Origin of the sequence: Sphingomonas sp. ATCC 31555, from assembly GCF_000282895.1 — a bacterium.
Taxonomy (GTDB): domain Bacteria; phylum Pseudomonadota; class Alphaproteobacteria; order Sphingomonadales; family Sphingomonadaceae; genus Sphingomonas.
This window is the reverse complement of record NZ_ALBQ01000014.1, coordinates 110752-166866: the sequence shown is the minus strand read 5'-3', so window position 1 is coordinate 166866 and position 56115 is coordinate 110752. Positions and strand designations below refer to the sequence as shown.

The 56115-nt window shown below is 66.4% G+C and carries 54 protein-coding genes (2 of these 54 cut by a window edge); 27 read left to right on the top strand and 27 right to left on the bottom strand.

What is annotated here, in order from left to right; all coding sequences use genetic code 11:
* Positions 1 to 808: the 3' portion of a metalloprotease TldD gene (tldD, locus tag B215_RS0108135; protein WP_019369148.1), read on the top strand. 620 nt of this gene lie to the left of the window's left edge; the window shows 808 of its 1428 coding nt (coding positions 621–1428); its start codon lies off the left edge, out of view; its stop codon occupies positions 806 to 808.
* Here the strand turns inward: tldD and B215_RS0108130 are convergent, their stop codons facing one another.
* Positions 809 to 1105: a CcdB family protein gene (locus B215_RS0108130; RefSeq protein ID WP_019369147.1), complete on the bottom strand. Its 297-nt coding sequence runs from the start codon at positions 1103 to 1105 to the stop codon at positions 809 to 811.
* Positions 1105 to 1350: a type II toxin-antitoxin system CcdA family antitoxin gene (locus B215_RS0108125; RefSeq protein ID WP_010542665.1), complete on the bottom strand. Its 246-nt coding sequence runs from the start codon at positions 1348 to 1350 to the stop codon at positions 1105 to 1107. The genes B215_RS0108130 and B215_RS0108125 overlap by 1 nt, the downstream gene beginning before the upstream one ends.
* A 50-nt stretch (positions 1351 to 1400) precedes the next feature.
* Here B215_RS0108125 and B215_RS0108120 point away from each other — a divergent pair, with 50 nt between their 5' ends.
* The gene (locus tag B215_RS0108120; RefSeq protein ID WP_026009079.1) at positions 1401 to 1616 is read left to right on the top strand and encodes a putative signal transducing protein; all 216 of its coding nucleotides are present in this window, start codon (positions 1401 to 1403) and stop codon (positions 1614 to 1616) included.
* Here B215_RS0108120 and B215_RS0108115 read toward each other — a convergent pair.
* Positions 1606 to 2823, bottom strand: a complete 1218-nt coding sequence (locus B215_RS0108115) for a UbiH/UbiF/VisC/COQ6 family ubiquinone biosynthesis hydroxylase (protein ID WP_019369145.1) — start codon at positions 2821 to 2823, stop codon at positions 1606 to 1608. The two genes, B215_RS0108120 and B215_RS0108115, sit on opposite strands and share 11 nt — an antisense overlap.
* A 141-nt stretch (positions 2824 to 2964) precedes the next feature.
* Between B215_RS0108115 and B215_RS0108110 the strand changes: the two genes are divergently transcribed.
* The 4 genes from B215_RS0108110 (at position 2965) to ribA (ending at position 8132) form a co-directional block, all read left to right on the top strand.
* Complete coding sequence (locus B215_RS0108110; protein ID WP_019369144.1) at positions 2965 to 5352, top strand: DNA translocase FtsK; 2388 nt, start codon at positions 2965 to 2967, stop codon at positions 5350 to 5352.
* Positions 5353 to 5408: 56 nt separating this feature from the next.
* Positions 5409 to 6056, top strand: a complete 648-nt coding sequence (locus B215_RS0108105; protein ID WP_019369143.1) for a LolA family protein — start codon at positions 5409 to 5411, stop codon at positions 6054 to 6056.
* 238 nt (positions 6057 to 6294) lie between these two features.
* On the top strand, positions 6295 to 7077 hold the full coding sequence (locus B215_RS0108100) for an exodeoxyribonuclease III (protein ID WP_019369142.1): 783 nt from the start codon (positions 6295 to 6297) through the stop codon (positions 7075 to 7077).
* Positions 7074 to 8132: a GTP cyclohydrolase II gene (gene ribA, locus B215_RS0108095; protein WP_019369141.1), complete on the top strand. Its 1059-nt coding sequence runs from the start codon at positions 7074 to 7076 to the stop codon at positions 8130 to 8132. The genes B215_RS0108100 and ribA overlap by 4 nt, the downstream gene beginning before the upstream one ends.
* A gap of 40 nt (positions 8133 to 8172) precedes the next feature.
* Here the strand turns inward: ribA and B215_RS0108090 are convergent, their stop codons facing one another.
* Positions 8173 to 8871, bottom strand: a complete 699-nt coding sequence (locus B215_RS0108090) for an HAD family hydrolase (protein WP_019369140.1) — start codon at positions 8869 to 8871, stop codon at positions 8173 to 8175.
* Entirely contained in the window at positions 8868 to 9536 is a 669-nt protein-coding gene (locus tag B215_RS0108085; protein WP_019369139.1) for a YggS family pyridoxal phosphate-dependent enzyme, read from the bottom strand. Before B215_RS0108085 ends, B215_RS0108090 begins: the two co-directional genes overlap by 4 nt.
* Positions 9537 to 9552: 16 nt before the next feature.
* Between B215_RS0108085 and B215_RS0108080 the strand changes: the two genes are divergently transcribed.
* On the top strand, positions 9553 to 10083 hold the full coding sequence (locus tag B215_RS0108080; RefSeq protein WP_019369138.1) for a thiamine phosphate synthase: 531 nt from the start codon (positions 9553 to 9555) through the stop codon (positions 10081 to 10083).
* A gap of 5 nt (positions 10084 to 10088) precedes the next feature.
* Here the strand turns inward: B215_RS0108080 and B215_RS0108075 are convergent, their stop codons facing one another.
* A complete protein-coding gene (locus B215_RS0108075; protein ID WP_236704426.1) occupies positions 10089 to 10817 on the bottom strand; it encodes a hypothetical protein in 729 nt (242 codons plus the stop codon).
* A 208-nt stretch (positions 10818 to 11025) separates the two neighbouring features.
* On the opposite strand from B215_RS0108075, the gene B215_RS0108070 reads away from it, so the two are divergent.
* The 4 genes from B215_RS0108070 to holA are packed head-to-tail and all read left to right on the top strand — an operon-like array spanning position 11026 to position 15527.
* Positions 11026 to 11460 carry a DUF3576 domain-containing protein gene (locus B215_RS0108070; protein ID WP_019369136.1) on the top strand — a complete coding sequence of 145 codons (435 nt, stop codon included), beginning with the start codon at positions 11026 to 11028 and terminating at the stop codon, positions 11458 to 11460.
* Positions 11461 to 11473: 13 nt separating this feature from the next.
* A complete protein-coding gene (leuS, locus tag B215_RS0108065) occupies positions 11474 to 14005 on the top strand; it encodes a leucine--tRNA ligase (RefSeq protein WP_019369135.1) in 2532 nt (843 codons plus the stop codon).
* Positions 14002 to 14508: an LPS assembly lipoprotein LptE gene (gene lptE, locus B215_RS0108060; protein WP_026009075.1), complete on the top strand. Its 507-nt coding sequence runs from the start codon at positions 14002 to 14004 to the stop codon at positions 14506 to 14508. The genes leuS and lptE overlap by 4 nt, the downstream gene beginning before the upstream one ends.
* Positions 14505 to 15527 (top strand): DNA polymerase III subunit delta, encoded by a 1023-nt coding sequence (gene holA / locus B215_RS0108055; RefSeq protein WP_019369133.1) that lies wholly within the window; start codon positions 14505 to 14507, stop codon positions 15525 to 15527. The genes lptE and holA overlap by 4 nt, the downstream gene beginning before the upstream one ends.
* Before the next feature lie 5 nt (positions 15528 to 15532).
* Here holA and kdsA read toward each other — a convergent pair whose 3' ends face one another.
* The 4 genes from kdsA to B215_RS19780 are packed head-to-tail and all read right to left on the bottom strand — an operon-like array spanning position 15533 to position 19863.
* Positions 15533 to 16354 (bottom strand): 3-deoxy-8-phosphooctulonate synthase, encoded by an 822-nt coding sequence (gene kdsA / locus B215_RS0108050; RefSeq protein ID WP_026009074.1) that lies wholly within the window; start codon positions 16352 to 16354, stop codon positions 15533 to 15535.
* Between the two features lie 11 nt (positions 16355 to 16365).
* The gene (locus B215_RS0108045; protein ID WP_019369131.1) at positions 16366 to 17694 is read right to left on the bottom strand and encodes a cytidylyltransferase domain-containing protein; all 1329 of its coding nucleotides are present in this window, start codon (positions 17692 to 17694) and stop codon (positions 16366 to 16368) included.
* The gene (locus B215_RS0108040) at positions 17687 to 18682 is read right to left on the bottom strand and encodes a KpsF/GutQ family sugar-phosphate isomerase (protein ID WP_019369130.1); all 996 of its coding nucleotides are present in this window, start codon (positions 18680 to 18682) and stop codon (positions 17687 to 17689) included. The genes B215_RS0108045 and B215_RS0108040 overlap by 8 nt, the downstream gene beginning before the upstream one ends.
* A complete protein-coding gene (locus tag B215_RS19780) occupies positions 18679 to 19863 on the bottom strand; it encodes a hypothetical protein (protein WP_019369129.1) in 1185 nt (394 codons plus the stop codon). Before B215_RS19780 ends, B215_RS0108040 begins: the two co-directional genes overlap by 4 nt.
* Positions 19864 to 20181: 318 nt before the next feature.
* On the opposite strand from B215_RS19780, the gene B215_RS0108025 reads away from it, so the two are divergent.
* Positions 20182 to 22119 (top strand): hybrid sensor histidine kinase/response regulator, encoded by a 1938-nt coding sequence (locus B215_RS0108025; protein WP_019369128.1) that lies wholly within the window; start codon positions 20182 to 20184, stop codon positions 22117 to 22119.
* A gap of 11 nt (positions 22120 to 22130) precedes the next feature.
* Here B215_RS0108025 and B215_RS0108020 read toward each other — a convergent pair whose 3' ends face one another.
* The 5 genes from B215_RS0108020 to B215_RS0108000 form a co-directional block, all read right to left on the bottom strand.
* On the bottom strand, positions 22131 to 22835 hold the full coding sequence (locus tag B215_RS0108020) for a Crp/Fnr family transcriptional regulator (protein WP_236704427.1): 705 nt from the start codon (positions 22833 to 22835) through the stop codon (positions 22131 to 22133).
* 216 nt (positions 22836 to 23051) lie between these two features.
* On the bottom strand, positions 23052 to 23990 hold the full coding sequence (locus B215_RS0108015; protein WP_019369126.1) for a DUF808 domain-containing protein: 939 nt from the start codon (positions 23988 to 23990) through the stop codon (positions 23052 to 23054).
* A gap of 162 nt (positions 23991 to 24152) precedes the next feature.
* On the bottom strand, positions 24153 to 26783 hold the full coding sequence (locus B215_RS0108010; protein ID WP_019369125.1) for a glycoside hydrolase family 3 C-terminal domain-containing protein: 2631 nt from the start codon (positions 26781 to 26783) through the stop codon (positions 24153 to 24155).
* Between the two features lie 22 nt (positions 26784 to 26805).
* Positions 26806 to 28347, bottom strand: coding sequence for a tryptophan halogenase family protein (locus B215_RS0108005; protein ID WP_026009071.1), 1542 nt, complete (start codon positions 28345 to 28347; stop codon positions 26806 to 26808).
* 68 nt (positions 28348 to 28415) lie between these two features.
* On the bottom strand, positions 28416 to 31250 hold the full coding sequence (locus tag B215_RS0108000; protein WP_019369123.1) for a TonB-dependent receptor: 2835 nt from the start codon (positions 31248 to 31250) through the stop codon (positions 28416 to 28418).
* Positions 31251 to 31670: 420 nt separating this feature from the next.
* Between B215_RS0108000 and B215_RS0107995 the strand changes: the two genes are divergently transcribed.
* Both B215_RS0107995 and B215_RS0107990 read left to right on the top strand, forming a co-directional pair.
* On the top strand, positions 31671 to 32348 hold the full coding sequence (locus B215_RS0107995) for a SapC family protein (protein WP_019369122.1): 678 nt from the start codon (positions 31671 to 31673) through the stop codon (positions 32346 to 32348).
* Between the two features lie 7 nt (positions 32349 to 32355).
* Complete coding sequence (locus tag B215_RS0107990; RefSeq protein ID WP_019369121.1) at positions 32356 to 33345, top strand: cupin-like domain-containing protein; 990 nt, start codon at positions 32356 to 32358, stop codon at positions 33343 to 33345.
* Between the two features lie 21 nt (positions 33346 to 33366).
* Here the strand turns inward: B215_RS0107990 and B215_RS0107985 are convergent, their stop codons facing one another.
* Complete coding sequence (locus B215_RS0107985) at positions 33367 to 35430, bottom strand: alpha-L-arabinofuranosidase C-terminal domain-containing protein (protein WP_019369120.1); 2064 nt, start codon at positions 35428 to 35430, stop codon at positions 33367 to 33369.
* Positions 35431 to 35621: 191 nt separating this feature from the next.
* Here B215_RS0107985 and B215_RS0107980 point away from each other — a divergent pair, with 191 nt between their 5' ends.
* Both B215_RS0107980 and B215_RS0107975 read left to right on the top strand, forming a co-directional pair.
* Positions 35622 to 36698, top strand: coding sequence for an alpha/beta hydrolase (locus tag B215_RS0107980; RefSeq protein WP_019369119.1), 1077 nt, complete (start codon positions 35622 to 35624; stop codon positions 36696 to 36698).
* Complete coding sequence (locus B215_RS0107975) at positions 36695 to 38596, top strand: NPCBM/NEW2 domain-containing protein (protein WP_019369118.1); 1902 nt, start codon at positions 36695 to 36697, stop codon at positions 38594 to 38596. The genes B215_RS0107980 and B215_RS0107975 overlap by 4 nt, the downstream gene beginning before the upstream one ends.
* A gap of 25 nt (positions 38597 to 38621) precedes the next feature.
* Here B215_RS0107975 and B215_RS0107970 read toward each other — a convergent pair whose 3' ends face one another.
* From B215_RS0107970 to B215_RS0107940, 7 genes are all read right to left on the bottom strand, one after another.
* Positions 38622 to 39707 carry an FAD-binding domain-containing protein gene (locus B215_RS0107970; protein ID WP_236704428.1) on the bottom strand — a complete coding sequence of 362 codons (1086 nt, stop codon included), beginning with the start codon at positions 39705 to 39707 and terminating at the stop codon, positions 38622 to 38624.
* Between the two features lie 163 nt (positions 39708 to 39870).
* Entirely contained in the window at positions 39871 to 40767 is an 897-nt protein-coding gene (locus tag B215_RS0107965) for a ParB/RepB/Spo0J family partition protein (protein ID WP_019369116.1), read from the bottom strand.
* Positions 40764 to 41546, bottom strand: a complete 783-nt coding sequence (locus B215_RS0107960) for a ParA family protein (protein WP_019369115.1) — start codon at positions 41544 to 41546, stop codon at positions 40764 to 40766. The genes B215_RS0107965 and B215_RS0107960 overlap by 4 nt, the downstream gene beginning before the upstream one ends.
* Positions 41543 to 42166 carry a 16S rRNA (guanine(527)-N(7))-methyltransferase RsmG gene (rsmG, locus tag B215_RS0107955; protein WP_019369114.1) on the bottom strand — a complete coding sequence of 208 codons (624 nt, stop codon included), beginning with the start codon at positions 42164 to 42166 and terminating at the stop codon, positions 41543 to 41545. The genes B215_RS0107960 and rsmG overlap by 4 nt, the downstream gene beginning before the upstream one ends.
* On the bottom strand, positions 42163 to 43998 hold the full coding sequence (gene mnmG, locus B215_RS0107950) for a tRNA uridine-5-carboxymethylaminomethyl(34) synthesis enzyme MnmG (protein ID WP_019369113.1): 1836 nt from the start codon (positions 43996 to 43998) through the stop codon (positions 42163 to 42165). Before mnmG ends, rsmG begins: the two co-directional genes overlap by 4 nt.
* Before the next feature lie 82 nt (positions 43999 to 44080).
* Positions 44081 to 45367 carry a tRNA uridine-5-carboxymethylaminomethyl(34) synthesis GTPase MnmE gene (gene mnmE, locus B215_RS0107945; RefSeq protein ID WP_019369112.1) on the bottom strand — a complete coding sequence of 429 codons (1287 nt, stop codon included), beginning with the start codon at positions 45365 to 45367 and terminating at the stop codon, positions 44081 to 44083.
* Positions 45368 to 45376: 9 nt separating this feature from the next.
* Positions 45377 to 45613, bottom strand: a complete 237-nt coding sequence (locus B215_RS0107940; RefSeq protein WP_019369111.1) for a DUF6489 family protein — start codon at positions 45611 to 45613, stop codon at positions 45377 to 45379.
* Positions 45614 to 45666: 53 nt separating this feature from the next.
* Between B215_RS0107940 and B215_RS0107935 the strand changes: the two genes are divergently transcribed.
* Positions 45667 to 46146, top strand: a complete 480-nt coding sequence (locus tag B215_RS0107935) for a methylated-DNA--[protein]-cysteine S-methyltransferase (RefSeq protein WP_019369110.1) — start codon at positions 45667 to 45669, stop codon at positions 46144 to 46146.
* Positions 46143 to 46838, top strand: coding sequence for a dienelactone hydrolase family protein (locus B215_RS0107930; RefSeq protein WP_019369109.1), 696 nt, complete (start codon positions 46143 to 46145; stop codon positions 46836 to 46838). Before B215_RS0107935 ends, B215_RS0107930 begins: the two co-directional genes overlap by 4 nt.
* Positions 46839 to 46885: 47 nt before the next feature.
* Here the strand turns inward: B215_RS0107930 and B215_RS0107925 are convergent, their stop codons facing one another.
* The 4 genes from B215_RS0107925 to hemE all read right to left on the bottom strand — a co-directional run bounded on the left by B215_RS0107925 (position 46886) and on the right by hemE (position 50578).
* Positions 46886 to 47605 (bottom strand): TerC family protein, encoded by a 720-nt coding sequence (locus B215_RS0107925; RefSeq protein ID WP_019369108.1) that lies wholly within the window; start codon positions 47603 to 47605, stop codon positions 46886 to 46888.
* Between the two features lie 134 nt (positions 47606 to 47739).
* Positions 47740 to 48996 (bottom strand): transcription termination factor Rho, encoded by a 1257-nt coding sequence (rho, locus tag B215_RS0107920; RefSeq protein ID WP_019369107.1) that lies wholly within the window; start codon positions 48994 to 48996, stop codon positions 47740 to 47742.
* 176 nt (positions 48997 to 49172) lie between these two features.
* Positions 49173 to 49625, bottom strand: a complete 453-nt coding sequence (locus tag B215_RS0107915) for a CopD family protein (RefSeq protein ID WP_019369106.1) — start codon at positions 49623 to 49625, stop codon at positions 49173 to 49175.
* Positions 49622 to 50578 (bottom strand): uroporphyrinogen decarboxylase, encoded by a 957-nt coding sequence (gene hemE / locus B215_RS0107910; protein ID WP_019369105.1) that lies wholly within the window; start codon positions 50576 to 50578, stop codon positions 49622 to 49624. The genes B215_RS0107915 and hemE overlap by 4 nt, the downstream gene beginning before the upstream one ends.
* 377 nt (positions 50579 to 50955) lie before the next feature.
* Between hemE and B215_RS0107905 the strand changes: the two genes are divergently transcribed.
* The 9 genes in view from B215_RS0107905 to B215_RS0107865 are tightly spaced (at most 42 nt apart) and all read left to right on the top strand, a layout consistent with a single transcriptional unit that may run on beyond the window.
* Positions 50956 to 51771: a pyruvate, water dikinase regulatory protein gene (locus tag B215_RS0107905; protein WP_019369104.1), complete on the top strand. Its 816-nt coding sequence runs from the start codon at positions 50956 to 50958 to the stop codon at positions 51769 to 51771.
* The gene (locus B215_RS0107900; protein WP_026009067.1) at positions 51771 to 52370 is read left to right on the top strand and encodes a Maf family protein; all 600 of its coding nucleotides are present in this window, start codon (positions 51771 to 51773) and stop codon (positions 52368 to 52370) included. The genes B215_RS0107905 and B215_RS0107900 overlap by 1 nt, the downstream gene beginning before the upstream one ends.
* Positions 52367 to 53176, top strand: a complete 810-nt coding sequence (aroE, locus tag B215_RS0107895; protein WP_019369102.1) for a shikimate dehydrogenase — start codon at positions 52367 to 52369, stop codon at positions 53174 to 53176. Before B215_RS0107900 ends, aroE begins: the two co-directional genes overlap by 4 nt.
* Positions 53173 to 53778 carry a dephospho-CoA kinase gene (gene coaE, locus B215_RS0107890; protein WP_019369101.1) on the top strand — a complete coding sequence of 202 codons (606 nt, stop codon included), beginning with the start codon at positions 53173 to 53175 and terminating at the stop codon, positions 53776 to 53778. Before aroE ends, coaE begins: the two co-directional genes overlap by 4 nt.
* A gap of 7 nt (positions 53779 to 53785) precedes the next feature.
* Entirely contained in the window at positions 53786 to 54496 is a 711-nt protein-coding gene (gene dnaQ, locus B215_RS0107885) for a DNA polymerase III subunit epsilon (protein WP_019369100.1), read from the top strand.
* Between the two features lie 34 nt (positions 54497 to 54530).
* A complete protein-coding gene (hpf, locus tag B215_RS0107880; RefSeq protein ID WP_019369099.1) occupies positions 54531 to 55130 on the top strand; it encodes a ribosome hibernation-promoting factor, HPF/YfiA family in 600 nt (199 codons plus the stop codon).
* A gap of 42 nt (positions 55131 to 55172) precedes the next feature.
* Positions 55173 to 55640: a PTS sugar transporter subunit IIA gene (locus B215_RS0107875; protein ID WP_019369098.1), complete on the top strand. Its 468-nt coding sequence runs from the start codon at positions 55173 to 55175 to the stop codon at positions 55638 to 55640.
* Complete coding sequence (locus tag B215_RS0107870; RefSeq protein ID WP_236704429.1) at positions 55591 to 56103, top strand: PaaI family thioesterase; 513 nt, start codon at positions 55591 to 55593, stop codon at positions 56101 to 56103. Before B215_RS0107875 ends, B215_RS0107870 begins: the two co-directional genes overlap by 50 nt.
* Positions 56100 to 56115: the 5' portion of a DUF1491 family protein gene (locus B215_RS0107865; RefSeq protein WP_019369096.1), read on the top strand. The gene runs 326 nt beyond the window's last position; the window shows 16 of its 342 coding nt (coding positions 1–16); it begins with the start codon at positions 56100 to 56102; the stop codon falls past the right edge of the window. The genes B215_RS0107870 and B215_RS0107865 overlap by 4 nt, the downstream gene beginning before the upstream one ends.

Genomic DNA, 56115 nt, shown 5'->3' with positions numbered 1-56115 from the left:
TGACCGGCTGTTCCAGCCCGAGACCTGGAACCGTGCGATCGACGAGGCGCTGGCGCAGGCGGTGGTCAATCTCGATGCCGTTGCAGCGCCGGCAGGCGACATGACCGTGCTGTGCGGCCCCGGCTGGCCGGGCGTGCTGCTGCACGAGGCGGTGGGCCATGGCCTGGAGGGCGATTTCAATCGCAAGGGCACCAGCGCCTTTTCCGGCCGCATCGGCGAGCGCGTCGCGGCACCGGGCGTGACCGTGGTCGACGACGGCTCGATCCATGATCGCCGCGGCTCGCTCTCGATCGACGACGAAGGCACGCCGACGCGCGAGACGGTGCTGATCGAGGACGGCATCCTCAAGGGCTATATGCAGGACCGCCTCAACGCCCGGCTGATGGGCGTCGAGCCGACCGGCAACGGGCGTCGTGAGTCGTTCCAGCACGCGCCGATGCCGCGGATGACCAACACCTTCATGAAGGGCGGCAAGGACGATCCCGCCGAGCTGCTCACGCGCGTGAAGAAGGGCATCTATGCCAAGAGCTTCGGCGGCGGGCAGGTCGACATTGTCTCGGGCAAGTTCGTATTTTCGTGCACCGAGGCGTACCTCATCGAGAACGGCAAGCTCGGCGCCCCGATCAAGGGCGCGACGCTGATCGGCGACGGGCCGACCGTGCTCCACCGCGTGACCGGCATCGGCAACGACTTCGCGCTCGACGAGGGCATTGGCATGTGCGGCAAGGGGGGCCAGTCGGTCCCCGCCGGTGTCGGTCAGCCGACGCTGCTGGTGGAAGGACTGACGGTGGGCGGGACGGCGGCGTGATCAGCCGCTACCGGTAAGCACGTCGATCGCGCCGAGGATGCGGAAACGCTCCTCGGCCAGCGATCCGACCCGCTCGCGCAACTCGGCGGTGCGAATCGCGGCGGCGAATTCCGTCATCAGCACCCACGTCTCACCGTTCACGTCGAATTGCGGATGCAGTCGCGGCGTCGTCGGGGCGCTTTCGCCAGGCTTCGCGAGCGGAATGACGAAGCGCGTACCGATCGTTGCGAGACCATCGGCCTGGCAGTCGATCACCAGACCACCGCCCGCCAGTCGATGCACGTCGAATTGCGCCATCAGAACAGACGATAGCGCTCGAGCGGCAATCCATTCTCTTCGACCCAGCGGTTATGGGCTTCGGCCCATTCGCGATTCTCTTCCTGCCAACGCCGGTCGCGCTCTGCCTTGGCGGCGGCGCGGATTGCGGCTTCGCAGACCTGGGAGAGATTCAGGCCCACTTCACGCCCCGCAGCCACCACGCCCGTGTCGAGCGACAGGTTCACCGCCTTGCGCTTGCCGGACGCGATCGGATCGTGCTTCATGCGGATAAGCTATGCGCATGCCCCATGCGCGTCAATCATCGGAGGCCGGCATGGCACTCGTCGAACTCGGCCGGTTCAACCGGCAGGAAGCCTTCATCGTCCAGGGGCGGCTGGAGGATGAGGACATCCCCAGCTTCGTGTTCGACGCCGGCGCCAGCATCGCCGACGGCAGCTATCTGCTGATCCCGGTGCGGGTGATGGTCGACGACGAGGACCTCGCCGCCGCCCGTGCCATCGTCGACGCGGCGGGTGGCCCTACGCCGTAATCCCCTGGAGCAGCTTGGGCACGTCGCCGCTCTCGCCGCGCGCCTCGCCCATGAACCAGGACTTGAGCGGCGGGATCCGGTCCACCGCCGACAGGCCGAAGCGCCGCACCGCATTGGGCAGCGCGCCGGGGATGCCGAACAGCCGGGTGAGCCCGTCGGTTGCCAGCGAAACCATGAAGGTGTCGAGCCCACGCCAGCGCTGGTAGCGGGCGAGCAGCTCGGGATCGCCCATGTCGAGCCCCAGCCTTTTGCCGTCGACCAGCACCTCGACCAAGGTCGCCACGTCGCGGAAGCCGACATTGACGCCCTGCCCCGCGATCGGATGGATGCCGTGCGCCGCGTCGCCGACCAGCGCCAGCCGCTCGGCGGTGATCCAGGCGGCGTGGTGGAATCCCAGCGGATAGGAGGAGCGCGCCGACAGCGGCCCCAGCTTGCCGAGAAATCCGCCCATCTTCTTCTCGGCCTCGGCCAGATAGGCGCGGTCCGAGATCTTGTGCATCGCCGCCGCGTCGCGGGCATGGACGGTCCACACCACCGCCGAGCGATGGCCGTTTTCGTCGTCGAGCAGCGGCAAGATGGCGAACGGGCCCTGGGGGTAGAAGATCTCGAAGGCGATATTCTCGTGGCTGCGCTCGTGGCCCAGCGTCGCGATCATCGCGGCATGGTCATAGGTCCAGCGCGCGACCTTGAAGCCCGCCGAATCGCGGGTGGGCGAATTGCGTCCCTCCGCCGCGATCAGCAGCTGCGCACGCACCGTCGCGCCCGAATCGAGCGTCGCCACCACGCCGTGCGGGCCGCGTTCGACCGAGACTGCGCGCGTCTGCATCCGCACGTCTGCCAGCGGCGCCGCCTGCGCCGCCTCGAACAGCGCGGTGCGTAGCACGCGGTTCTCGAACATATGGCCGAGCGCGCCGTCATCGGCGTCCGGCGCGAAGTCGAGCTTGCCCGGCGCCAGCCCGTCGGAGACGCGGATGCCCTCGATCGGGCACCCCTTCCCCGCCAGCCGCCCGGCGACGCCGATCGCCTCGAACATCCGCATCGGCGCGCTCGCGATCGCCGAGGCGCGGCCGTCGAAGCTCGCGGCGAGGATGGTTTCCGGGTCCGCCGGATCGATCACGATCGAACTGATGCCATGCGCGTCGAGCGCAACCGCCAGCGCGCTGCCGACCAGCCCGCCGCCGAGGATGAGAATGTCCGCCTGGTCCATAAAGACCGCCCTAGCAGGTTCGCACGCCCCTGCCAGCCGTCAACAGGTGCAGGGCGGCGAACGGAGGGGCCCTGCCTTGACGCCGGACTCCGCAGGCGCGATGATTCCGAGAGTTTTCCTTGCAGATCCGGAGGCTGGACGATGGCGTCCCGCGCAGAGGCGCCGCATTGGCGCGACACGATGAAGGCGGGCGTCCGTCGCGGCGGATTCGTCCTGGCGGGCACGGCACTGTTCGTGCTGACGGTCGCGCTGGTGCTGGCGCTGGTCAGCTACCATGCCTCGGATCCGGCGCTGAACACCGCCGCTGGCGGCCCGGCGCGCAACTGGCTGGGCCCGGTGGGCGCCTGGATCGCCGACATTCTCTACACGCTGATCGGCCTGCCGGTGCTGCTGCTCGCCCCCGTCGGCTTGCTCTCCGCGCATCGGATGATGATTGACCGGCCGATCGAGCGCCCCCGCCGGATGATCGGCAGCGCGGCGGTTGCTGCCGCGCTGGCCGCGATCGGGCTCGGGCTGCTCCATTTCGACTGGTCGCTGCCGCTCGACTGGCGGCTGCCCGCCGGCATGGGCGGGCTGATCGGGCTGTCGATCGCCGGCGGCGTGGACTGGCTGATCGGGCTCGCCGGAGACCCCGCCGTGTCCTTCTGGGTCGGGCGCGGGATCGGGCTGCTGCTGCTGCTCGGCGGGTTGTGGCTATGGTGGATGCGGCTGGAGTTCAGCTCGCCGCTGCGCCTGTTCCGCATGCCACGCTTCACCCGCTCGACCGGTGAGGAACGCATTGTCACCGCCCCCGAAGGCACCGGCTTCCGCGCCCGGCCGCAGAGCGTGTCCGCCTTCGAGGCAGATCCCGATGACGACGACGACCTGCCCTTCGACCGCGATCCGCCCCGCGCCGCCGAGCCGCGCCGCGTGGTGATCCCGGACAACCGCCCCGGGCCAGTGATCGCCGACCGCACCATCTCCACCGCCCCCGCCCGCGCGAAGCCGCCGGTGCAGGCCGCGCTCGACTTCAAGGACAGCTACCAGCTGCCCCCGCTCGACCTGCTCACCCCGCCGCCCGCCAACCGCACCTCGACGGTCGACAAGGCCGCGCTGGAGCGCAACGCCCGGCTGCTCGAAAGCGTGCTCGAGGACTTCCATGTGAAGGGCGAGATTGTCGAGGTCCGCCCCGGCCCGGTCGTCACCATGTACGAGCTGGAGCCGGCAAGCGGCATCAAGGCCAGCCGTGTGATCCAGCTGGCCGACGACATCGCCCGCAACATGAGCGCGATCTCCGCCCGCGTCGCCACCATCCCCGGCCGCACCGTGATGGGCATCGAGCTGCCCAACGCCACTCGGGAAAGCGTGAGCCTGCACGAGCTGATCGGCAGCCAGCAGTTCGAGGAACAGGGCGCCACCCTGCCCGTGGTGCTCGGCAAGAACATCGCCGGCGAGCCGGTGATCGCGGATCTCGCGCCTATGCCGCATCTGCTCGTCGCCGGCACCACCGGCTCGGGCAAGTCGGTGGGGCTCAACTGCATGATCCTGTCGCTGCTCTATCGGCTCACGCCCGAGCAGTGCCGGCTGATCATGATCGATCCGAAGATGCTGGAACTCAGCATGTACAAGGACATCCCCCACCTGCTCGCCGACGTGGTGACCGATCCGCCCAAGGCGGTGCGCGCGCTCAAATGGGCGGTCGAGCAGATGGAGGATCGCTACCGGATGATGGCCTCGGTCAACGTCCGCAGTCTGGCGAGCTACAACGACAAGGTGCGCACCGCCAAGGCCAAGGGCCAGACGCTCGGCCGCAAGGTGCAGGTCGGCTATGATCCGGAGACCGGCAAGCCGATCTACGAGGAAGAGACGCTCGATCTGCAGGTGCTGCCGCTGATCGTCGTCATCGTCGACGAGCTGGCCGACCTGATGATGACCGCGGGCAAGGAAGTCGAATTCCTCATCCAGCGCCTCGCGCAGAAGGCGCGCGCGGCGGGCATCCACCTGATCATGGCGACGCAGCGCCCCTCGGTCGACGTCATCACCGGCGTGATCAAGGCGAACCTGCCGACCCGGATCAGCTTCCACGTCACCTCGAAAATCGATTCGCGTACCATCCTGGGCGAACAGGGCGCCGAGCAGCTGCTGGGCAAGGGCGACATGCTGTACATGTCCGGCGGCAAGGGCATCACCCGCGTCCACGGGCCCTTCGTCAGCGACGACGAGGTCCAGGCGGTCACCGATTTCTGGCGGGCGCAGGGCGCGCCGGATTACATCTCGGCGGTTACCGAGGAGCCCGAGGACGGCGGCTTCACCCTCGAGGGCGCGCCCGATGGCGAGGACAGCCCCGAGGAGCAGACCTATCGCCGCGCGGTGCAGCTGGTCGCAGAGAGCCAGAAGGCCTCGACCTCGTGGCTGCAGCGCCAGCTGCGCGTCGGCTACAACTCGGCGGCACGGCTGATCGAACGGATGGAGCGCGAGAATCTGGTGTCCAAGCCGGACCATGTCGGCCGGCGCGAGGTGTTGATGGATACCGAGGGGCGGCCGCTCTAAAGGCGGATCGAATCGCTGCGGTAATGGGTTCACGGCCCATTCAAGCCGCTGCGCTTATGCCGGCGATCTGCAATTCGGAGAAGAACCCCGTGTTTTCGCGCCCCTTGGCCCTTTCCATGCTCGCCGCGCCGCTGCTGGTGGCGGCGGCGCCCGCCCCCGCGCCCGAGCTCGCCCAGGTGCAGCAGCATCTGAAGGGCATTTCGACGATGACCGCCGATTTCACGCAGGAGGACCGCAACGGCCGGGTTGTGACCGGCGTGCTGACGCTGAAGCAACCCGGCAAGATCCGCTTTCAATATGAGAAAGGCGTGCCGCAACTGATCGTCGCCGACGGCAAGAGCCTGTATTTTATCGATTATCAGGTGCGCCAGGTGCAGCGCTGGCCCACCGGCAATTCGCCGCTGCGGGTGCTGCTGGATCCCGGCCGCGACATCAGCGGCTATGCGCAGGTGAAGCCAACCGCCGACTCGCGCGTGATCTCTGTCGAAATCCATGATCCGAAGCACCCGGAATACGGACGCATCACCATGGTGTTTCAGAAGGACGGCACGGCTCCGGCCGGGCTGAAGCTGCAGGGCTGGGTGGCGCTGGACGCGCAGAACAACCGCACCACGATCCGGCTGGCCAGCCAGCGCTTCAACGGGCCGGTGGCGGACTCGGCCTTTCGCTGGAACGACCCGCGGACCCAGGTCCGCACGCATTAATTTTCGTATAGCGCAATCGTTCATCCAAGCGACAGGTTTGCTCGTCTATCAGGGCAAGGCGGAAGGGGTTGCTGCCCGGGATTTTTCCCCCTGTTGCCCGGCTTCATGCCCCCTCCCCCTGCGTGACGAACGCTAGGTCGGCCCTCGCTCCATTGCCCCCGGAGCGGGGGCCTTTCCTTTTGGGCGGCCCATCCATGATATACTGGTACTTCGGCGCGGACTTGCTACATCGGCGCGCGTGAAGATCGCCTCCTGGAACATCAATTCCGTCCGCTTTCGCATCGCCATCGTCGAGCAGTTCCTGCGCGAGGAGGTGCCTGACATCCTGTGCCTGCAGGAGACCAAGGTGATCGACGGCGACTTCCCCGAAGCGCCGTTCCGCGACCTCGGCTATACCCACATCATCAAGCACGGCCAGCGGATGCACCACGGCGTGGCGATCATCGCCCGCGTGCCTGTGGCCGAGGACGATCGACTCGACTGGCAGGCCAACCAGGAAGCCCGCCATGTCGGCGTGCGGCTGCCGAACGGCGTGCGACTCGAGAATGTCTATGTTCCCGCCGGTGGCGACGTGCCCGACCGAGCGGTGAACCCGAAGTTCGGCCAGAAGCTCGATTTTGTGGCACGGATGACGGAATGGTCCGCCCAACTCGACGTGCCGACGATCCTGACCGGCGATTTCAACATCGCGCCGCTCGAATCGGACGTGTGGAGCCACAAGCAGCTGCTCGACGTGGTCAGCCATACGCCGATCGAGGTGGAGGCGCTGGGCCGCCTCCAGGCGGCGCATGGGTGGGTGGATCTCGGCCGCAAGTTCATCCCGGCACCGGCGCGCTGCTACACCTGGTGGAGCTACCGCGCGAAAGACTGGGCTGCCTCCGATCGCGGGCGGCGGCTCGACCATATGTGGGCCAGCCCCGAGATCGCCGAGAAGGCGGTGGCGCACAAGGTGTGCGAGCCGTGCCGCTCCTGGATCAAGCCCTCGGACCATGTACCGATCGTGACGGAGTTCGACTTTTGAGCAATCCGCGCGCCGCCGCCGAAGCCGTGGACGCACTGCGCCGCGGTTGGCCGATCGCCATTCGGGGCGTGGAAGGCACCCTCCGGCTGCTCGCGATCGAGACCGCCGACGGTGCGCGGCTGAGGGATTTCGACCCGGCCGGGGCTGCGCCGGTGCTGCTCTCGGCCGGCCGCGCGGCGACGCTGAAGCTGGCCAACCAGCGCGATGCGGCAACGCCGGACGCGCCGGTGCTCATCGAGCGGGTCGACTGGCTCGATTTCGACGCGGCGACCGCGCTCGCCGATCCGCAATTCGATCTCGCGACGCCGCTCAAGGGCCCCTTCCGCGCGATTCCGGTGGTGCAGGCCGACGCCGCGGCGGCGGCGCTGCGGCTGGCGCGGATCGCTGGGCTGCTCCCCGCCTTCTTCGTGCTGGAAGGCGATGCGGGGGACGCAATCACCCTCGCCGATATCGACGCACATGAGGATGCCGATCGCCTGCGGATCGTCGGTCGCGCGCGACTGCCGGTTGAAGCCGCCGAGGACGCCGAAATCGTGGCCTTCCGCACCGACGAGATGCCGGGCGAGCATATCGCGCTGCTGATCGGCCAGCCGAACGGCGAGGCGCCGCTGGTGCGGCTGCACAGCGAATGCCTGACCGGAGACATGCTCGGCAGTCTGAAATGCGATTGCGGACCGCAGCTGAAGGCCGCGATCGCGGAGATATCGAAGAGCGGCTGGGGCATCTTGCTCTATCTGCGCCAGGAAGGGCGCGGCATCGGCCTGATCAACAAGCTGCGCGCCTATGCGCTGCAGGACCAGGGCTTCGACACGGTCGACGCCAACACCCGGCTCGGCTTCGCGATCGACGCGCGCAACTTCCGGGTGGCGGCGCGGATGCTGAACCTGCTCGGCCAACCGCGCATCCGGCTGCTCACCAACAACCCGCAAAAGGTGGAGACGCTGCGCGCCGCCGGTGTCGACGTGCTGGAGCGCGTGCCGCACGTGCTGCCGGCGAACCCGCACAATGCGCGGTATCTGGCGACCAAGCGCGACCGGACCGGGCACGAGTTTTGAACTGACCGTGCTCCTGCGAAACAGGAGCACGGCAAGGCCGTCAGCCGATCAGCCGGGCGACCTCGTCGAAATCATGGGCGATGTGCTGCACGCCCAGCGCCTTGAGCCGCTCGCCGTGATCGGCCGCGCAGTGCGCGCCCGCACATAGCCCGATCACCGTCGCGCCCGAGGCGACGGCGCCCGTCACGCCAACCGGCGAATCCTCGAGGATCACGCAATCCTCGATCGGCACGCCCAGCGCGGCGGCAGCGTGGAGGTAGAGATCGGGTGCCGGCTTGCCGTTGGCAACATGCTCGCGGCCGCTGAACAGCTTGTCGCCGAACAGATCGCGGACGCCGAGATGGCGGAGATGCGTGTCGAGCCAGTGGCTTGGGCTCGACGAGGCGATCGCCTTGGGCAGATCCTTGGGCAGGCTCTCGAGGAAGCGCAGCGCACCGGCCACCGCCGGCAGCCCCTCCGCCAAGGCGCGGGCATCTTCCTCCGCACGGGCCTCATGGAAGCCCTCGGGGATCGCGCGGCCGATCCAGTTCTCGATCGCGGCGAGGAAATCATGTCCCGCCAGCCCCATGAAGTTCGCCATCGAATGTTCGGGCGTGGTCGGATGGCCGATGCTGGTCAGATAGTCGGCGATCTGCTTGTTGCCGGCATATTCGCTCTCCAGCAGCACCCCGTCGAAGTCAAAGATGAGGCCGGCGAAGCGCACAGGGATCGTGGTGGGCAGGCGAGTCATCTCGTTCATGCGCGGTCTCCGAACAGCGCCGTGCCGACGCGGATATGGGTGGCGCCGAGCGTCACCGCGGTTTCGTAGTCGCTCGACATGCCCATGCTGAGCCCGCCCAGCCCGTGGTCGCGCGCCAGCTTGGCGAGCAGCGCGAAATAGGGGGCGGCTTCCAGACCCGCAGGCGGCACGCACATCAGGCCGGCGACCGGCAGGCTGGCGGTCTTTGCCTCGCCGAGCAGCGCGGGCAGATCGGCAACCGGGCAGCCGCCCTTTTGCGGCTCGTCGCCGATATTGACCTGGAGGAAGCAGGCCGGGCGGCGATCCGTCTTGTCCATCGCCTTGGCCAGCGCCGCCACCAGCGACGGCCGGTCGACGCCGTGGATCGCGTCGAACAGGGCAACGGCTTCGTCTGCCTTGTTCGACTGGAGCTGGCCGACCAGGTGCAGTTCAATGCCGGAAGTTGTCTCGCGCAACTGCGGCCACTTGCCCTGTGCTTCCTGTACGCGGTTCTCGCCGAACACGCGCTGCCCGGCATCGATCAGCGGCTGGATCGTCGCGGCGTCGCGCGTCTTGGAAACGGCGATGAGGGTGATGTCGGCAGGCTGGCGGCCGGCGATCTTGGCGGCGCGGGCGATCGCGGTCTGCACCGCGGCGAGCCGCTGGCTGGCATCGTCTTGAAGCATGGGGCGGGCTATAGGCATGGTGATGCCGACCCGCCACCCCCCAATCCCGCGCCTGTGGCTGATGACCGACCCTCGCTTGGGCGACGGGCTATGGGATGCGCTGGAGCGGCTGCCGCGCGGCAGCGGCATCATCTTCCGTCATTATCAGCTGCCCCTGGACCAGCGACGCGCCCTGTTCGCGCGGATCGCGCAGGTAGCGCGGCGGCGCAGGCTGGTGCTGCTGCGCGCCGGGGCGCATCCGATGCGCGGCGAGGCGGGCACGCACGGCCGGCGCGGGCGCGGACTGACGACCTGGCCGGTGCACTCGCGGCGCGAAGCGGTGGCGGCGATCCGGGCGGGCGCGGACGCGCTGCTCGTTTCCCCCGCCTTTCCGACACGTTCGCACCCAGGCGCGGCGGCGCTAGGCCCGGTGCGATTCGGCCTGCTGGTGCGCGGGCTAGACAGGCCGGTGATCGCGCTTGGAGGAATGAACGCGGCGCGGGCGAAACGCCTGCAGCCGTTTGGAATTCGCGGATGGGCGGCGATCGACGCGTGGGCGCCGGCCTGAACCGATCAGAAGCGGAAGGCGGTGCCGATATAGATCGCCTGGCTGTCGCGGCGATTGTCGTTCGTCAGCTGCTGCAGGCGATCGCGCTCGCTCTTGTACCGAACGCCGGCCGTCAGCGCGAGGTTACGCGACACCGAATAGGATCCACCGAGATCGAGCGCATAGCTCGGCTTCTCGCCGATCAGCACGGGCGCCTGCACCAGCGGCCGATCGTCGATCGCCGCGATCCGGCCACTCACGCGCTTGCCGCTGTAGCTGACGCCAACTTCCTTGCGCTCGCGGCTGCCCGGCTGGTCGACGAGATCGACGCGCGTGACATCCCCGGACAGGGCGACACGGCGCCAACCTACCGAGACGCCCAGATTATAGGCGATCGGAGCGAGACTGACGGCGCTGGGCTTGGCGGCGGGGATCCGGCTGTCGACTTCGACCGCGCGCGTCGAGCGGGCGCGGACAGCGACCATCAGCGCACGATTTGAACCGGTACGCGAATCGGCCGGAGTGAAGCGGAAACCCGAATCGGCGAGGCCGCTGCGCGCGAGCACGGCAGCCAGCTTCGGATCGGCCGCGGCGGGCGTGAAACCACCGGCGCCATTCAGCGTCAGCGGCGTGGAACGAACGGCAGCCCTTGCCAGGCGGTCTCGTTCTTGCGCCTGAAGCGCCGGAGACACGGCGAGGCCGGCGACGCAAAGCGCCCCCACCCCAAGTCCCGTCATCCAGCGAACCAAACGCATCTGCATTCCTCTCTTATGGGTGCCCGTACCACGAAACGAAGCCGACGTTCCACCGGTGACAGCGATTTTCCGCCAAGTGTTGCAGCATACCCACAGATTCAAGCAGAAATCGTCCAACGGTGCCCGTCGCGTCGCGCCTTGCTCCCGCCACATCACACCCTATAGATGCTCGCACTCATTCCCTTGCCCGGTAGGAAGTACGACGTCCATGAACCGCCTGTTGCGCTTTGCGATCCTGGGGTCGCTCGCTGTTTCCGTCTCCGCCTGCGGTGGCAAGGGGCGCCCGCAAGCCGATCTGGCGGCGTCCAAGGTCACCACCATCGGCGTCAACGCTTATCTTTGGCGTGCCAGCCTCGACACGCTGAGCTTCATGCCGCTGCTCCAGACCGATTCGAACGGCGGCGTGATCGTCACCGACTGGTATGTGAACCCCAACGTCCCGACCGAACGGATGAAGGTGACGGTGACCGTGCTGGACCAGGATCTGCGCGCCGATGCGCTGCGGGTCGCGGCGCTGCGCGAAGTGAACCGCAACGGCGCCTGGGTCTCGGCCCCCGTGCAGGCAGCCACCGTCCAGAAGCTCGAGGACATCATCCTGACCCGCGCACGCGACCTGCGCCGCGCGGCCGTCGCGACCAACTAATCGGAATCCCATCATGGCGTCTCGCTTCAATCCCTTGAAGGCGGACGCGGCGTGGCAGAAGGCGTGGGAGGAAAACCGCACCTTCGCCGCCCGCGACGATTCGCCCAAGCCGAAGTCCTATGTGCTCGAGATGTTCCCCTATCCCTCGGGGCGCATCCATATGGGCCATGTGCGCAACTACACGATGGGCGACGTGCTGGCGCGCTTCCGCCGGATGAAGGGCATGGAAGTGCTCCATCCGATGGGCTGGGACGCCTTCGGCATGCCCGCCGAAAATGCCGCGATGGAAAAGAAGGTCCATCCCGGCGCCTGGACCCGCCAGAACATCGCGACGATGAAGGCGCAGCTCAAGCGCCTCGGCTTCGCGCTCGACTGGACGCGCGAGATCGCCACCTGCGAGCCCGACTATTACGGCCAGGAACAGGCGCTGTTCCTCGACCTGTACGAAGCCGGGCTGGTCTATCGCAAGGAAAGCGCGGTCAACTGGGACCCGGTCGACATGACCGTGCTCGCCAACGAGCAGGTGATCGACGGGCGCGGCTGGCGCTCGGGCGCGCTGGTCGAGCGGCGCAAGCTCAACCAGTGGTTCCTCAAGATCACCGATTTCGCCGACGACCTGCTCGAAGGGCTGAAGGGCCTCGAGCATTGGCCGGACAAGGTGAAGCTGATGCAGGAAAACTGGATCGGCAAGTCGGAAGGCCTGCAGTTCACCTGGAGCCTGTCCAACGGCGAAGGGCTGACCGTCTACACCACGCGGCCGGACACGATCTTCGGCGCGAGCTTCGTCGCGATCGCGGCGGACCACCCGATCGCGCAAGCGCTCGCCGCGGGCGACCCGCAAGTGCAGGCGTTCATCGAGCGCTGCAAGCAGGGCGGCACCACCGCGGCCGAGCTGGAGACGCAGGAAAAACTCGGCTGGAACACCGGGCTCACCGCGCAGCATCCGTTCGACGCGAGCTGGCAGGTGCCGGTCTATATCGCGAACTTCGTGCTGATGGACTATGGCACCGGCGCGGTGTTCGGCGTGCCGGCGCATGATCAGCGCGACTTCGAATTCGCGACCAAGTACGCGCTGCCGATCCGTCGCGTCGTCTCCGAAGGCGACAAGACCGCGCCTGCGTTCGACGGCACCGAGGCCTATACCGGCCCCGGCACGCTGGTGAACTCGCACTTCCTCGACGGTCTCGACGTGGTCGATGCCAAGCGCGAAGTGATCCGCCGCGCCGAGGAAGGCAATTGGGGCACCGGCAGCACCGTGTGGCGCCTGCGCGACTGGGGCGTCAGCCGCCAGCGCTATTGGGGCACCCCGATCCCGATCATCCATTGCGAGGATTGCGGCCCCGTCGGCGTGCCGAAGGAACAGCTGCCGGTCACGCTGCCCGAAGACGTGTCGTTCGACGTCCCCGGCAACCCGCTCGACCGCCACGCGACGTGGAAGCATGTCGATTGCCCGAAATGCGGCAAGCCCGCGCGGCGCGAGACCGACACGCTCGACACCTTCGTCGATTCGAGCTGGTATTTCCTGCGTTTCGCCAGCCAGCCGAGCGACCAGCCTTTCGACAAGGCGGTGGCAGAGCAGTGGCTGCCGGTCGGCCAGTATATCGGTGGCGTCGAGCATGCGATCCTGCACCTGCTCTACGCGCGCTTCTTCACCCGCGCGCTGCGCCATATCGGCCGCATCGACGTGGCCGAGCCGTTCGCGGGACTGTTCACCCAGGGCATGGTCACCCACGCCAGCTATTATCAGCTCGAAGAGCATGAGGGGCTGGAGCGGAAGGTCTATTTCGAGCCGTCCCAGGTCTCATTCCGCGCCGACGGATCGGCCTATCTGACCGACACCGGCGCCGAGGTCATCGTCGGCCGCGTCGAGAAGATGTCGAAGTCGAAGAAGAACACCGTCGATCCGACCGAGATCGTCGACCAGTATGGCGCCGACGCGACCCGCTGGTTCGTGCTCTCCGACAGCCCGCCCGAGCGCGACCTGGAGTGGAGCGAGAGCGGCATCGAAGGCGCCTGGCGCTTCGTCAACCGCTTGTGGCGCCTGTTCGACGGCCTGGAAGCCGCTGAGGGCGAGGACAAGGATCTCGACCGCAAGCTCCACCGCACCATCGCCGGTGTCGCCGAGGACATCGAGGCGCTGACCTTCAACAAGGCCGTCGCCAAGCTCTACGAGCTGACCGCGGCGATCGAGAAGGCCAAGCCCTCCGCCTCGCGCACCGCCGCGATCCGCACGCTGGTCCGCATCGTTGCGCCGATGGTCCCGCACATCGCCGAAGAGGCCTGGGCCGCGATGGGCGAGACCGGCATGATCGCCGACGCCGAATGGCCGGCGGTCGATCCGGCGCTGCTGATCGACGACGAAGTGACGATCGCGGTGCAGGTCAACGGCAAGCTGCGCGACACGCTGGTCATGCCGAAGGGCGCCGCCAAGGACGTCGTCGAGGCCGCGGCACTTGCGTCGGACAAGATCGTTCGGCTGCTCGAAGGCAACGCGCCGCGCAAGATCATCGTGGTGCCCGATCGATTGGTGAACATCGTCGCATGACAAAGGCCCCTGCCCTGCTCGCTCCCCTTGCCCTGGCGCTCTCCGCGTGCGGGCTGCATCCGATGTACCAGGGGGGCAGCGGAGGCACGGTCGCCTCGACGCTGGCGGCAGTGGAAGTCGCCCCGATCGAGGGCCAGTCCGGCTGGCTGGTGACGAACGCGCTGAAGGACCGGCTGGATAATCGCGGCACCGCCGCAGCCTATCGCCTTGAAGTGCGGCTCGACGACCGGATCATCGGGCTGGGCGTGCGGCGCGACGATTCGGTGTCGCGCGAGCGGCGGACGCTGCGCGCGCGCTACCAGTTGATCGACGTGCGGAACGGCCAGGTGGTGCTCGACGCCACCGCCGGATCGGATGCCGGCATCGACGTGGTCGGATCCGAATATGCGACGATCGCAGCCGAGAAGAGTGCGCTGGAGCGGCTTTCCGGCATCGTCGCAGACCAGATCGTAGCGCGCATCGCCCGCTATGTGCGCAATGGCGGCACCCCGCCGGCGCAATGAAGGCCAATGCGGGCCAAATCCGCGCGGCGGTAGAGGCGCCAAAGCCGGACATCCGGCTGTACCTGCTCCATGGCCCTGACGAGGCCGGCGCGGCCGATCTGGCGGCGCGGCTCGGCAAGGCGCTGGGCCCGGAGGCGGAGCGAATCGACATCGACATGAAGGCGCTGCGCGACCAGCCCGGGCTACTCGCCGACGAAGCTGCGTCACTCTCGCTGTTCGGCGGTGCGCGGTACATTCGCGTGCAGGGTATCGAGGAAGGCGCGGCCGAAGCAGTGGCGCTGCTGCTCGGCGCCGAGCGCGCGGGCAATCCGGTGGTGGCGATCGGCCCGAACCTGAAGACCAGCGGCAAGCTGGTGAAGGCGGCGATCGCCGCGCCCAGCGCCATGGCCTTCGCCTGCTATGTTCCCGAAGGCGCGGGCGCGGCGCAGCTGGCGGGCACGATTGCGCGCGAGCACGGGCTGCGCCTGACCGGCGACGTGCCGCATCGGATGGCGAGCGCCGCCAATGGCGACCGCGCAATCCTGACGCGCGAGATCGAGAAGCTGGCGCTGTTTCTCGACGCCGATCCCGAACATCCGCGCGACGCCGACGGTACGGCGCTGGACGCGATCGGCGCCGATCTGGGCGAAGGCGAGCTGTTCGGGGCGATCGAGGCGGTGCTCGACGGACGCGTGGCGGAAGTCGGCGAGGAACTGGCCAAGATGGGCGAAAGCGGCGGATCGGCGATCCCGCTGATGCGGCAGCTGGTCCGCCGATTGATGACGCTGGCCGAGTTGCGCGCCGAGATGGACCAGGGCGCCAGCGTCGACGACGCGATGGAGCGCCACCGCGTGTTCTTCAAGGAACGCCCCGCCACCGGCCGCGCGCTCCGCCGCTGGTCCGCCCCCCAGATCGCGCGGGCGATCGAACGGGTCAGGCTGGCCGAGCGTGCGATGATGCGCAGCGGCAGTGCCGGGGAATTGCTGGCCGAAGTGGAATGCGTCGCCATCGCCCGCGCCGCGGCACGGGCGAAGGGCTAGGGGCCTCAGCCCGCCTTGGCGAGGGCGTCGAACGCCTTCAGCCGGGCAAGCAACGCCGGCATTTCCGCGAGCGGCACCATGTTCGGGCCGTCGCTGGGCGCGGTGTCCGGCTTTTCATGGGTTTCGATGAACACCGCCGCGACGCCCACGGCGACAGCAGCGCGGGCGAGCGCCGGTACGAATTCGCGCTGACCACCCGAACTGGTGCCCTGCCCGCCCGGCTGCTGCACCGAATGGGTGGCATCGAACATCACCGGATAGCCGGTCTGCGCCATGATCGGCAGCGCGCGCATGTCACTGACCAGCGTGTTGTAGCCGAAACTGGCGCCGCGCTCGCACAGGATGATGTTCTCGTTGCCCGAGGACGCGAGCTTCTTCGCGACGTTCTTCATGTCCCAGGGCGCGAGGAACTGGCCCTTCTTGACGTTGATCGCACGGCCGGTCTGGGCGGCGGCGACGAGCAGGTCGGTCTGGCGGCAGAGAAAGGCGGGGATCTGGAGCACGTCGACTGCTTCCGCAACCGGCGCGCACTGGCCGGCATCGTGCACGTCGGTCAGCACCGGGCAGCCGAACTTCGCCTTCAGATCGGCGAAGACCTGGAGCGCCGCGCTCATGCCGATGCCGCGCGGCGCGTCGATCGAGGTGCGGTTCCCCTTGTCGAACGAGCTCTTGTAGATGAAGCCGATGCCGAGATCGGCGCAGAGATCGGTCAGCGCCTCGGCCATTTCGAAGGCGTGTTCGCGGCTTTCCATCGCACAGGGGCCTGCGACAAGCACGACCGGCTTGTCGTTGGCGATTTCAAGAGCACCGACCTTGACCGTCTTCATCTTCAAATCCTTCAAAACGCCCCGCATTCGGCGAGGATCGCATCCACGTCGCGACCGCGCGCCGCCTGCATCCGGATGCGTGCCTCGTTCGACAGCACGTTCCAGGCGGCTTCCTCGATCTCGGGCCACAGCGCCCGCGGGACCGCCACTATCCCATCCGCATCGGCAAATACCACATCGCCGTTGGCGATGGTGACGTCGCCCATAACAATCGGGCGGTTCATTGCCTTCAGCGTGCCTTCGTACTTGATGTCGTCGCAGGTCTGGCCGCGGGCATAGACGGGCAGCCCCAGCGTGCGCACATCGGCGGTATCGCGTGTCGCCCCGTCGATCACCGCGCCGACCGCGCCCGAGCGGATCGCGAGATTGGCGTTGAGATCGCCGAAATAGGCATATTCGGGCAGATCGGTGGCGACCATGATGACGTCGCCCGGCCGCACGAAGCGATAGGATTGCAGCGCGCCATAGATGCCGTTCCACGGCCCATCGGGCGAGCGATCCGGCCGCTCCGGCAGCGCGCCGAGCTGGACAGTCTTGGCGCGACCGAGGAACTTGCCGCCGCTGGTCGGGCGCAGCGCCTTGGGCAGGACGACGCGGTGGCCGCGCTCCTTGAGGATATCCGACAATACCGGCGAAGAGAGGTGCGGCAGCATCGCGCGGAAGCGCGTCACCTCCGCCTGGCGATAGCCTGCGGCGACCGTCTCTGCGATCACCAGATCATGATGGTGGTTGATGTCGATCTGTTCGATCGGATCGAGATCGAACAGGATCGGCCGGGTGCCGAAGCGGCGCGTGGCGGCGCCCTCGCCGGTGCGGCGGACGATGTAGAGGCTCATCGCCTCCACGATCGTTTCCGGCAGCTCGACACTGTTGGGAATGCGGCCGGTGCCATAGGCGGGGCCCTGCCCGGTCCAGCAATATTGCTTGGCGCGCGTGACCGCGACGAGGCTGTCCGCCTCCGGATCGGCAAGCAGGCGTTCGATCGCGCGGCCGATCGTCTCGGCGGTGACGAACGGCGCGGTGCAGAGCAGCTGGATCCAGATATCCGCATCGGGGCGCTGCGAACATTCCCAGGCGAACATGGCATGCCCGTCGGTGGCGTTGCTGGCCAGCTCGGCGGGGCGTTGCAGCCAGGTGACCGGCAGGTCGTCCGCAAGCGCTGCGATGCCCGCGCTTTCGGTGTCCAGGCACACTTCGGTGATCGCCGTGCAGTCGAGCGCCTGAACAAGCTTGCGCTTGAACAAGTGTTCGCCATCCAGAATGCGGGTGTTCTTGTCCGCCACCCGCTCACTGCTGCCCTTGGCAGGCACGAAGGCGACGATCTTCAGAGGCTTAGCCATTCAACATATCCTTGGCATGGACCATGCCGTGCAGACGTCCCTCACCGTCGACCACGGGCAGCACCAGAAATCCCCCTTCGCGCTCGCGCAGCATCAGCATCGCATCGCCGAGCGTGGCGGCGATATCGATCACCTGCGGATGCGGCTGCATCAGCGTAGCGGCGGGCGTATCGTACACGTCGCGGCGCGACTGAAAGTGGCGGCGGACATCGCCGTCGACCACCAGGCCGAGCAGCAGGCCGTCCCGATCGACGACGCAGGCAGCACCCATCCGCCGCATCGACATGACGGCGAGCAGATCGGCCACCGGCGCATCGGGCAGCACGGTCGGCAGATCGTCCCCAACGCGCATTAGCGTGCGCACCGGAATCGACTGGCGGCCGAGCAGGCCGGCGGGATGATGGCGCAGGAAATCCATGCGAGTGAAGCCGCGTGTCTGGCTGACCGCCACCGCCAACGCATCGCCGATCGCGAGTTGCAGCGTCGTGCTGGCGGTGGGCGCCATGCCGATATGATCGGCCTCGCCTGCGATCACCGCGGGAATGAGGATATCGACCGCGCGGCCGAGCGGCGAGTCGGGCCTGCCGACCACACCGATCAGCACGCATGCCCGCGCCTTGAGCAGCGGCAGGATGCGCAGAATCTCATCGGTGGTGCCGCTGTTCGAGAAGAGCAGCACGACATTGCCGTCCTGCACCGCGCCGAGATCACCATGCGCGGCCTCGCCGGCGTTGAGCGCGAAGGCGGGCGTGCCCAGGCTGGAAAAGGTGGCAGCGACCTTGGCGGCGATCAGGCCCGACTTGCCCATGCCGAGGCACGTCAGCGGGCTGGCATGGCCGGCAATCACCGCCACAGCGTCGCCGAGCGACGGCGGCAGCACCGCTTCGAACGCCTCGAGCGCGCGGCGTTCGGCGGCGATCACCTCGCCGGCCCAGGCGAGCGCCGGCGAGGCGGCCTCCCGCGTGCGCGCAACGGCACCGAGCTTCATGCCGCCACCTCCAGCGCGGGGTTGCGCACGTTGATGCGAGCGATCGCCGCATCCCAGCGGCCGGGATCGACCGGACGGAGCGCCCGATCGATGACCGTCGCGCCGGTAAGCGCCGGATCGGTGGGATAAAAGGCTTCGTTCGCGAGGTGGTAGGCGAACCAGCGGCGGGCAGCCGCGTCCTCTGCCCGAGCGGCCTTCCCGGTTGCCACCGCCTTCACGAACGCCGCCAGGTCGCCTCGATCGCGCAGCCAGTCGGCGCTGGCGAAACGCGAATGGCGCAGCATCGGCCGGCCGAATGCCGCCGCCAGCGCGAAGCTCTTCGAATCGTGGAGCAGCACGCCATCGACATGCCGCGCCAGCGCGGTGGTGGGCGATACATCGAAGATCGGATCTTCGACATAGACGACATCGTCCAGCGCAAGGACGTAATCGAGGAACGCGTCGCGCTCGACATGCAGCGCGTTGAGCGGATGATCGGTTACGAGAAGCGTGGCGCGGCCCTTCACCGCGGCCGCCGCCTGCGCAACAAGATCGCGATTGCTTGCGCCGCCGGGGCGGTGCTGGAGGTAGAAATTCTCCTCATGCTCATATTCGAGCGGAAGCAGCAGCGTGGGGCGACCCTCGTGCAAGCCCAGCGTGCGGTACACGTCCACGCGATCGAGACAGGCGGCCTGCCAATAAGCCTGCATGTCGGCCCAGGCCGGCGCGAACAGCGCCTCCAGCCGGGCCGCATCGCCGGGGGCCAACTCCGGCATCGCGCCATTGACGAACGGGCTGTCGGTGAAATGGACGGTGTTGGCTGCCGAGACGAGATCGAACGGCGTCGTCACCGCTTCCATGATGTAGCGCACCACGCCCGGGAAAGCGCGCGGCGTATCGAAGTCGGCGGTGCGGCACAGTACAAGATCGGGCGCCAACCCGCGAACATAGGCAATCAGCCCGTCGCGGTCGGCGGGAACGGTACGCAGGGTCGGGTGATCCTCGCCATCGACGATCGCCCATTGCACCGATGGCAGATCGGTGCAGCGGCGCAGTTCGTCCTCGCCCAGGCCGGTGTTGCGCCAGGGAGCGGGCGCGAGAACATGCACCTCCGCGACGCTGGCGACGCGCCGGAGGAGCGGCTCGACGATATGTTCGAACCACCAGGGCGTGACGACGGGCAGATAGAAGAGAATCCTCACGCGCGGGCGCCCGCCCGCGTCGATGTCGGCTTGCCGCCGGTACGTTGGATCTGCTCCGCCATGCCTACTCCGTTGCGCGGTGAAGGCACATTTTCGGCGCCCACCCGTACCTTATAGGAACAGCACGCACCGGCTGGCCGACGACGATAGGAAAAACTTGCCTAGTGCCGCTTTCGGCACCACCGAAGCGCGACGACCGCAGCACCTCCACCCCGAAGCGCCGCTACCTTCCAAGCGATGCATTTGACTTTCAGACGGAAGTACTCGTCTGTTGCAAAAGATGGCCAAACACGGCCACGGCAATAGGGGCCGTTCTGCGTGCAACGTTCGCTGATCCTGATGGGCCTGACCGGGCTGTTGCCGATCGTCTTGCTGGGGGCCGTCTATACGGCGGTCTCGTTGCGCGAACAGCGGAACGCGCTGGATCGCCAGGCCGTGATCGCCAGCCGATCCACCGCCCGGCTGGTGGGGCGCGAAATCGCCGCCAACCTGGACGCGGTGAAGATGATCGGGCGATCACCGACCCTCGATAGGCCTTTGGACCTGGATCGCTTTACGCGATTGGGCATGCGGCTGATGGAGGATCACCCCAACTGGTCCCGGATCAGCGTCGCAGATGCGGGTGGCAATCGCGTGCTGGACCTGCCCGAGCCGATCGGCGGGCGGCTGGGCAAGGTCGTCGAGCCGGAAAGCCTGGCGGCGGCGGTGCGCACCGGCCAGCCGCAGGTGGGCATCGTCGCGGCGGGCCCGGGCGGCGGAAAGGCCTTCGCCATTCGTGCGCCGGCAGCCCGGGCTTCGGGCGTCCGCTATGTCGTATCTGCAGTGCTCCGCGTCGAGGCAATGCGGCCACTGCTGGTGAACGAGGATGTGCCGCCCAGCTGGCGGGTGCGGCTATTCGATCGTCGCGGCACCCTTGTCGCCCAGGCGGGCAAGGCGCCGGCGGGCCCCGTCCATGCCGTGCGTACCCGCGTACCCGAGCTGGGCGGCGGCGAAGTGCGGGTGGAAGTACCCGGCGGCACCTTTGCGGCGCTGACGCGGCAGGCGCGGATGGTGCTGATTGCCGGCGGCATTGTCGCACTGCTGCTGTTCGCGGCGCTCGCGCTGCTGCTGGCGCGCGAACTGCGCCGGTTTCGCCAGCGCGAAGCGGCGGCGGTGCAGGCGCAGCGGCTGGAGGCGCTGGGTCGCCTGACCGGCGGCGTGGCGCACGACCTGAACAATCTGCTGACGCCCGTGCTCGGCGGACTGGACCTGCTGCGCGGCCGCTGCGCCGAGGATGCGAAGGCGATGCGCTATATCGACAGCGCGACGCAAAGCGCGGAGCGGGCACGCGGGCTGGTGGCGCGGCTGCTCGCCTATTCGCGGCGGCAGGCCCTGACCCCGGAAGCAATCGACGTGCCGGCGATGCTGCACGAGCTGCACGAATTGCTGCAGCGATCGGTGGGCCCGTCGATCGGCTGCACGATCGCCGCCGTCCCGCCGCTGCCGCCGATTTCCGCAGATCGGCATCAACTCGAACTGGCGATCCTGAACCTGGTGATCAATGCACGCGATGCGATTCAGGCGGGCGATCGCCCGGGCGGCCGCATCGCGATCCAAGCCCGCGCGGCGCGGCGCGACGAGGCGCGCGGGCTGCCACGCGGCGACTATCTGGCCATCGCCGTAGCGGACGACGGCTGCGGGATGGACGCGGTGACGCTGCGGCGTGCGGTCGAGCCGTTCTTCACCACCAAAGCGAGCGATCGCGGCACCGGGCTGGGCCTGTCGATGGTCCACGGCTTCGCCGAACAGTCGGCCGGCCGGCTGCTGATCGAAAGCGCGCCGGGCGAGGGAACGACGGTGACGCTGGTGCTACCGGCAACGGCCGATGCAGTCGCCGAAACCCGCATCCAACAGGCCCGACCGACGCGGACTACGCGGATCCTGCTGGTCGACGACGATCCCGCGGTGCGCGAGGCGGCGGCCGAAGTGCTGCGGACCCATGGCCACGCCGTTGCAGAAGCCGATTCGCTGGTCCAGGGCATGGCAGCGCTGCTGCAGGATGCGGCGATCGGCGTGGTGATCACCGATTATATGATGCCCGGCGGCACGGGGGGCGCATTCATCACCCGCGCCCGCGCCGCGGGGCTGCGTCAGCCCTTCCTGGTGCTCACCGGCTATATGGATTCGACCGAGGATCTGCCGGCGGGCGTGCCGCAGCTGCGAAAGCCATTTCGCGAGCGCGAATTGCTTCACGCGGTGGATGCGTTGCTCGGCTGAGGCCGATCCGATCAGAGCTCGCCCGGCTGCGGCAACCACGGCGGATCGGCGCGAAGGCGGCGCGGCGGCAGCGGGGAAATCTGGCGCAACGCCGCCAGATCGCACAGCACGATGCGGTGGCCTTCGCGTACGACCAGACCTTCGCGCTCCAGCAGCCGCATCGTCCGGTTCACATGCACCGAAGTGAGCCCCAGCACGTCGCCGATCTGCTCCTGCGTCAACGGCAGATCGAATGTCCCATCCGCCACTACGCCGATCGTGCTCAAGCGATCGTGCAAATCGAGCAGCAACCGCACCAGCCGCTCTCGTGCCGAGGATTTGCCCATCGACGCCACGATATCCATCAGCGCGATCCGCTCGATCTGCACGAACAGGAACAGCACCCCGCCCAATCGGGGATAGGCGACGAGCAGCTCGCGAAGCCGCGTCAACGGGACTGCCGAGACACGGCATTCGGTGATCGCGGTCAGCGTGTCGGCCGCGGTTTCCAGCGCCATGCTGGGCGTGCCCATCATGTCACCTGGGATATGGACCTTGATGATCTGGCGCTGGCCGTTGGGCAGGCGGATGGCGGAACTCGCCCAGCCCTCGAGCAGCATGTAGATCGCGCCCACCGGTTCGCGATCCCGCCGGATCACGGCGTTGCGGCGATACAGGACGGCGTCTTTCCCCAGGCTGCGCAGCACCTCCGCTTCTGCAGGTGATAGCGTTACCAAATCATCGAACCGCGTTAACGGAAATTCCTGCAAGCCCGATGCTCCCCGATGAGACGGCCCGTTCGCCGTCCACACTTTGCCTGAAAGGCGTGGCCGTTGCATGTCGGCCTTCCCCACAGCGACGATTAGCGGCGGGCGCTTCGGCTGGCAATCGCCCGGACAACGTAGCTAATATCTAACACTTTATGAAGGCTAGGCTTTCTGCCGAACCGGTCGTCAATGCCCCTTGCGCGGAATCACGTGGAGCAGAGCGACAATAACGCCGCCCACCACCAGCCCGGCCACGGCCGAGCCAAGCGCATAGACGAGCCAGGCGACGACAGCGCCCAGCGCGCCGGTCGCGGCGCCCGTTGCTTCGGACCAATGATGCAGCATGTGCGGGAGCGCGCCGAATCCGAATTCCTCCAGTCCATGCAGCAGGATGCCGCCGCCCACCCAGATCATCGCCGCCACCCCGATGTGCGACAGCGCGGAGAGCAGCACCGGCATCGCCGTGACCAGCCCGCGCCCGAACGCGGCGGTGCCGCCACCGCTGCCGGCGCGGCTAAGGTGCAGCCCGATATCGTCCATCTTCACGATCAGCGCGACCACGCCATAGACCCCCACCGTGATCGCCAGCGCCACAAGCACGAGCGCGCCGGCGCGCGTCGCGAACGACATGTCCGCCGGCAGCTGCGACAGCGCGATCACCATGATTTCGGCCGACAAAATCAGGTCGGTGCGGATGGCGCCCAGCACCTGGCGCTTTTCCAGCGCCTTGGGATCGGTGATCTCGGCAACTTCCTCGGCATGATGCTCGCCGCGCACCGCTTCGATGACCTTCTCGGTCGCTTCGAAACAGAGATAGGCGCCGCCCAGCATCAGGATCGGCGTCAATGCCCAGGGTGCGAACGCACTGAGCAGCAGTGCCAGCGGCAGGATCACCAGCAGCTTGTTGGCGATCGATCCAAGCGCGATCTTGCCGATGATCGGCAGTTCGCGCTCGGGCGGCAGCGCGACGACATAGCGCGGCGTGACCGCGGTGTCGTCGATCACCACGCCGGCAGCCTTCACCCCAGCGCGGCCCGCCGCCGCGCCAACGTCGTCCAGCGACGCCGCCGCCAGCTTCGCCAGCGCCGCGATATCGTCCAGCAATGCGACCAGGCCACCCGCCATGCAAATCCCCCTCGTGTTTCGGCTGGGCTAGCCGAGATGCAGCGGAAATGCACGGGGGCTATGTCAGATCCCATCGGCTTCAGCGCCGATAGACTCCCCGCCTTCGCGGAAATGAAGCGTTGGGGTGTGGGGCGGCCCCTTCGGCGCCCCATCACGGCGCGATCAATCGGGCAGGTCGACCGGTTCCTCGATCGTGAAGTCCGCCGACGCGCTTGGCGCACCGGTGCCCGGTTGCCCGCCGCCGACGGTCACGCGGTAACGGCCCGCCAGCACCCGATGCTGCCCCTCCACCGTCACGGCGCTCAGATCGCGCGGGGCGAGGGCGAAGCGCAGTTGCCGCGCCTCCCCCGGCTTCAGCGACACGCGCTGGAAGCCGCGCAGCGCCAGCCGCGGAGCACCCGGATCCTCGGGGAAGTCGAGATAGAGCTGCGCCACTTCGTCGCCTGCGCGGGCGCCGCTATTGCGCACCTCCGCCGTGATCGTCACCCCTGCCCCGTCCTTCTCCACCAGCGGCGCGGCATAGGCGAAGCGGGTGTAGCTGAGGCCGTGGCCGAACGGATAGACCGGCGTACCGGTGAAATAGCGATAGGTACGCCCCTGCATGCTGTAATCGCCGAAGGGCGGCAGATCGTCGACGCTGCGATAGAAGGTTAGCGGCAGGCGGCCCGAGGGGCTGGTCTTGCCCGACAGCACATTGGCGATCGCGGTGCCGCCCACTTCGCCCGGATACCAGGCCTCCAGAATCGCGGCGGCATGGTCCTTGGCCCAGCTGAGGTTGATCGGGCTGCCGTTCATCGCCACCACGACGAGCGGCTTGCCGGTTGCCCTGGCCGCTTCCAGCAGCGCCTGCTGATCCGGCAACAGATCGAGGCTGGTCTTGTCGCCCCCCTTGAAGCCGGGGATCTGCACCGGGGACTCCTCGGCCTCTAGATCGGACGTGATGCCGACCACCGCCACGAGCACATCGGCCCTTGCGGCGGCCGCCTTCATCTCCGCCATCGGATCGGCGACAATGCGCTTCCAGACGAGGTCGATGCCGGAGAGGACATGCTCGTCGGTTCGCACCTCGATCGGGTAGCGCTTGCCCTTGACCAGCCGCACCTCGCGCATCGTCGGCAGGCTGCCCCAACCGGATTTGGTGAGGTCGACAAAGGGCTTGCCCTCGAAGGTCATCGCGCCGCCAAAGCCGGTCAGGCCCAGGCGGTAGGTGCCGGTCTCGGGCGGCACGAGGAAGCCGGTCCAGATCGTGCGGTGATGCTCGGAGACGGTCGGCAGATCGAGGCTGCGGGCGGAGACATCGGCCTCGACGCGAGTCACCACCGGCGTGTCGGCGAACTGCATCTTGGCGGTGATGTCGCGGAAGGTGCCGGGGGCGAACTCCGCAGGCGGCGGCGTCACCGGGTTGAAGTAGCGGGCGAGAAGTCCAGGCTTGCCGTCCGGCGTGCGCAGCGCCGATCCGGGCACCGGGTCGCCATCGGTGACCGAGGCACCGAAGGGTGCGTAGCGGACATTGGCGCGCGGGAAGGCGCGACGCAGCCCTTCCACCACCGAGATCGGCTCGCCCGACTGCGGCGAAGAGTAATTGCCGCGCAGCACGCGCGGGGCATCGCCAAGCGGGCCGATCACGGCAATGCGGCTGCCGCGTTTCAGCGGCAACAGGCCATCATTCTTGAGCAGCACCAGGCTCTTTTCGGCCGCATCGAGCGCCAGGGCGCGGTGCGCCGGGGCGCCGACATCGCTGCGCTTGCCCGTCGCCGCGCGGATGCCCGGAAGATCGCCGACACGCAATCGGGCGGAGAACAGCCGCACCAGCGTGCGATCGATGTCGCCTTGCGTGATCAGGCCCCGAGCCAGCGCTTCGCGGTAGCGATCGCCCAGCCCCGCCGTGTCGGTAAGCGTGGCGCCGTTGCATTCATTGTCGACGCCCGCGCGGATCGCCGCCGCTACCGCCGCTGCACCATCGGGAGCATAATGATGGTTGTCGCTGATATCCTTCACCGCGTCGCAATCGGACACGACGAATCCCTTGAAGCCCCAGGCGCCGCGCAGATGCTCCTTCAGCAACATGTCGCTGGCGCAGGCGGGCTGGCCGTCGATGCGGTTATAAGCGCACATCACCGATCCCGCCTTGCCCTCGACGATCGCGGCGCGGAACGCCGGCAGATAGGTATCCTCCAGATCGTGGCGCGAGACGAACACATTGGCTTCGTGGCGCGTCGATTCGGGCCCGCTATGCACCGCATAATGCTTGGGCGTGGCGATCACATTGGGGAGGTCCGGATTCGGCCCCTGCATGCCGGCCACGAAGGCGACACCCATCCGCGCGGCGAGGAACGGATCCTCCCCATAGGTTTCCTGCCCGCGCCCCCAGCGCGGATCCCGGAAGATGTTGATGTTGGGCGACCAAGTGTCGAGCCCGGTGCCGATCCTCCCCATTCTTCCGGTTTCGCGGGCAAGCGCGTGAAGGCCGCGCACCTCGCGGCTGATCGCAGCGGCGACGTCATGAACGAGCGGCGCATCGAAGCTGGCGGCAAGGCCGATCGGCTCCGGGAAATTGGTGGTCGGTAGTGTGCCGAGCGCCCCATGGAGCGACTCGGTCCACCAGTTGTAGCGCGGGATGCCGAGACGCGGGATCGCGGGTGCGGCGTTGAGCAACTGGCCGATCTTCTCGTCGGGCGTGAGCTGCGCGACGATGGCGGCCGCCTTCGCATCGGCCTCGCTTGCGGTCTGCGCCAGCGCAGGCAGCGGCGTGAGCACAGCGGCCAGCAGGGCGGCGCGAATCGTGCGGTTCATCTGATAATCCCTTCTGCGGTCGTCAGACCGATTGCAGCCCGTGTTTGTGAATCTTGCGGATCAGGTCGCGGTGCCGCGGCAGGCCGGCGCAGAGCCGTTCGGTCTGCGCGGCATTCTCGCGCATCGCACGCTCGGCGAGGCGCTGGTCGCTCGACAGGGACTCCGGCTCGACTTCGCTGCGGAAGCCCATGCCGTAGAGGACATATTGGTAGCTGGCAGGCGGAAACACCTCCTCCACCCGATCGAACTCGTCATGGAACCAGGGCGGCTGGTAGCGCCACAGCGTGAGCAGCTCCTGCAGCCGCTCCGGGATCGTCTCGGGCAGCAGATTGTCGCGCCAGAAGGCCGAATCGGTGCGCTGCGTGAGCACATAGTGCAGCTTGAGGAAGTCGATGATCCGGCCCCAGCGATAGAGCGTGGTGGCGTTGAAGCGCTTCGCCACCACGTCCATCACTTCGCGCACCGCTGGCATCTGTTCGGCGATCAGCTTGGCCGAGAGCTCGATCAGCACGATCGCGGAGGCCTCCAGCGGCTCGAGAAAGCCGGCGGCAAGGCCGACTGCGACGACATTGTTCTTCCAGAAGATCTCGCGATGCCCCGAGCGGATCGGGATGCGGCGGACGCTCGCGTCGGCGCCGGCCGGCCCCAGATAGGCGCGCAGCGTCGCCTCGGCCTGGTCGTCGCTGGTGTGGCGGGTAGAATAGACATAGCCGGTGCCGCGTCGGGTCGGCAGGCCGATGTCCCAAATCCAGCCGGAATCCTGCGCGGTCGACAGCGTGTGGGTAGCGATCGGGGCGTTCTCTTCCGGATACGGTACCTGCGCGGCCAGCGCGGCGTCGCAGAACAGTACGTCTCCGCAATCCTTGAACGGCACCCCCATCGTCTGGCCGAGCAGCAGCGAGCGGAAGCCGGTGCAGTCGACGAACAGATCGCCTTCGATCCGCCCCGCCTGCTCGGTGTCGATCGCGACGATATCGCCATTCTCGGCCTGCTCGACCGAGCGGACATCGGCGAGCACGTGGCGCACGCCCAGCTTGGTGGTGCAGTGGCGGGTCAGGAACGGCGCGAACTTGCCGGCATCCAGGTGGTAGGCATAGTTGGCCTGCCCGTCATATTCGGGCGTCGCGATCGTCTTGGGGGCAAGCCCCGCGTCGCAGATCCGGCCCTGCGGCGTGACCGTGTCGCAGAAGCTGCGACCCTGTGCGTTGGCGATCCAGTGCGGCACCAGGCTCAGCTGGTGGAAGCCCTGGGGCAGCATGAGCGGGTGGTAATAGGCGTCGTCCTCGGCGCCGGTGGTCCAGCGGGCGAACAGCGCGCCCTGCTTGAAGGCGGCATCGCACTCGCGGAAGAAGTCGGTTTCGGAGACGCCGATCTTGGCGAGCGTCGTCCGAAGCGTGGGCCAGGTCCCCTCGCCCACCCCGATGATCGGCGTATTGGGCGATTCGACCAGGGTTACGGTGAAACCGCCGGGCATCCGGCTCTGGTGCCGGGCGGCAATGACTCCCGCAGCAAGCCAACCGGCGGTGCCGCCCCCGACGATGACGATGTTACGAACCCGTTTCACCCGTTTCGACCCGTGCAAAAAGAAGGGATGCCGGACGATACCGGCATCCCCAGTCGTGGGAAGAGAACTTAGAAGCGATAGCGCACGCCTGCGGTGAACCGGCGACCATAAGCGTAGACATCGAGCAGCTGGTTGGAGAACCGGCCATGCGTGCTCTGCACTTCGTCGGTGATGTTCAGGATTTCGCCGAACAGGTTGATCGCATCGTTGATCCGATAGCTCGCGCTCAGATCGATCTGCAGGCTCGAATTGACGAAGGTGGGTTCGGCACCGAACGCGCTGGTGTTCTGGAGCTGCCCGAACTGGAGCAGATATTTGTCGCGCCAGTTGGCGGCGGCGCGGAATTCGATGCCGTTCTTGTCGTAGAAGCCGACAAAGTTGGCCGAGTTGGCGAGGCCGGTCACCGCGAAGCCGCTCTGGCTGATATCGGTCGGGTCATAGGGTTTGTTGGTGCCGACGAAGGTCGCGTTGGCGATGAAGCCGAAGCCGCTGTCGCCGAACGTGTTCTGCAGCGCCAGTTCGACGCCGCGAACGGTGGCTTTGGGGCCGTTGATCCGCTGCGACACGGTGAACTGCGCCGGCAGCCCGGTCGACGGATCGACGACGCCGTTGATCGTCTGCCGCTGGGTGCCCTGGACGATGAAGTTGCTGACGTTCTTCAGGAAGAAGTTCACCGCCGCATAGGAATTCCGCGCATAATACCACTCCACCGCCGCATCGAAATTGTCGGCAAGATAGGGTTGCAGCGCGGGGTTGCCGCCATCGGCGGTCAGCGCGCCGATCCGCTGGCCGACGCCGATGTTCAGGGCCGGTGTGAGCAGATTGAGCGTCGGACGGGTGAGCGTCCGCGAAGCGTCAAAGCGCAGGTGCAGAGCGTCGGTCACTTCCAGCCGCATGTCCACCGACGGCAGCAGATAGGCATAGTCCGACTTGGTCGTAATCGCCTGTTGCTGGCCGAACGCCACCGTCAACAGCGTCGGATCGGTGGTGCTGGGCGTGATCGATACCGGCAACCGCCCGATGCCAGTGGAACTGACATGCGTCACTTCCTGGCGAAGACCGGCGTTGAAGAAGAAGGGCATGCCCGACAGATCGGCCTTGAAATTGGCCGAGACATAGAGCGCCCAGGTCTTCTCGCCGATGTCGCGCGTGCTGCCGACATCGTCCGCCACCGCAAACTGGCCGTTGAAGGTACCGCCGCAGCAACCGGTATTATAGCCCGGGATCGTCCTCGATTGCGGATTGCCCAAGCCGGTCAGGAAGTTCTGATAGTCGATGGCGTTGAAGTTGAGCAGAACCGGCGGCAGCGCGCCGCTATAGCCGGGCAGGAAGTTGCCGGTGCTTACCGTGCCCTTGAACAGGCTCGCCGGGATCGCCACGCCACCGCTGGTGCCCGACGCCGGGCCATAGCCCGAATAGGCCTGCCAGAAATTGTTGGCGAAGGTGTTGGCGCTGCGGAAGACGAACTTGTCGTCCAGATACGAACCGCCGACGCGCAGGGTCAGATCGTCCTGCTCCCACTTCAGCCCCAGTCGGCCCTGCTTGATCGTATCCCGATTCTTGTTGGCGATGTTGACGGTCACGTGGCTGCCGATTGCGGACAGATCGGCCCAGCGGCTGGTGCTGCCGCCCGCGCCATAGTTCTTCAGTTCGGGGATCACGTCCTTGCTGTCGCCGCTGATCGTAATGCCAAGCGACGGCCCGATGCCGAAGCCATAGCCGACATCGGCGCCGCGCGAGCTGATCCGATCGTCCGGATTGAGCCAGCTGTTCGACAGGCTGGCATCGCCTTCCACCTGCAGCCGATCGGACACGTCCCACTTGACGTTGAAGCCCGTCTGATTGGTGCGGCGCAGATTGCTGTCGGTCGCGGCGATGAAGTCGGTTTGCGATCCCGCCTGGGTGAAATCGACCGTCGTGCCGTTCTCGTCGAGCTTCACGTTGCGCAGGCTGCCCTGGTTGAACCAGATGCCGAAGCCGAAGCTTTCGGTGTTGATGCGCTGGTCGGAATAGTTGTTGTCGAGCGTGAGCAGCACATTGTCCGACGGGCGCCATTGCAGGGCGATGCGGCCATCGACGCGTTCGTCGCGCGTGTAGAGCTGCTGCGCGCCATATTGCTGTTCGAACCAGCCAACGACCGTCTGGCGATTGGTTGCGACCGCATAGGCGGCCGAGTTGACGTCGCTGGTCGGGTTGCAGGTCGTCGCGGTGGTGCCGGCGAGCTGGCATGGCGCATAGCGGCCGCCCGGCCAGCCGCGGACGAAGACATTGTTCGTCTGGGTATCGTGGCGAGTGTAGATCGCGTTGACGAGCACACCGAACGTATCTTCGGCGAAGGTCTTGCTGAGCAGGATGCCGCCGGTGGGCACGATCTTGCCGGCATCGTCCTGGATCGATCCGGATGCGGTGGCGGCAAAGTGGAATCCCGAACGATCGAACGGCTTAGGATAGGCGACGTTGATCGTCGCACCGATCGAACTCGACGAGAGCGACACGTCGGGCGTCTTGAGGACCGTCAGCGCGCCGACAAAGTCCGAGCCGACCGTTGAGAAATCGATTGAGCGGCCGCCCGTAGCGGTGGAAAGGCGGCGTCCGTCGACCAGCGTTTCGTTGAAGTCTCCGCCAAAGCCGCGGATCGTCACGCCATTGGGTTCGCCGCGGGGCCCGTCGCGCTGGATCGAGATGCCCGGCAGGCGTTGCAGCGACGCCGCGACGTTGGAATCGGGAAATTTGCCGATATCCTCGGAGGAAATCTGTTCGATCACGCCCGGCGCGTTGCGCTTGGCATCCAGGTTGCGCTGCAGCGATCCCCGGATGCCGGTGACGATGATCTCTTCATCCTGGGTTGGCGTGGTGGAGACCTGCGCCTCTTGGGCGTGGGCTGGCGCAAGAATACCCAGCACCAGTGCACTAGACGCACCCGTCAGGCTCCAGCGCAAAGCACGTGCGCGCCGACGTGGAACGAAATGATTGTTGTTGTTCCGAAAGTTCATACCCCCTCCAACAGTTCTGGGTTCGAAACTTGACGCGTCGTTGCACGCCACAATTCGCAGGCGCAGCGCCGTTGGCCACGCTTCATGCTGTCGGAGAAAAGATATACGCCTTCGCATCCGCAAAAAGGCGGCAAGCAATCCTCTCCGATTCATTGTTCTTCTGCGAATCTATAGAGACTGTATCGTCTTACGTTAGCGCTATCAACATCAAATTTGTCGGCGTAGTCGTCCCCTTTAGTCGGGGCATTGGCGGCGTGCATGCGAAGGGATATGCAAGGTGCCAAGCGGTGCCGTCCCGGCCCGGCAAGAAGTCGCGAGAGGATGGCTGCGATGGCAGAGGATATGATTTTGCTCGATTCGGCCGAACATCGCGGGCTGCGGCTGAGACCCAGCGCGAAGCCGCTGCCGCACTTCGTCCCGATCGTTCCCGAGGAATTCGCCGCCGCCGCGGCGTGCTGCCCCGTGCTATTGACCAAGGACGCTGAGACCGGCCGCTTCTATACCGGCGCGATCCTGGGATTCGAGCCGGGCGAGACTCTGGTCGAGCTGCGCCCCGATGCCGGCTTTTGGCCGCTGGTGCTGGAACGCGACGGCTTTCTGATCGCCGGGGAATCGATTGCCATCGATGCTCGGGCGGCGCGGTTCAGTACCGAAGAAGGGGAACCGCTCTTTGGAGACGACGGCACCCCCGCTCCCGCATTGCGCCGCATCCAACAGGTGCTGGCGCAACTCCATCGCGGTGCCGATGCCAGCACCCTCTTCATTGACGCGCTGCTTGCTCATGGGCTGGTCGAACCGATCGATCTGTCGCTGCGGTTCGACGATGGTCGCACGCTGCAACTGGCTGGGTTGTACACGGTGAGCCTGGATGGCGTGCACGCGCTGGACGATGCAACGGCGCTGGGCTTGTTCCGATCGGGCCAGCTAGCACTCATCTATGCGATGGCGGGCTCGCTGCGGCAGATTCCGGTTCTCGCCGCACGTCGCAACCGGCAGTTGGCCGCATAGTGCCGCGATGATTGCCACGCTTCACGGCGCCGATCGGGCGGCATTCGATACGCATCGGCTGGCGTGCGAGCCGGTGGTGCTCCGCGGGCTGGGCGCCCACCTGCCGCTGCACGAAGCCGCTCGCTCGATCGACACGCTCATCCCCTATCTGCTCACTTTCGATTCAGGCGCATCGGCACAGGCCTTTGTCGGTCCGCCCGATATCGGCGGTCGCTACGGCTATGGCGATCGAGCGGACGGCTTCAACTTCGCCCGCGAGACGCTGGCGCTGCCTGCTGCACTGGCTCGGATCCGAGCTGCCGCGACGGGGCCGGGTGGAGAGTCCCTGTATCTGGGCTCGCTCCCTGCCGAGGTGCACCTGCCCGGCCTGGCCGAAGCGAACCCGCTGCCCTTGGCGCCCTTGGGAGTCAGGCCGGGGGTTTGGGTGGGCAATGCGTCGTTCGTGGCATGCCACTATGATCGATTTGACAATCTGGCCTGCGTGATGGCCGGTAGGCGGCGATTCACCCTCTACCCGCCGGACGCGATCGCGGACCTGTATGTCGGGCCGATCGACCACACGATGGCGGGCCAGCCGGTGAGCCTTGCCGCGATGGCCCCCGACAACGACCCGCGATACCCGCGCTTCGCCGCGGCGCGGGCGCGGGCGCAGACGGTGGAGCTGGAGCCGGGCGATGCGCTCTACCTGCCCAAATTATGGTGGCATGCGGTGGAGGGAACCGCCCCGTTCAATCTGCTGCTCAACTATTGGTGGGACGGGTTCGCGACCGGCCCGGACTCGCCCTACACCGCCATGCTGCTGGCGATGACCACGCTGGCCGAGCGCCCCGCCGCGGAACGCGCCGCCTGGCGCGCCTATTTCGATCATTATGCCTTTCGCCTGGACGGACACCCGCTCGCCCACCTACCACCCGAACGCCACGGCATCCTCGCGAGCTCGCGCGAAAATCTGGGGCGGATCCGTGCGTTCGTCATGCAGGCGCTGCGTGGCGGCTGAGAGCGCCGCCACGCAGCCGCATCACGGCTGGACCGGGAACTCGTAGACGACGGTCGCCGTGGCCGGCACCGTAAGGCGCGTGCCGAGCGGCGGTGCCGGCATCTCCCGGATGGTGACGCCCGGTGCGGCACCCACCTTGTTCGCCGCGTCGAGCGAGGCGCCGGTCAACAGCCATTGCCGCCCGGCGCCGCGCGTCTTCACGCTTTTCAGCGCCACCGCAACGCTTTGCGGCTGATAGGTCGCGTTGACGATTGCGATCTTGAGCGTCCGGCCATCGGCACTGAGCCCGGCAATCATGTCGAGCGGCCAGGTCGCGCTGCCCGCCTTAACCTGGGGATGGCTGTAGCCGACGACATGTTTGGGATCGGGCTGTGGCACGTTGCCATCAAGCGCGACGGGAATCGTCCCCGCGCCGAAATGCTCGCCATACAGCTTGAACACAAGCCCTGTGGTGTTCAGCACCGAGGCGGTCGGCGTGATATCCATCGTCGAGGCCCCGGTAGTGAAGGCGCCCATCGTCAGGAAATCAGTGTGGCGCAGCATTTCCTGCAGCACCATCGCATAGGCGAGCGCGTTCTTCAGCGTCGGCGGCCCGAAATAGGCATATTCGTCCATCGACAGGAAGATCTTCTTCTCCCGGATCGCGGGGAACCGCTGTTCGTAGATCTTCCACTCCTCGGCCTTCATCCGCACCTGATTCGACGGCGAGCGGACATATTCGATCAGCTCGGCATCGGCGGGTGCGTTCGGGCGCTGCTCGGCACGATCGTACCAATGTTCGCTGACGCCGTCGAAATTGCCCCAAGCCTTGGCGAAGAGGCCGCCGGTCCAATCCTCTTCCGTGCCGAACTTGTGCTGGATGCTGGCGAGCGTCGGATTTTCCTGTGTTCCCTTTGGATGCATCTGATCCGGCATCGCGCCCGATCCGATCAGCACAATCGACGGGTCCTTGGCCCGCATCGCACGGGCGAAATCATTGTGCTTGATCATGAAGTAATCGAGCGTCGTACGGCCGATCTGCCACCACCCATAAGGTTCGTTGCCGATGTTCCAGAAGCGCACGCGATACGGTTCGGGATGGCCGTTGGCGGCGCGCTTGGCGCCCCATTCGCTCGTCGCCGGGCCGTTGAGATATTCGACCTCCTCGGCCGCAGAATTGGCGTCCCCCAGCCCGGCATTGACCGTGACATAGGGCTCGACGTCGATCAGGCGGGCCAATGTCATCCATTCGTCCATGCCCAGATCGTTCGGCTGCATCGCGCTCCAGGCATGGTCGAACATCGGCGGGCGCTTGTCGCGCGGGCCGATCGCTTCATGCCAGTCCCAGTCGGACAGGAAATTGCCACCGGGCAGCCGCCAGAAGCCCGAATTGAGCGACCGTGCAATCGCAATCGTGTCCGCACGCCAACCCTCGACATTGTCCGCCGGCATCAGCGATACGGCGGCGACGCGGAAACGGCCGTTGCCGGTACCCGTGATTTCGAACCGCGCATCGTCGGAATCGGTCTTGGGCGTGAAGGCGAAGGTTACTTTCTGCCAGCCGCTGCCCGGCGCGGGCAGCACCACCGTCTCGCCCGCATCGCTCCCCTGCCCCGAGGAGAGCCGCACCTGCACCTTCGCCCCGGCATCGCCGCTCAGCCACAGCGACCCGAGATAGCGCCTGCCGCCGACCACCCCGATCCCGGCCTGGGCCAAACCGCGGGCATTGGCCGCATCCACCGCAACGCTGGGGCTCTGCGTGCCGACATAGGGATCGCGCGAGTCCATGATGACGGCATCGTCGCCGCCGACCGGCCGCCACTTACGATATGCTACGCCCGGCCGACCTTCTGCATTGGGCGGCGGCGGCACGTCCCGCGCGGCTGGCACGACAGGATAGTAGAATTTCCGATCGTCGAGCATTTCCGCCCATAGGGTGCGCGCCACCAGCCCGCCGATCGGCTCGATGAACATGCCATATTCATATTTGGTAACGGGCGCCGATCGGCGCCCCGCATCGATCGTCGCCTGAAGCGACTGGCCTTGCGCAGCCGATATAGTGAACGCGAGCACGAGCGCAGGCGTGGCGGTGCGAAACGGCGCCATGAACCTCTCCCCTCTTTTTATTTACTCCTACCTGTTGTACGCCGTCTTTGATGTTAACGCTACCGTAAACTTGATCGACATCTCTATAACTTGGCTGCATCAGGGGCGTAATTGGCGCATCCCCGGCCTGGCATGCTGCCAATCCTTGCACGGACAAAAGAACGACAACCACGACAGAGAGGATAGCGAGAATGGGCACGCTGAAGAATATGGCCGCGGCACTTCTGTTGACCGGCGTTGCGCTGGCCTCGCCACCAGCATCCGCACAGGTGCAGACAGCGGTTCCGGCCGTGGTCTCCGGTGCTCGCCCGGTAGCAATCGAGCGGATCAAGGTGCATGCGCCATCCATCGAAGGCAATCTGGAAGGCGAAAGCGCCGATCGCGACGTCATCGTCGTGCTTCCCCCCGGCTACGCCGCCAATCCTCGCAAGCGCTACCCGGTCGTCTACGCGCTGCACGGCTATTCGATCGGCGTCGAGCAGTGGATTCAAGAAATCCATGTGCCGCAAGTGGTGGAAGGCGCCTTCGCACTGGGCGCGAAGCCGGTCATCCTGGTGCTGCCCGACAGCAGGACGCTGCACAACGGATCGATGTATTCGAGCTCGCCCACCACGGGAGACTTCGAGCGATTCGTTGCGCGCGATCTCGTCGCCTATATCGACGGGCATTATCGCACGCTGGCCAAGCGGGAGAGCCGCGGCCTGGTTGGCCATTCGATGGGCGGATATGGCGCGACGCGAATCGGCATGAAGCACGCCGATGTATTCGGCGCCGTCTACATGATGAGCCCTTGCTGCCTCTCTGCTCGCGACGCGGGCATGCTCGACGAAGCCGCGCTGGCGCAGCTGAACGCGGTGAAGTCGCGCGAAGCCGCCACCGCGCTGCCCTGGGGCCTGCGTGCGACGCTGGCCGCTGCCGCTGCCTGGTCGCCCAATCCGAAGGCGCCGCCGCTGTACCTCGATCTGCCTGGGAAAGACGAGAAGCAGCGGGCCGAGGTTCTGGCGAAATGGGCAGCAAACGCGCCGCTGGCCTTTATCGACCAATATGTCGGTAACCTGCGCCGCTATCGCGCCATTGCCATCGACGTAGGCGACAAGGACGGGCTGCGGTTCGATGCACAGAAGCTGCACGAGGCACTGGACCGCTACGGAATAGCCAACCAGTTTACCGTCTACCCTGGCGACCATACCAGCGCCGTGGCGGACCGATTCCAGAACCATGTGCTGCCCTTCTTCAGCACCAACCTTGCTTTCGGTGAAGCACGATGATCCGCACCCTCTCACTTCTCGCCGTCGCCGCCGCATTGGCGCTTCCGGCCGCCACCTCCGCTCAGACGGTCGACCCACTTGCGGCGAAAGGGCGCTGGACTGCGCAGCATCGCGGCGCCGCGCCGTTGCCGCCAATGGGCTGGAACAGCTGGAACGCATTCACCAGCGACATCGACGAGGAGAAGCTGCTCGCGTCGGCTAAAGTGATCGTGGACAGCGGGCTGGCGGCCAAGGGCTACCGCTATATCGACATCGATGACGGCTGGTGGCTGCGCCGCAACCAACCCGATGGCCGTATGGTGATCCGCACCAAGGCCTTCCCTTCAGCGGCGATGGCGGATGGCACCACCAGCTTCCGTCCGCTCACCGATCGGCTTCATGCCATGGGACTGAAAGCCGGCATCTATTCCGATATCGGCCGGAACAGCTGCGGCCAGGTCTTCACGTCCACCTTTCCCGGCCAGCCGGAAGGCACGGTGCTGGAGCGCGAAGTGGGGCTGTTCGGCCATGTCGACCAGGACATACGGCTCTATTTCGCGGACTGGGGCTTCGATCTCATCAAGGTGGACGGATGCGGCATTCGCGGGCTCCCCGCGAGCGACTCGCGCGTGAAGGCCGGGCAGTATCGCGCGTTCGAACCGCTGGTGGATGTCGACTCGCTGGGGAGGACGAACGTCGCCGCGGTGCGCCGGCTGTATGAGGAAGTGGGTGCGGCACTCGATCGATGGAATCCGGATCAGGACTTCGTCTTCTCGCTCTGCATCTGGGGCGCTGCCGACGTGCGAAGCTGGGCCAAGCAAGTGGGCAACATGTCGCGCACCAGCGAGGATATCTCACCCAGCTGGGGACGGATGCTACACAATCTCGACAGCGCGGCCCGTCGCCCCTTCTATGCCCATCCCGGCAGTTGGAACGATCCCGATATGCTGTTCGTCGGCACCGGACCGTTCGACGCCGATCATCCGGTGGAGGCGCGGGCGCACTTCAGCCTATGGGCGATGCTGAACGCGCCGCTGATGATCGGCTATGATCTGCGCAAGGCGAGCCCTGCACTGCTCGACATTCTGGGCAATGCCCGGATCATAGCGCTCAATCAGGATCCAGCCGGCAACCAAGCGATCCTGGCAGTCGACTCCGATGATATCGACATCTTCGTCAAGACACTGGCCAATGGCGACAAGGCCGTTGCGATCTTCAATCGCACGGATTTGCCGCTCGACGCCACGCTCACGGCGCAACATCTGAAGTTGCGCGGCGACGCTGAAATAGCACTCACCGACCTGTGGAGCGGCGAGTCGCTTCGCTTCACTGGCGAGAAGCCGTTTCGCCTCGCTGCGCACGAAGCCCGCGTCTTCACCGCACGCGGCGCCCGCATGCTTGCCGACGGCTTGTATCTGTCGGAGATGCCGGGCCGGGTGAACCCCGCGGTGGACGGCGTGATCGTGCCGCAGGCGGAGCCGCTCGTGCGGCGCTCGCTGCTGCCTTGGCGCGGCAGCAAGGGCAATGGCGAACCTCCCCGCTATGGCGGCTGGGGCGGCACCCAGCCCGATCGCGCAGTCTATGGCGAGACGCTCGGCGTAGGCGGCCGCAGCTTCGAAACCGGCGTCGGCGCGCTCGCGAATTCCCGCATCGAAGTGCGAAGCGAAGGCTTCGCACGATTCAGCGCGGAAGTTGGCGTGGACGATAGCGCACGCGATCGAGGCCAAGCCGTTACCTTCTACGTCTATGCCGACGGCAAGCTTCGGGCACAGAGTCCCGCCCTGCGATTCGGCCAGGCACCGGTGATGCTCAAGGCCGATATCCGCGGCGCCAAGCTGGTGGAATTGGTGGCGCGTACGCCGGGCAACCCGCGCTTTGCCGATCCGATCGCCTGGGGGAACGCCGCGCTGCACCGGTAAGCAGGATGCCGGTGCTACGCGCTGGTCACTCGCTTGCGAGCAGTGTCGACGCCTGTTTGGCAAAGTGGAAGTAGCCGCGCTTGCAATGCGGCCAAGCCTGGGCATCCCAATCGCGCAGATGCTCTGCCACTGCGAGACCCTCTCGTCTTGCGTCCGCCAGCGCATCGGCAATCGGACCGACCGGCGCGTAGCCGGTGACGATCTGCGGGAGCGCTTCTGCCGCGGCCTGGGCCACCACGTCCTGTAGCGAGGCTACCCAGGCGGAGGGTGCCCCCCACCGCTCCTGGGCGCGTTGAAGACCGTCGGCGGTAGCTGCGATGTCGGCGGGTCCGTTGCACAAGGACCGGCACGCTACGATCCGGCGCACCGCCAGTGGCTGCGTCGCCGGCTGCACGTCCAGCGACAGATCCTCGGCCGTCAACAGCAGCAGCGTCGGTTTTTCGATATTCGGCGCAGTAATGGTTCGCGGCAGCTGCGCTGGCGGCATGGGTGTTTCACGTGGAACACGCGCCTCTTGCGCGAGCCCTCTGGGATTGAACCTTCCACCGGTTTGTCGGCGAATATGTTCGGCATTGGCCAGATAGGCTTTGTCTTGCGTGTGCAACCCGGCAACCCACCGCCAGGACAGTGTATTCGAGGCTGGATCCGCGTCGATCAACTGCCGGTAGAGGAAGTCGGCACCCAGCTCCCAGGGGAGCCCCAGCGTGAAGATCCAGATCGACGCGACTTGCATGCGCGCCCAGTTGTGAAGATAGCCGGTCGCGCGCAGCTCGGCGACCCAAGCATCGAACGCGTCGATGCCGGTCGTACCCGCAACGGCATCGCGGTATCCTGCGGGAAGTCCGCCATCGTGGAAGGACTGGACAGTCGCCTTCCAAGACTCCCAAACAAAGGGATGCTGTTCGAGCCATCCCTTCCAATAGGTGCGCCAGGTGAGCTCGCGAAGAAAGGCTGCGGCACCTTCCCGTCCGTGCGCGGCAATCACTGCCGCCGCAACTTCGTCTTCCCCGATGAGGCGCCGGCGCAGCGCTGCGGAGAGCCGCGAAACCGCGCCATGCTGACCAGAGGCTGCGACCTCGTTGCGACGTTCGGCATAGCTGCGCCCCGCCATGGGCAGGAACGCTTCAAGCCGCGCGAGCGCTGCGCTGCGCGATAGCGGAAAGTCGAACGAGAGCACCGAAGCGCGGTCGCCGGAGGTCTGGAGCAGCATGGCGTAAAGGTGCCATAGGCCCCCTGCCCGCCCCACCTGACATTTCGGACATCGGAAGGCGCTGCTAGATGCGCTCGCCGGAAAGCCGCTGACAGACCATGTCGAGCTGATCGAGCGTTGAGTAGGACACCGTCAGCGCCCCACCCTTTTCGCCATGCGCGATGCGCACGTTAAGACCCAGGACGTCGCCGAGATGTCGCTCGAGTGCCGCGATGTCGGGATCGCGTTCCGGGGCCGCCGTACCCGCCTTCCGCTTGGGAAGGGGCTTCGCGTTTCGCGCCAGCTTTTCCGCGTCGCGAACCGAAAGACCTTTCGCCACGACTTCTTTGGCCAGCTTCTCCGTATCGGGCGCGCCCACAAGAGCACGGGCGTGACCCATCTCCAGCGAACGATCCACCACCATTTCACGAACGCTGGGCGGCAGATCGAGCAGGCGCAGCAGATTGGCGATATGGCTGCGAGACTTATGGACGATCTTGCCCAGCGCCTCCTGGGTATGGCCGAACTCGCGAATCAACCGCGCATAGCCCTCCGCTTCTTCGATCGCGTTCAGATCCTGCCGCTGGATGTTCTCGATCAGCGCGATTTCAAGCGTTTCGGCGTCGGTCAACTCGCGAACGATCACCGGCACTTCGTGCAGCCGCGCCCGCTGCGCCGCCCGCCAGCGGCGCTCGCCGGCGACGATCTGGAAATTCTGGCCATGCGGGCGCACGAAGATCGGCTGAATCATGCCGCGCGTGCGGATCGAATCGGCGAGGGTCTCCAGTGCCTCTTCGTCGAAATGCCGGCGCGGCTGGTTGGGATCGGCGATCAGCGCGCTGATCGGCAACATCCGCACCCCCGATGCACTGGTCGGGTTACCCTTGATCGGCTCTTCGGGAACGCTTTCGCCGAGCAGCGCGGACAGACCTCGGCCGAGACCGGGGCGGGGCTTGCGGGCGGCGGCGGGGGAATCGGTCATGAAGCTTTCTTGCTGTTGGGGAGACGATCGATCACTTCACGCGCGAGCGCGATATAGGCTTCCGAGCCGGCGCATCGATGATCGTAGATCAGCGCCGGTACGCCGTGGCTGGGCGCTTCGGAAAGCCGGACATTGCGGGGGATGACAGTGTCGAACACGACGCGGCCGAGCACGGCCCGAACGTCTTCCGAAACCTGATCCGTCAGACGATTGCGGCGATCATACATGGTCAGCGCCACGCCGAGGATCGACAGGCCTGGATTGAAGCGGCTGCGGATCCGCTCGACGGTGTTGAGCAGCTGGCTGAGCCCTTCGAGCGCAAAGAACTCGCACTGGAGCGGCACCAGCAGCGCATGACATGCGACCATGGCGTTGACGGTCAGCAAGCCCAGGGACGGCGGGCAATCGATCAGGATCACGTCCCAGCGCATCGCCTGATGCCGGCGAATGGCAGCATCGAGCCGATGCGTGCGCGCATCGAACTCGATCAGCTCGATCTCAGCACCCGACAGATCCTGTGTCGCGGGGACGACGTCCAGGCCGGGAACGTCCGTAGGAACCGCCACATCTTCTAGCTGCGCGTCGGAGACCAGCAGATCGTAGCTCGAATGCTCTCGGTGCGATCGGGCGATGCCCAACCCGGTCGATGCGTTGCCCTGCGGGTCGAGGTCGATCAGCAGCACGCGCTTGCCGGTGGCGGCAAGGGCGGTACCGACATTGATGGCCGTGGTGGTCTTACCCACCCCGCCCTTTTGATTGGCGATCGTGATGGTGATCATCTGGCGCCTATCTGTGTTGCGACCACGATGCCCGAGTCCGGCTGCGTGATGCTGGGTTCCACGTGGAACCGACCTTGCCATTTCGCACGCGCGGCATCCACCTCCGAATGCGCGCTTCGTCCTTTTGGCAGCACCCATATCGTGGACGAATCTGTGCACGACACTGTGGATAACAACAGCACTGACAATTCCGCGACCGCGCGCGCCGATACGACGGCTACAGGTGAATCGGGGCGGAACGCTTCGACCTTGCTCTGCACGACGCGCACGCGATCGCCCAATCCCAAAGTCTCGGCGCACTCGCGAAGAAAGGCCACCCGTTTGGCGCGCGGCTCCACCAACACCATTGGACGCTCGGTAAGGATCGCCACGACGATACCAGGGAGGCCTGCCCCGCTACCTACATCTAGCCACACGCCCTCGCGCGCTCCGGTCGCAAGCAGCACAAGCTGCGCCGAATCCGCCAGGTGGCGCCCCCAAAGCGCCGGTAAGGTAGAGCGTGCGATCAGGTTCTGGTGCTCTGCTCCCTCTACGAGAATATCGCCGAATCGTGCCAATAGTGTTTCACGTGAAACACCAAACCGCTCGCGGACCCAGGCACGTGCCTCATCCTCGGTCATGCAGCTGCCTTCCGCGCGTGGAGAAGGATCGCAGATAGCGCCGCCGGCGTTATCCCGCGGATGCGCGCGGCGGCGCCCAGCGTCTCGGGTGCCGCGGCGCTGAGGCGCTCGACCATCTCGTTCGACAGTCCAGGTATCGCCGCATAGTTCATGTCGGCGCGCAACCGGACCGCGTCATTCGCCCGCAATTGCGCCACCTCGGCATCCTGGCGCTCCAGATATGGCGCGTAGCGGGCATCTTCGACATATTCGGCGAGCAGCGCAGGATCCACGTCTGGTACATCGTCCAGCACATGATCAAGCGTAACGCTTGGAAAGCGCAGCCAATCGCGCGCAGGACGCCGCGCACCATCCTGTGCCACCGGCGCGCCCCGTGCAGCCAGCGCATGCGCTGTCCGCTCGACAGCAAAGAGCGAATCAAGCATTGCCCTCCCCGCGCTGCGCGCCTCCAGCCGTCCACGGCGCGCAGGCCCCAGCAATCCCAATGTCGCTCCGATCGGGCCCAATCGCGTTTCTGCGTTGTCTGCTCGAAGCCGCAGGCGGAACTCGGCCCGCGCAGTAAGCATTCGATAAGGTTCGGTGACGCCCTGCAGCACGAGATCGTCTATCATTACCCCAAGATAGGAAGTTGCGCGATCCAGCACTAACGGTGCCAGCCCGAGCGCATGCGCGGCCGCATTGGCGCCGGCGATCAGGCCCTGTCCGCCCGCCTCTTCATATCCGGTCGTGCCGTTGATCTGGCCAGCGAAAAAGATGCCGGAGATTTGCGGCAGGCTCAGCGTAGAGTCGAGTGCGCGCGGGTCGATATAGTCATATTCCACCGCATAACCAGGAACGGTGATCACTGCCGCCTCGAGCCCCGGAATCGACGCGATCATCGCCTGCTGCACGTCGACCGGAAGCGAGGTCGAAAGGCCGTTGGGATAGATCCAGTGGTGGTCGAGCGCTTCCGGCTCCAGAAAGATCTGGTGTCCGTCGCGGTCGCCGAATCGGTGGACCTTGTCTTCGATCGAGGGGCAATAGCGTGGCCCTTGCGCTTCGATTGCGCCGGTGAACAGAGGCGAACGAGATAGTCCGCCGCGGATCGCGTCGTGCGTACGGTGGGTTGTTCGCGTCACTGCACAGTGCAGCTGCGGCAACGGGCGCGATACGGTGACCGGGGACATTGTCCAAGGCTCCGCGTCGGACGGCTGCTCCTCGGTGCGAGTCCAGTCGATTGTCCGACCATCGAGCCGAGGTGGCGTGCCGGTTTTCAGCCTGCCCATTGGTAGGGCGAGCTCCCGCAACTGCGCTGCCAGCCGCAGGGCAGCCGCTTCGTCTACGCGACCGCCCTCCATCCGCTCCTCGCCGCGGTACAGCCTGCCGCCCAGGAACGTCCCGGTTGCCAGCACAACGGCTGCAGCGGAAAGCGAGCTGCCGTCCCGCAGCTGCACGCCCGTTACGCGATCACCCTCGAGCAGCAGCGCTTCGGCCTCTCCCGCGATCAGCGACAGCCCAGGCTGGCTGAGCAGCATCTGCTGAACCGCCGCTGCATAGCGAATGCGATCCGCCTGCACGCGCGGCCCTTGCACTGCCGTGCCCTTCGATCGGTTGAGCATCCGATAATGGATGCCGGCTGCGTCAGCCGCGCGCGCCATCAGGCCATCCAGCGCGTCGATCTCACGCACGAGGTGCCCCTTCCCCAAGCCCCCGATCGCAGGATTGCACGACATGGCGCCGAGCTTGGTAAGGTCGAAGCTGAGCAGGGCGGTGCGGGCACCGCGGCGTGCCGCCGCCGCTGCTGCTTCCGTACCGGCATGGCCACCGCCGATGACGATCACATCGAATTGCATGCGGCTGCTAGACTTTGTTTGCGCATCCTTGTCCAGTCCCCGATCGACCGAAGGAGCTTGTTCTGCGTTCCACGTGGAACATTTACTTGCCGATACAGAAGCGCCCGAACAAGGCATCCAGCACGTCTTCCACCCCCGCTCGCCCGGTGATCGCGTCGATAGCCAGCCGCGCCGCCCGGACCTCCTCCGCAAACAGAAGGGAGTCGTCCAAGAGCGCAGCGCGGTGCAGCGCCTCCGCTGCGGTGCAACATAAATGCCGCTGCCGTGCATTGAGTGCCACCATATCCGGCGGCGGCAGCAACTCGGTGGCAATCTCGGCCATACGTGCCCATAGCAGTTCCAGTCCCCTGCCCTGCTGCACTGATATGGCAATCTGCTCCGGGCGCGGTGCCCTTCGTTCGGGTGCATCCGCCCGCGCATGGATCCACAGGCTGGCAGGGTGCGCAGGCGGGGCATCGTCGCCGAGCCATAACAGCAGATCAGCCTCGGCAAGTGCCGACCGGGCTCGTTCCACGCCGATCGCTTCGATCGGATCATCGGTAGCCTCGGCAAGTCCCGCCGTATCGATCAGCAGCCATGCGATCCCCGCGCGCACGACAGGCACCTCGATCCTGTCACGCGTCGTGCCCGCAATCGGCGACACGATCGCCGCATCGCGATCGGCCAGTGCATTGAACAAGGTAGACTTTCCCGCGTTCGGCGGCCCCCCTAGCACAACCCGCAGCCCGTCGCGCAGGCGCTCCACTGGCGGCCGCATCGCGACGACCATGATATCCTGCGCCAACGCCTCAGCCTGCACGCGCAATGCTGGCAGCGGATCGTCACCCGCCACATCGTCCTCGTCACCATGGTCAAGTTCGGCTTCGATGCGCGCGGCGACGGCCAACAAGCGCTCGGCCCAGGCTTCTGCATGCCGTCGCACGGCGCCGCCGGCACTGCGCACCGCCGCGCGACGCTGCGCCTCCGTCTCGGCCATCAGAAGGTCACCCAAGCCTTCCGCTTCGCTCAAATCCAGCCGGCCGTGCAGCAGCGCGCGACGCGTGAATTCTCCCGCTTCCGCCGCCCGCAAGCCAGGCATGCCGGCCAGAACCGCCTCCACCGCGCGTACCACCGCACGCCCGCCATGGAGATGAAGCTCGACAAGATCCTCGCCGGTCGCGGTGCGCGGACCCGGGAAGCAAAGCACCAGCGCGTCGTCCAGCGTTCCGCCATCGGATGGGTCGCGAAGCCGGCGTACGCCTGCCCTGCGCGCAGGGGGCAGCGCTCCGATCATTTGCTGCGCCGCAGCAAATGCCTTTTCCCCGCTGATACGCAGCACGGCGATCGCGGCAGGCAAGGCGCCGCTGGAAACCGCGAAGATCGTGTCCATGCCGGCCGATCAGCTTCCCGGCTTCTTGGTGGCGGCATCGAACAGGCCCCGCCAGAAATTCATGCCCGCCTCCCCCATTGGCGCCCAGTTGCGCATCATCGTCTCGAATCCTTCAGGGGTGCCGTGATTCTCGATCGCCTGAACCATGAGCGAGACATAGCGATCGTGCACGGGCGTGAGATCCGGCAAGCCCATCGCGCGGCGGGCCTCTTCCGGCGTGCACTCGACTTCGACATTGATCTTCATGCGTTTCCTTCCGCGCTTGAGCGCATCGCCGGCCCCCTGCTAGGCCTGTTGCCATGTATGCGCGCGACCATGCCCTGATCGCAACGCCCATCGGCCCGATCCGGATCGAAGGCGATGATCGGCAGCTGTACCGGATCGCCATCGGCGCCGATGGCACACCGGCAAACGGCAGCAGCATCACGGTGCGCGCGGCAGTCGATCAGCTTGCCGCCTGGTTCGCGGGCGAGCGCCGGAGCTTCGATCTTCCGCTTTCGCCGCTCCAAAGCGCCCGCGGCATGCTGCTGCGAGAGGGGCTGATCGCCGTGCCGTTCGGCAGCACCATCAGCTATGGCCAGCTGGCGCGAACGCTGGGCTCCAGCGCACGAGCCATCGGGCAACTTTGTGCGCGGAATCCGTTTCCGTTGATCGTACCGTGCCACCGCGTGTTGAACGAAGGCGGCAGCCTGGGTGCCTATTCGGCCGGCCAGGGCCCCACCACCAAATCCTGGCTGCTCGAGCACGAGCGGCGCTTAACCGGAGAGTATCTGCTATGAGCACCCTGACGATCGATGCGCTGGACGAGAGCGGCAGCTTCTCCGCTTATGTCGCGCACCCTGAAGGCACTCCGCGCGCCGCGATTCTTGTGATTCAGGAAATTTTCGGGGTGAACCCGGGCATTCGCCAGAAGTGCGACGGCTGGGCCGCCAAGGGCTATCTGGCGATCGCGCCCGACCTGTTCTGGCGGCTGCAACCCGGCATCGAGCTCGATCCCGACGTTCCCGACCAGTTCGAACAGGCGCTGAACTGGATGGGCAAGTTCGACCAGGACAAGGGCATTGCCGACATCGAGTCCACTATTCAGGTCGCGCGCGCCGCGCTCGGGGGCGGCAAGGTGGGCGCCGTAGGCTTTTGCCTGGGGGGCCGGCTAGCCTATATGACGGCGTCCCGCACCGATATCGATGCCAGCGTCGGCTATTATGCAGTCGGGATCGACGGTCTGCTGGGGGAAAAGCACGCGATCGCCAAGCCGCTGCTGCTCCACATTCCGCAGGCAGACCATTTCGTCTCGCCAGAAGTGCAGGCGAAGATGCACGCAGGACTGGACGATCACCCCAACATTACCCTGTACGACTATCCGGGCGAAGACCATGGCTTCGCAGCCGAAATGGGAAAGCGCCGGTCCGAGGCGGCCGCGCAACTGGCAGACCAGCGCACGGCGGAGTTCTTCGCCGAACATCTGGCCTAGGCACCTGCACCGGCCCTTCCCGACACGCGGGGAGGGCCGGCAGGGGATTAGAACAGGCTGGTCAGCCCCATGGTGCCTTCGGTGCCCACCCAGCCTTCGTAGATCATCTTGAACGCCACGAACACGATCACCGCGAGACCGAAATAAGCGATCCAGCGGTGGCGATCGATCAGCTTGGCGATCAGATTGGCCGCGAGGCCCATCAGCGCCACCGACAGCAGGAGGCCGACCACCAGGATGCCAGGGTGTTCGCGTGCCGCACCGGCAACGGCGAGCACATTGTCCAGGCTCATCGAGACGTCGGCCACCGCGACGGCCCAGGCCGCACCGGCAAAGCTGCGCGCGGGCCGAAGACCCGATCGCTCGTCGCCTTCGATCTCTTCCGAACCGCCGCTCTCGCCGCCATGGCGGATCTCGCGCCAGAATTTCCAGCTGACCCATAGCAGCAGCAGTCCGCCAGCGAAGATCAGGCCGACAATGCCCATCAGCCAGCTGACGACCAGCGCAAAGGCGATGCGCAGCACCAGGGCCGCGCCGATGCCGATCAGGATAACCTTCTTGCGCTGGTCCGCCGGCAGTCCCGCCGCCAGTGCGCCCACAACGATCGCGTTGTCGCCGGCCAACACCAGATCGATCATCAGCACCGATCCGAACGCGGCCAGCGCCGCAGGATCGTCGAGGTTCGAGAAATCGGCGACGATGTGCTGCCAGATGTCCAGCGGCGTTCCGATGCCCGCCGCAGCGGCGCTGAGAAGAAGATCGATCATGCTCAAGCCCTAGCGCCAGGATCGGCGCGCGCAAAGCCTACGCGGCATCATCGCATCCGTTCCCTGCCGCCGCACGCAAAAAGGCCGGGCGACAAGGCCCGGCCTTCTTATGCCTCGCTTCAGCGCGGCGCGTGTTACTGGTTCATGCTGTCGAAGAAATCTTCGTTGGTCTTCGAATCCTTCATCTTGTCGAGCAGGAACTCCATCGCGTCGATGGTGCCCATCTGCATGAGGATGCGACGCAGCACCCACATCTTGGTGAGCTTGGCCTTTTCGACCAGCAGCTCTTCCTTGCGGGTGCCCGATTTGCCAACGTCGAGCGCGGGGAAGATGCGCTTGTCCGCAACCTTGCGGTCGAGCACGATTTCCGAATTGCCGGTACCCTTGAACTCTTCGAAGATCACTTCGTCCATGCGGCTGCCGGTGTCGATCAACGCGGTTGCGATGATCGAGAGCGAACCGCCTTCCTCGATGTTGCGCGCCGCGCCGAAGAAGCGCTTCGGGCGCTGTAAGGCGTTCGCGTCGACACCGCCGGTCAGCACCTTGCCCGAGCTGGGCACCACGGTGTTGTAGGCGCGGCCGAGGCGGGTGATCGAGTCGAGCAGGATCACCACGTCCTTCTTGTGCTCGACCAGGCGCTTGGCTTTTTCGATCACCATTTCAGCGACCTGCACGTGGCGGTTGGCCGGTTCGTCGAAGGTCGAGCTGATCACTTCGCCCTTCACCGAACGCTGCATGTCGGTGACTTCTTCCGGGCGCTCGTCGATCAGCAACACGATCAGGAAGACTTCGGGGTGATTGTCGGTGATCGCCTTGGCGATGTTCTGCAGAAGAACGGTCTTACCGACGCGCGGCGGCGCGACGATAAGCGCGCGCTGGCCCTTGCCCTGCGGCGCGACGATATCGATCACGCGGGCCGACTTGTCCTTGACGGTCGGGTCGAGCGTGTCGAGGCGCAGCTTCTGCTCGGGATAGAGCGGCGTCAGATTGTCGAAATTGACGCGGTGGCGCACCGCATCGGGATCGTCGAAATTGACTTTGAGCAGCTTGGTAAGAGCGAAATAGCGCTCGCCGTCCTTCGGCGCGCGGATCTCGCCTTCCACCGTGTCGCCGGTGCGCAGGCCGAACTTCCGGACCTGGTTGGGGCTGACATAGATGTCGTCGGGGCCGGCGAGATAGTTCGCCTCGGGCGAGCGGAGGAAGCCAAAACCGTCGGGCAGCACTTCGATCGTGCCTTCGCCGGTGATTTGGTCGCCCTGCTCGGCCTGGGCCTTGAGGATGGCGAAGAGCAGGTCCTGCTTGCGCAGCGTCGACGCGCTCTCGACGCCCAGTGCCTCGGCCATGGTGACCAGCTCGGCAGGGGCGGTTTTCTTGAGGTCCTTGAGATGCATGGAAGGTCCGGAAATTCTAAGGGGGAGAGCGTCGATCGGCGATGTGTACGCGCAGGATTCGATGCTTGGAGGAAGGATGCACCGGGGTTCGGTACACGACAGCAAAATTAGGTGGGGGGGTGCCCCAAGTCAACTGCGATTCGGCGCAGATTCACCCCGCCGAATCGCAGGGTTTTTCAGAACGGTTTCACCTCGGCGAGGATGACGATGAAGACGAGCGCCAGCGCCGGCACTTCGTTGAGGAAGCGCAGCGTGCGGGTGGCGATCGGCGCCTCGCCGCGCCCCAGCTTCTTCCCATAGCCCACTGCCCAGCCATGATAGCCGCTCAGCAGCACCACCAGGAGCAGCTTGGCATGGAGCCAGCCGATCCCCGCCTGCCCGTCGAACAGCCCAATATTGGCCGAGAGCGCCAGTCCGAGCGCCCAGACGATGAGCAACGAGGGCGTGAGGATCATCCGCTTCAGCATCCCCTCCCGCTTCGCCCAGGCCGCCGCCTCGGCCGTGCCCAGCGCCTCCTGGTGATGAATCAGGTAGCGCGGGAACAGGAACAGCCCCGACATCCAGAACATCACGAAGATGACGTGGAACGCCTTCACCCAAAGATAGGCACTGCCCAACCAGCCGATCATTCCGCCGTCCCCCGCACGCGGGCCAGCAGCTGCTCGACATGCGCGATCGGCGTGTCGGGCAGGATGCCGTGGCCCAGGTTGAACACATGCGGCCGCGCCGGAAAGGCCGCGAGGATCCGGTCGATCGCGCTGTCGAGCACCGCGCCGCCCGTGATCAGCGCCAGCGGATCGAGATTGCCCTGCACCGGCAGCCCTTCGGGCAGCACCGCGTTGGCCCATTCGGGATCGGCCGTCTCGTCGAGTCCGATCGCATCCACTCCGGTTTCGCGGGCATAGGCGGCGAGTTTGCCCCCTGCCCCCTTCGGGAATCCAATCACGGGCACCAGATCCCGAACCGCTGCCGCGATCCGGGCGTTGGGGGCGATTACCCAACGTTCGAACTGGGCGGGGCTGAGGCTGCCCGACCAGCTGTCGAACAGCTGCACAGCCTCCACGCCGGCTTCCGCCTGGGCGCGCAAATAGGCGATGGTCTGGTCGGCGATGCGATCGACCAGCGCCTGCATCAGGCCCTGGTCGCGATAGGCGAGGCGGCGCGCCTCGGCCTGTTCACGGCTGCCCTGTCCCGCGATCATGTACGTCGCCACGGTCCAGGGAGAGCCCGCAAAGCCCAGGAAGGTGGTCTGGGGGTCCAGGGCCGCCTTCACCCGCCTTATCGTGCCGTAGATGGGCTCCAGGACGCTGGAATCGGCATCGAAGCCGTCGAGCACGTCGCGCGCGGTCACCGTCGGCGCGAGTCTGGGGCCTTCGCCCGTCTCGAACCAGAGCTTCTGGCCGAGCGCCATCGGCACCACCAGGATGTCGGAAAACAGGATGGCGCCGTCCATGCCGAAGCGGCGGATCGGCTGCAACGTGATTTCCGCGGCAGACTCGGAATCCATCGCGAGTGCCAGGAATCCGCCCTTTTCGGCACGGAGCGCACGGTATTCGGGCAGGTATCGACCGGCCTGGCGCATGAGCCAGACGGGCGGAACGGGCTGGCGAGTCCCTGTCAGGGTCGCGAGCAGCGGCTTGGAAGCGCGAAGAGTCAGAGCCGGGATCCCACTACTAGAAGATTCGATTCTCAGGATGTTGGAGTCTGTTGGCCGGTGAAAGCCGGGGCTTATGGCGATGTGAGTCAGTTGCCAACAATTTGACTCCTGCGGCCATCCGGAATCGCACGGATTCGGGAAATCTGTCCACAAGACTCACAGCCTGTGAATGGAAAGCACAAGCTGGGGATGCCGCTGTGGACGAATCACACGGGCTTTCCCGAATCTCGGCGGGTTGGCCGGATGCCGCGGTTACGCTACCGCTTGTTCGCCATGTTATGCACAGATCGGTCCCCAGCCTGATGCGGCTGCACCTGCACCTGCTCTCGGACTCCACCGGGGAGACGCTGGAAAACATCGCCAAGGCGGCACTGGCGCAGTTCGACGATGTCGAGCCGCTGCGCCATTTCTGGCCGATGGTGCGCAGCGAGGCGCATCTCGAGCGCATCCTGCAGGAGATCGCGCAGAACCCGGGTCTGGTGATCTACACCCTGGTCAATCGCGACATCCGCCGCATGCTCGAGACGCGGTGCCGCGCGCTGGGGCTGCCGGCGATCGCGCCGCTCGACCAGGTGAGCCATGCGCTCTCCAACCTGCTCGGCCAGGAGGCCAAGGCACGGCCGGGGCGCCAGCACATGCTCGACGCCGCCTATTTCGCCCGCGTCGATGCGATCCAGTTCACCATCGCGCATGACGACGGCATCGGCTGGGAGGATTGGGAGGAGAGCGACATCCTGCTCGCAGGTGTGTCGCGCTCGTCGAAGACGCCGACCTCGATCTATCTCGCCAATCGCGGCTACAAGGTGTCGAACATTCCCGTGGTGGTGGAATCGCCGCCGCCGGCCAAGCTGTTCCAGCTCCAGCGGCCGCTGATCGTCGGGCTGACGACCAGCGCCGATCGGCTGGTCCAGATCCGCCGCAACCGGCTGCTCTCGCTCAACCAGGCGCCGGAGACCGACTATGTCGACCAGGAAGCGGTGCAGCGCGAGATCGCCTTTGCGCGCCGCATGTTTGCCGACAATGGCTGGCCGGTGATCGACGTTACCCGCCGCTCGATCGAGGAAACCGCCGCCGCGATCATCCAGCTGTGCAACGACCGTGAAATGGAACGCCGATAATGCCGACTCTGGTTCTCGCTTCCCAGAGCGCGTCGCGCCGGGCGATGCTCGATGCCGCCGGGGTGGCGCACGAGGCGCTGCCCGCCCTGGTCGACGAGGCCAGCGCCAAAACATCGCTGCTTGCCGAGGGCACGTCTCCCCGTGACCTTGCCGACGCGCTCGCCGAGCTCAAGGCGCTCAAGGTCTCACGCATGGCGCCGCAGGCGCTGGTGCTCGGCGGCGATTCGCTGGTCGCGCTCGACGATGGCAGCTTGCTCGACAAGCCCGAGAGCCGCGAACAGGCGCGCGACCATCTTCAGCGCATGTCGGGCAAGACCCACGACATCTACAGCGCCGCGGTGATCGCCGAGGGCGGCCGCCCGGTCTGGCGGCACGTCGATCGGGCGCGACTCCACGTCCGGCCGCTGAGCGAGGCGTTCATCGAATCCTATCTCGACCTGGAATGGCCCGCCATCGCCGGCTGTGTCGGCTGCTTCCGGATCGAAGGACCTGGCGTGCAGCTGTTCCACCGCACCGAGGGCAGCCATTTCACCATCCTCGGCATGCCGCTGCTGCCGATTCTCGACTATTTGCGCACCCGGGGAGTGATGCCCAAGTGACTCGTTATGCCGAGGTGATCGGCGATCCGATCGCCCATTCGAAATCGCCGATCATCCATAAATTCTGGCTCGATGCGCTGGGTCTGGAGGGCGATTACCGCCGCACCCATGTGCTGGGCGACGATCTCGCCGGCTATTTCGCTCGCGCGAAGGACGATGCCGATTGGCGCGGCTGCAACGTCACCATCCCACACAAGCTGGCGGTGATGGACCTGGTCGGTGATCCCGGCGGGGTGCGCGGCACGATCGGAGCGATGAACACCGTGATCCGCGGCGAGGACGGCACGCTGATCGGCACCAATACCGATGCAGGCGGCTTCTTCTCGCCGATCGCTGGACTGGAACTCGAAGGCCGCCACGCGGTGGTAGTCGGCGCCGGCGGTGGCGCCCGGGCGGTCCTGTTCGCGCTGTCTCGCGTGGGTATCGGCCGAGTGACCATCCTCAACCGCAACGTGCTCAAGGCGGCGGCGCTGCTCTCGAGCTTCGGGGTGAAGGGCGATGCTTTGCCGATCGGCGTGGCGCTGCCCGCGGCCGACCTCCTGGTCAACGCCAGCCCGCTCGGCATGGGTGGCCAGCCCCCGCTCGAGCTGGACCTCGATCCGCTGCCCGAACATGCGGTGGTGTACGATATCGTCTACGCCCCGCTCGAGACGCCGCTGCTCGCCCAGGCACGGGACCGCGAGCTGGACACGGTGGACGGACTCGAGATGCTGGTCGGTCAGGCCGCGCTTGCCTTCGAACTGTTCTTCGGCGCCGAGCCCCCGCGCGACCGCGACGAGGAACTGCGCGCACTGCTTACCGCATGAGCAGGCGGCCGATCGTGCTCGGGCTCACCGGCTCGATCGGCATGGGCAAGTCGACCGTGGCGGCGATGTTCGCGGCGGGCGGCGTGCCGGTGTTCGATGCAGACGCCATCGTCCACCACCTACAGGGGCCCAATGGCGCAGCGGTAGCAGCGATCGAGGCCGAATTTCCAGACACGACTACCGAGCTCGGCGTGAATCGCACGCTGTTGCGGGAAGCGGTGATGGCCGACCCCACCGCGTTCGCCCGACTCGAAGCGATTCTGCACCCCGCCGTCGCAGAGGCGCGCGAGTCGTTCCTGGCGATGCACGCCGACGCGCCACTCGTCGTTCTTGACGTACCGTTGCTGTTCGAGGCGGGCGGCTGGCGGCATGTCGACAAGATTGCGGTCGTATCCGCACCGCCCGAGGTGCAGCGCGAGCGCGTTCTCGCCCGCCCCGGCATGACCGCAGAGCGGTTCGAGGCCATTCTCGCCCGGCAAATGCCCGACGCCGAAAAGCGCGCCCGCGCCGATTTCGTGATTCCCACCGGCGAAGGTCTGCAGGTTACGGAAGATTGCGTACGCACGGTCATCGCTTGCCTCGCGCCGCCTGCGGGTGGATAAGCGCTCCATGCGGGAAATCGTGTTTGACACCGAAACGACGGGACTCAGCTTCTCAGGCGGAGATCGCCTCGTCGAAATCGGCTGTGTCGAGCTGGTCAACCGGGTTGCCACCGGCAACCATTTCCACGCCTATATCAATCCGCAGCGGCCGATGCCGGTGGAGGCGTTCAACGTCCACGGCCTGTCCGAACGATTCCTCTCCGACAAGCCGGTGTTCGAGGATGTCGTCGAGGATCTGCTCGACTTCATCGGCGATTCGCCGATGGTCGCGCACAATGCGGGCTTCGATTTCAGCTTCCTCAACGGCGAGCTCGGCCGCTGCAGCCGGCCGCTTGTCGACCTGAGCCGCATGGTCGATACGCTGGTGCTCGCCCGCACCCGCCATCCCGGCGCCAAGCATACGCTCGATGCGCTGTGCAGCCGCTACGGCATCGATCTGAGCGCGCGTACGCTGCACGGCGCGCTGCTCGACGCGCAGCTGCTGGCGCAGGTCTATGTCGAGCTGACCGGCGGCCGCCAGATTACGCTGGGCCTGGCCGAGGAGGTGCCGGTGATGCCGGAAACCGTCGCAGAGGCGCCGACTCGGGTGCACGTCCGGCCGGCGCGGCGGTTCACCGCGAGTGCGATGGAACTTGAACGGCACGCAGCGTTTCTGAAGTCCCTGGACGAGCCGCTATGGGGTGTTCCCACAATCGACGCGGTTCCGGCGCAGCCCTAGGTCGCTCGTCCCTAATTGCGAAGTGGAGGTACATATGGATATCCGGATCTCGGGGCATCAGGTCGATACGGGCGCAGCGCTCAAGACGCAGGTGACGGATCGGGTCCAGGGTATCGCCGACAAGTATTTCTCCCGCGCCATTTCGTCGCAGATCACCTTCGGCAAGGGGCCGCATGACAACGGATTCACCTGTGACATCGTGATGCACGTGACGCAGGGGCTGGTGCTGAAGGCGACCAACAGCGGCATGGAAGCGCATGGCGCGTTTGATGGTGCAGCGGACCGGATCGACAAGCAATTGCGCCGCTATGTTCGCCGTCTGAAGGATCGCCGGCCGAACGAGGTGATCGCACTGGCTGAGGGCGGCGCGTACGACAATGGCTTCGACAATGCCGGCTACACGCTGTTCCAGGAACCGCACGCCGAGGAAGAGGTGGCCGATGCGCCCCTGGTGATCGCCGAGACGCGCGTCGACGTGCCGGATGCGACCGTATCGGACGCGGTGATGATGCTCGATCTGCGTCACACCAACGCGCTTCTGTTCCGCAACAGCGGCACCGGGGCTTATAATATGGTGTATCGCCGCGGTGACGGTACAATCGGCTGGGTTGAGCCCAACCGCGCACCGGCGTAAGGCGCCGGCTTGCCCGCGGGCAGCCGCTTCTTTGGAACGACAATGACTGATCTGAGCGATTTGCTCGTGCCGGAGGCGGTGCTCGCCGGCGTAACGGCGGGTAACAAGAAGGCGCTGTTCCAGCAGCTTGGCGCCACTGCGGCGATGGCGCATGGCGTCGACCCGCGGCTGGTGGCCGAGCGGCTGGCCGAACGCGAGCGGCTCGGCTCCACCGGCTTTGGCGCTGGCATCGCCATCCCCCATGCGCGGCTGGACGATCTGCCGCGTGTGTGCGGGGTGTTCGCGCGACTGGCACAGCCGGTCGATTTCGGGGCGGTCGACGATCTGCCGGTGGACCTGGTGTTTATGCTGCTTTCCCCCAGCAATGCCGGGAGCGAGCATCTGAAGGCCCTGGCATCGGTATCGCGCCGGCTGCGTGAGCGCCCGTTCGCCGAGAAGCTGCGCGGCGCCGGGTCGCCCGATGCGCTCTTCGCGCTGCTCACCGGGGTCGAGGCGCGTGACGCCGCTTGAGGCGGGGGCCGTGGCCCCCACCGGTGCGGAAGCGCATTACCGCGCGCTGGAATCGCTCTACGCCGCGGCACCCATCAATCAGCTTTTCCCGTCCGTCCTCGAGATCCCCGAAGCCGGTGTGGCGCGCATCCGGTTCGAGGTGGACGCGCGCTTCTTCCATGCCGCGGGAGCCGCGCATGGTACCAGCTATTTCAAGATGCTCGACGATGCCGCCTTCTATGCGGCGAACAGCCTGGTCACCGATCGGTTTCTGCTGACGACGGCATTCAACCTGCTGCTCACCAGGCCGCTGCCCGAAGGCCCGGTGATTGCCGAGGGGCGATGGGTGAGCGGTCAGCGGCGCGTGTTCGTGGCGGAGGCGCGGCTGATCGACGCGCGCGGCGAGGAAGCGGCGCGCGGCACTGGCACCTTCATGCGCTCCCGAATCCCGCTCGCCACCCTGCCCGGCTACCGCACCGCATGATGCCGCGCCTGA

Excerpts from the sequence above, each read along its gene's own strand:
- B215_RS0108130 (WP_019369147.1), bottom strand. The coding sequence starts at position 1,105 with ATGGCGCAATTCGACGTGCATCGACTGGCGGGCGGTGGTCTGGTGATC.
- B215_RS0108125 (WP_010542665.1), bottom strand. The coding sequence starts at position 1,350 with ATGAAGCACGATCCGATCGCGTCCGGCAAGCGCAAGGCGGTGAACCTG.
- B215_RS0108120 (WP_026009079.1), top strand. The coding sequence starts at position 1,401 with ATGGCACTCGTCGAACTCGGCCGGTTCAACCGGCAGGAAGCCTTCATC.
- B215_RS0108115 (WP_019369145.1), bottom strand. The coding sequence starts at position 2,823 with ATGGACCAGGCGGACATTCTCATCCTCGGCGGCGGGCTGGTCGGCAGC.
- B215_RS0108110 (WP_019369144.1), top strand. The coding sequence starts at position 2,965 with ATGGCGTCCCGCGCAGAGGCGCCGCATTGGCGCGACACGATGAAGGCG.
- B215_RS0108105 (WP_019369143.1), top strand. The coding sequence starts at position 5,409 with ATGCCGGCGATCTGCAATTCGGAGAAGAACCCCGTGTTTTCGCGCCCC.
- B215_RS0108090 (WP_019369140.1), bottom strand. The coding sequence starts at position 8,871 with ATGAACGAGATGACTCGCCTGCCCACCACGATCCCTGTGCGCTTCGCC.
- B215_RS0108085 (WP_019369139.1), bottom strand. The coding sequence starts at position 9,536 with ATGCTTCAAGACGATGCCAGCCAGCGGCTCGCCGCGGTGCAGACCGCG.
- B215_RS0108080 (WP_019369138.1), top strand. The coding sequence starts at position 9,553 with ATGGTGATGCCGACCCGCCACCCCCCAATCCCGCGCCTGTGGCTGATG.
- B215_RS0108075 (WP_236704426.1), bottom strand. The coding sequence starts at position 10,817 with ATGCGTTTGGTTCGCTGGATGACGGGACTTGGGGTGGGGGCGCTTTGC.
- B215_RS0108070 (WP_019369136.1), top strand. The coding sequence starts at position 11,026 with ATGAACCGCCTGTTGCGCTTTGCGATCCTGGGGTCGCTCGCTGTTTCC.
- leuS (WP_019369135.1), top strand. The coding sequence starts at position 11,474 with ATGGCGTCTCGCTTCAATCCCTTGAAGGCGGACGCGGCGTGGCAGAAG.
- lptE (WP_026009075.1), top strand. The coding sequence starts at position 14,002 with ATGACAAAGGCCCCTGCCCTGCTCGCTCCCCTTGCCCTGGCGCTCTCC.
- holA (WP_019369133.1), top strand. The coding sequence starts at position 14,505 with ATGAAGGCCAATGCGGGCCAAATCCGCGCGGCGGTAGAGGCGCCAAAG.
- kdsA (WP_026009074.1), bottom strand. The coding sequence starts at position 16,354 with ATGAAGACGGTCAAGGTCGGTGCTCTTGAAATCGCCAACGACAAGCCG.
- B215_RS0108045 (WP_019369131.1), bottom strand. The coding sequence starts at position 17,694 with ATGGCTAAGCCTCTGAAGATCGTCGCCTTCGTGCCTGCCAAGGGCAGC.
- B215_RS0108040 (WP_019369130.1), bottom strand. The coding sequence starts at position 18,682 with ATGAAGCTCGGTGCCGTTGCGCGCACGCGGGAGGCCGCCTCGCCGGCG.
- B215_RS0108015 (WP_019369126.1), bottom strand. The coding sequence starts at position 23,990 with ATGGCGGGTGGCCTGGTCGCATTGCTGGACGATATCGCGGCGCTGGCG.
- B215_RS0108010 (WP_019369125.1), bottom strand. The coding sequence starts at position 26,783 with ATGAACCGCACGATTCGCGCCGCCCTGCTGGCCGCTGTGCTCACGCCG.
- B215_RS0107995 (WP_019369122.1), top strand. The coding sequence starts at position 31,671 with ATGGCAGAGGATATGATTTTGCTCGATTCGGCCGAACATCGCGGGCTG.
- B215_RS0107990 (WP_019369121.1), top strand. The coding sequence starts at position 32,356 with ATGATTGCCACGCTTCACGGCGCCGATCGGGCGGCATTCGATACGCAT.
- B215_RS0107985 (WP_019369120.1), bottom strand. The coding sequence starts at position 35,430 with ATGGCGCCGTTTCGCACCGCCACGCCTGCGCTCGTGCTCGCGTTCACT.
- B215_RS0107980 (WP_019369119.1), top strand. The coding sequence starts at position 35,622 with ATGGGCACGCTGAAGAATATGGCCGCGGCACTTCTGTTGACCGGCGTT.
- B215_RS0107975 (WP_019369118.1), top strand. The coding sequence starts at position 36,695 with ATGATCCGCACCCTCTCACTTCTCGCCGTCGCCGCCGCATTGGCGCTT.
- B215_RS0107970 (WP_236704428.1), bottom strand. The coding sequence starts at position 39,707 with ATGGCGGGGCGCAGCTATGCCGAACGTCGCAACGAGGTCGCAGCCTCT.
- B215_RS0107965 (WP_019369116.1), bottom strand. The coding sequence starts at position 40,767 with ATGACCGATTCCCCCGCCGCCGCCCGCAAGCCCCGCCCCGGTCTCGGC.
- B215_RS0107960 (WP_019369115.1), bottom strand. The coding sequence starts at position 41,546 with ATGATCACCATCACGATCGCCAATCAAAAGGGCGGGGTGGGTAAGACC.
- rsmG (WP_019369114.1), bottom strand. The coding sequence starts at position 42,166 with ATGACCGAGGATGAGGCACGTGCCTGGGTCCGCGAGCGGTTTGGTGTT.
- mnmG (WP_019369113.1), bottom strand. The coding sequence starts at position 43,998 with ATGCAATTCGATGTGATCGTCATCGGCGGTGGCCATGCCGGTACGGAA.
- mnmE (WP_019369112.1), bottom strand. The coding sequence starts at position 45,367 with ATGGACACGATCTTCGCGGTTTCCAGCGGCGCCTTGCCTGCCGCGATC.
- B215_RS0107940 (WP_019369111.1), bottom strand. The coding sequence starts at position 45,613 with ATGAAGATCAATGTCGAAGTCGAGTGCACGCCGGAAGAGGCCCGCCGC.
- B215_RS0107935 (WP_019369110.1), top strand. The coding sequence starts at position 45,667 with ATGTATGCGCGCGACCATGCCCTGATCGCAACGCCCATCGGCCCGATC.
- B215_RS0107930 (WP_019369109.1), top strand. The coding sequence starts at position 46,143 with ATGAGCACCCTGACGATCGATGCGCTGGACGAGAGCGGCAGCTTCTCC.
- B215_RS0107925 (WP_019369108.1), bottom strand. The coding sequence starts at position 47,605 with ATGATCGATCTTCTTCTCAGCGCCGCTGCGGCGGGCATCGGAACGCCG.
- rho (WP_019369107.1), bottom strand. The coding sequence starts at position 48,996 with ATGCATCTCAAGGACCTCAAGAAAACCGCCCCTGCCGAGCTGGTCACC.
- B215_RS0107915 (WP_019369106.1), bottom strand. The coding sequence starts at position 49,625 with ATGATCGGCTGGTTGGGCAGTGCCTATCTTTGGGTGAAGGCGTTCCAC.
- hemE (WP_019369105.1), bottom strand. The coding sequence starts at position 50,578 with ATGCGCCAGGCCGGTCGATACCTGCCCGAATACCGTGCGCTCCGTGCC.
- B215_RS0107905 (WP_019369104.1), top strand. The coding sequence starts at position 50,956 with ATGCGGCTGCACCTGCACCTGCTCTCGGACTCCACCGGGGAGACGCTG.
- B215_RS0107900 (WP_026009067.1), top strand. The coding sequence starts at position 51,771 with ATGCCGACTCTGGTTCTCGCTTCCCAGAGCGCGTCGCGCCGGGCGATG.
- coaE (WP_019369101.1), top strand. The coding sequence starts at position 53,173 with ATGAGCAGGCGGCCGATCGTGCTCGGGCTCACCGGCTCGATCGGCATG.
- dnaQ (WP_019369100.1), top strand. The coding sequence starts at position 53,786 with ATGCGGGAAATCGTGTTTGACACCGAAACGACGGGACTCAGCTTCTCA.
- hpf (WP_019369099.1), top strand. The coding sequence starts at position 54,531 with ATGGATATCCGGATCTCGGGGCATCAGGTCGATACGGGCGCAGCGCTC.
- B215_RS0107875 (WP_019369098.1), top strand. The coding sequence starts at position 55,173 with ATGACTGATCTGAGCGATTTGCTCGTGCCGGAGGCGGTGCTCGCCGGC.
- B215_RS0107870 (WP_236704429.1), top strand. The coding sequence starts at position 55,591 with ATGCGCTCTTCGCGCTGCTCACCGGGGTCGAGGCGCGTGACGCCGCTT.